Source organism: Streptomyces sp. NPDC088194 (assembly GCF_040702025.1).
Taxonomy (GTDB): Bacteria; Actinomycetota; Actinomycetes; order Streptomycetales; family Streptomycetaceae; genus Actinacidiphila.
This window is the reverse complement of record NZ_JBFBIV010000057.1, coordinates 1-57,396: the sequence shown is the minus strand read 5'-3', so window position 1 is coordinate 57,396 and position 57,396 is coordinate 1. Positions and strand designations below refer to the sequence as shown.

Here is a 57,396-nt window from a genome sequence, read left to right as displayed (position 1 = left end):
GCCAGCGCGTCCGGGTCCAACAGGTCGGACAGGCTGCCACCTGCGAGTCTCGCGAAGTCCGGGTCGTCGCGCAGCGTTTCGGACTCGGTGAGGCGGCGGATGTCGGCCCAGTCGCGCGCCGCGTCGCGGACGTCCGCGACGGTGACGCGGGGGCGGGTGGCGGCGAGGGCTGCCGTCAACTCGCGTGCGACGGCCTCCCATTCGACGGCCGCGGGCCCATCGACCGCGAGCAGCCGGACGGTTGCGCCCAGGGCGTCCGCCGCGTCGGCCCATCCCACCATGACGGTGCCGTCGCTCACGGGGTAGCGCGGCCGGGGGTCGTACTGCGACGCCTGCACTGTGGCCTGTGGACGGTCGACCATGTCACCAACCTTATCGAGATAACGTCAACGTTAAGTCTTCTCAAACCCTGAGCACACCTGTACGTTACCGATAACTTAGCAGGCCGCTGAACCCGTGACGAGGGGGTCCCATGGGGATGATCGACACGACCCGGACGGTAAGCCGGCGCACGGCGCTGGCCGCGTCGTTCGCCGGGGCCGCCGCCCTCGCGCTCAGTGCCTGTGAGCGCGGCACACTCACCAAGCCCGCACCGGCCGACACACTCTCGCTCTTCAACGACAACCCGAGCTGGACGCCCGGATACCACGCCGCCGGAACCGAGTTGCGCCGGCTCGGCGGCTACCGGCTGGCACCGCAGGCCGTGCCCAACGTCAGCAACTACCAGCAGATCGTGCGGATGTCCGCGCAGACGGACTCCACCGCCGACCTCGTCAAGTGGTGGAACGGCTACCGGCTGCGGGACGTCGCCCGCGCCGGCATCCTCGCCGACGTCACCGGCGCGTGGGACGAGGCGAAGAGCCGCGGCTGGTGCGACGACCCTGCGCTGCGCGAGACGTTCACCGCCGACGGCCGGCAGTACGGCGTGCCCCTGTACAAGTCGTACTACGCCGTCTTCTACAGCAAACCGGTCTTCGCCCGGCTCGGCGTCGAGGTGCCCACCACCTGGCAGGAGTTCCTGCACGTGGTGGACACCGCGCACGCGCGGCACATCACGCCCATCTCGTCGGGCGGCGCGACCAGTTGGGAGTCGTCGATCTGGTTCCAGCAGCTCGTCAACGGGCTGGACCACCGGTTCTACCTCGACCTCGCCGCCGGCAAGCGGTCGTACACCGACGCCGAGTGCCGCCAGGCGATGGGGGTGTGGAGCGACCTGTACCGGCGCGGCGCATTCTCCTCGCCCGACGCGTCCGTCTCCGACCTGCCGGGACGCTTCGCGCAGGGCACCACCGCGATGTGCCTGCACGGCACCTGGAACACCGGCGCGTTCCTCACCGCCGGCATCAAGAACGCGGACCTCGGCGCGTTCCTGCTGCCCCCGCCGCCCGGCGGGACGAGTTCGGTGGTGGTGGAGAGCGGCGTGCTGGCGGTGTCGGCCAAGGCCCACAAGCGCCAGGGCGCCCTCGACACCGCCCGCACCTGGTTCGACCCGGCCGTGCAGCGGGCGTGGACCGGTTTCCTGCGCGACACCTCCGCGGACCCGTCGGTGGTGCCGGACGTGGGAGCGGTGCGCGAGGTCGCCGCGCAGGTCCGTACGCAGCGGCCGGCGCAGGCCATCCGCTACTGGGAGGCGTCCCCACCGGTGCTGATCGAGGGAAACGTGCAGGATCTCAGCGCCTTCATGATCGACCCCACGGCCGCCCGGGCCGCGCGGACCCTGGCGAGCATGCAGCGCCGAGCCGAAAAGGAGTGGAAGGCGTGGAAGTCCTGACCTCTGGAGCCAAGACGGTCCCCCGCACGACGGCCCGCCGATCCGGGAACCCGGCCCGCGTGCCCCGGCACGGCGGCGTCCGGCGCGCCGCATGGGTGGGTGCGTTCCTCGCGCCCGCCGTGGCGCTCGTCGCGGCGCTGCTGGTGGTGCCGTTCGCGGTCACCTCCTACCGCAGCCTGTTCGACGACAACGGCATCACCGCCCACTTCGTGGGCCTGGCCAACTACCGTGCGCTGCTCACCGACCCCGACTTCGGCCGGTCGCTGCTCAACACGGTCATGTGGGTGGTCGGCACGCTGGTCCTGCCGGTGCTGCTCGGCCTGGTGCTCGCGGTGCTGACCCACTCGGTGCGCTGGGGCGTGGTGGCCCGCACCGCCGTGGTCATCCCCTACGCCCTGTCCGGCTCCGCGACGGCCCTGCTGTGGACGTACCTGCTGAAGTCCGACGGCGCCGTCAACCAGACGCTGCACGCCATCGGGCTCGGCGGCTGGCAGCACGACTGGCTGCTGCACTGGCCGCTGAACACGATCGTGATGATCGTGGCGACGACCTGGCAGTCCACCGGCGCCGCCCTGCTGCTGTTCCTGATCGGGTTGCAGACCATCCCGACCGAGACCATCGAGGCCGCGAAGATCGACGGCGCGCAGGGCCTGCAGCTGTTCCTGAAGGTGATCGTGCCCCAACTGCGGCCCATGACCGTGGTCGTGGTGGGGATGTCCATCGTCAACAGCCTCAAGACCTTCGACATCGTGTGGCTGCTGACGCAGGGCGGCCCCGGCACCGCGTCCGAGACGCTGGCCCTGACGATGTACCGGCAGACCTTCACCCTCAACCGGTACGGCTACGGCGCCGCCGTGTCCGTCGTGCTGACCGCGGTGGTCGTCGCGGCGTCCTGGCTCTACCTGCGCCGGCAGGTCCAGCCGCAGCGGGGAGGCGTGGCATGACCGGCCGGGCCGTACGCCATGTGCTGGTCGCCCTGGTCTCGGTGCTGTGGCTGCTGCCGACCTGGCTGGTGGTCGTCAACGCGTTCACCCCGTCGAAGCAGTACACCGGCTCGCCGCGGTGGTGGTTCGGCTCCTGGGGCCTGACCCGCAACATCCGCGCCGCGTTCTCCAGCGCCGACGTCGGGCGGGGCCTGCTGAACACCTTCCTGTACGCCGTCGTGGGCGCGGCGATCGCGGTGGTGATCGCGGCGCTGGCCTCCTTCGCCGTCACGGTCATGCCGGTCCGCCGCCCGGCGATCTGGTTCTGGGCCATCTTCATCGGCACCGTGCTGCCGTTGCAGACCTTCCTGTCCCCGCTGTTCACCGGGTACGCCCGCACCGGCCTGTACGACACCCAGTACGGCATGGTGCTGATCTACGTGGCGCTCACCGTGCCCTTCGCGTTCTTCGTCAACCGCAACTTCATGATGACCGTGCCGCGGGAGATCTCCGAGGCCGCCCAGCTCGACGGCGTCAACTGGCTGCGGATGTTCCTCTCCATCCACCTGCCGCTGGCCAGGAACGCCCTGCTGGCCGCGTTCATCTTCCAGTTCACCTGGATCTGGAACGACCTGCTGTTCGGCATCACGCTCTCGCTCAGCCCCAACGTGCGGCCGGTGATGGCCACCCTGGCGGACCTGAGCGGCAACTACTCCACGGTGGGCCCGCCCGTCGTGCTGGCCGGCGCGCTGGTCGCGTCGGTGCCCACCGTGGTGCTCTTCTTCGTCTTCCAGCGCTTCTTCGTCAACAGCCTGCGCCTGACGTCCTGACGTCAGCACCTCCGGACCGCACCACCGGCGTCCCGACGCCGGCACCCGCGGACCGCACCACCGACGTCCTGACCGAACCACCTTGGGAGAGACAGCTCATGACGACGCGTGCCCTCGTACGCGACCGCCGATGGTCGACCGACAAGGCCCGGACGAGCATGGTCGGCCTCGCGGTCGCCGCCACCGCCCAGGCCGGCGGCACCCGGCTCCGCGCCATGCCGGAACACCTGGTCCGGCGTACCCCGTCCGGCGCGCTGCGCTGCGTACGGATACTGATCGACGGCGACCGGTCCGACCACGGCGGGTGGACCTTCACCGCCGAGGCCGCCGGCGGCGGGTCGATACCCGTGCAGGCCGTGCCCGCACCCGGCGGGCAGCGGCTGCTGCTGCCCCTGGAGAGCGCCCCGCGTGACCTGCGGATCACCGCCACCGGCCACGGCACCTCCGCGGTGCTCGCCTTCGTCCTCCAGCCGCCGCGCGAGTGGACGATCCACCTGGTGCACCACTCGCACCTCGACATCGGGTACACCGACCCGCAGGGCACGGTGCTCGGCGAGCACGTCGCGTTCCTGGACTCCTGCCTCGACCTGACCCGGGCCACCGACGACTGGCCGGACAACGCCAAGTTCCGCTGGGCGGTGGAGTCGCTGTGGTCGTTCGAGCAGTGGGCGGCCGCCCGGCCGGCGGCACGGGTCGCGGAGTTCATCCAGCGGGTGAAGGCCGGCCAGATCGAGCTGACCGCCATGCCGTACAACCTGCACACCGACACCTGCTCCACGGACGAGCTGCACGAACTGCTGCGGCTGGCCCGCGGCGTCAAGCAGACCCACGGCATCGACTTCCGCAGCGCCATGCAGACCGACGTGCCCGGCACCGTCGCCGGGCTGCCCGACGCCCTGACCCCGCTCGGCGTGCGCTACCTGTCGGTGGCGCACAACTGGGCCGGCCGCTCGGTGCCCAACATGAACGGCGGCGCGCAACTCCCCCGGCTGTTCCGCTGGCGCGCCCCGTCCGGGAACGAGCTGCTGACCTGGATGACCGACAGCCCGCACGGCCTGGCCTACATGGAGGGCCCGGTGCTCGGCTTCGACACCTCCTACGAGATGGTCGACGACCTGCTGCCCGCGTACCTGACCGCGCTCGCCACCAACCCCTACCCCATCCCGCCCGAGCTGTTCGGCTCGCCGGGGCCGACCGCGGGCCACCGCGACCCGTACCCGTGGGACCTGCTGCACCTGCGGGTCCAGGGCCACTTCGGGGACAACGCGCCGCCGCGGCTGATCCTCGCGGAGACGGTGCGCCGCTGGAACGAGACCTGGGCCGCGCCGACCCTGCGGCTGTCCACCAACACGGACTTCTTCACCGACGCCGAACAGCGGCTGGGCGACGCCGTCCCCGTCTTCGAGGGCGACTGGGGCGACTGGTGGGTCGAGGGCGTCGGCTCCGGCGCCCGGCCGCAGGCGATGGTCCGCCGCGCGCAGGCGAAGGTGGCCGACGCGACCACGCTGTACGGCATGGCCGCGCTCACCGACCTCGCCGGCCGGGCCGGAACCGCCCCCTCCGCCGAACCCGTCGACTCTGCCGAACCCGCCGGCCCCGCCCCCGCGCACGCCGCCGACGCCCGGCTCGGCGCCGCCGGCGTCTACCGGTCGATCTCCCTGTTCAACGAGCACACGTGGGGCGCGGCCGACCCCTGGACCCACGGCGACGAGGGGATGTCCTCCGGCGACCAGCAGTGGCACTGGAAGTACGGCTACGCCCTGCACGGCGACAACGACGCCGACACCTTCCGCGACCACGCCTCGGCCGCGCTGGGCGCGGCGCTGCCGACCGCGGCCGGCGCCGACGCCACCTTCTGGGCGGTCAACACCACGTCGGCGCGGCGCACTTCGGTCGTCGCGCTGTTCGTACGCGAGAGCCGCGTCCCGCTGGACCGGGCGCTGGCGGTGACCGACGGCCGTACCGGCAAGCCGCTGCCCACCGTCGTGACGCCGCAGGTCAACCCGGTGCACCGGGACGCGGGCCGGTGGGTGCACGTCGAGGTGCCCGATGTCCCGCCGCTCGGGCTGGTCCGGCTGGACCTCACGGCGGGCGAGCCGGGCACCGCGGTCGCCCCGCGCACCGACGGCCACGCCGAGGACGGCGACCGCCGGGTCCCGCTGCCGACCGCGGAGGACCTGGTGCTGGAGAACGACCACCTCACGGTGCGGGTCGACCTGGCCCGCGCCTGTGTCGCCTCGATCACCGAGAAGGCCACCGGCCGCGAACTCGTCGACCAGGACGCCGTCGTGGGCTTCAACGGCTACGTCTACGACACCTACACCTCGGCGCCCGGCTACAACCACCAGGCCAACAAGACGACCACGTCCGACGAGCTGGAACTCCTCGGTTCGCGCTCGCTGGCCCGGCCCGCCGTCCTGCTCGAACGCGTCGATGACGCCCTCGGCGCGCGTCTGACCTACGAGTACGCGGCCGACGGGGTCCACCTCGCCCGCACCACGGTCAGCCTGGGCCGCGACGACGCCCACGTCGTCCTCGACAACCGCTTCGACAAGCCCGCGACCATGGCGAAGGAGAGCGCCTACCTGGCCTTCCCGTTCGCCCTCACCGACCCCGCCGTCCGCTACGAGATCACCGGCGCCCTGACCGGCACCGGCCTCGCCCACGTCCCCGGCGCTCCCCAGCACATGCGCGCCGTACGGTCGTTCGTCGCGCTCGGGGACGCCGGCGGGCCGGTCGCGTGGGTGACGCGCGACGCGCCCCTGGTCGAGCCGGAGACCATCCCGCTGCCGTACGCGCCGTTCCCCGACTCCACGGCGCCCCGGCAGCCGGGCACCCTCTACTCGTGGGTCCACAACAACCTCTGGGACACCAACTTCCCGGCCCAGCAGGCGTTCGACACCACCTTCCGCTACGCGGTCGGCGTCCGCCGGCGCGGCGAGACCATCGCCGCCGAGGCGCTGGGCCTGCGCACCGCCCAGGAGATCGACCACCCGCTGGTGGGCGTCGCCGCGCACGGCGAGCCCGCCGCGGACGACCCGGGCGAGCGCGCGCTGCTCGCCCTCGACGATCCGTACGTGCGGGTCGTCGACGCGGCGCCGGTCCCGGCGCGGGGCGAGGGCCAGGGCGAGGGTCAGGGTCAGGGTCAGGGTCAGGGCGAGGGGCGCGAGGCGGACGAGGGCGGCTCCGAGCCGGCCGACCTCCTGGTCCGCCTCCAGTCCTACGCCGACGAGCCCCGTACCGTCCGGCTGCGCTGCGGCTTCCCCGTCGCGCACGCCGAACGCGCCACCTACCTCGGCGACCACGCGGGCGAGGCCACCCGCGACGGCGCCGACGTGCTCGTGGAGATCCCGCGCCTGGGCAGCACGGCGGTCCGCCTGCGCCCGCGGGCAGGCGGCTGACCGGTTCGGGGGCGGCGCCGCCACGGCGCCGCCGCCCCCGGGCGGTTCGGCCCGATCTCCGCCCCGACCTGCCTACCCTGGGGAGCGTGCCGACCTCGACCTACCACGTACGCAAGACCTCCCTCGGGCTGAAGCGCAAGTACCGGATCTCCGCGGACGACGGGAGCGGGAAACCGGGGAAGCAGCTCGGTTACGCCGAGAAGCAGCTGAAGATGTCCGACGCGCTGGACATCTACACGGACGAGCGGCGCGGCGAGAAGCTGGTGGCCGTCCGGGAGAGCTCGAAGGGCTGGCTCGCCGCCCTGACCGGATACGAGGCGTTCGACCCCGAGGACCGGCTGCTCGGCTCGTTCGGGGTGCTGCCGAGGAAGTCGGTCGACCGCACCACCTGGGAGTTCGAGCAGCCCGGCCTCGGCAGGCTCACCGGCACCGAGCGCAGCGCCACCACCGCGCGGGCCCGGCGGCTGCTGACGCTGCTCGACACGGCCGGGGAGATCGCCGGCGCCCTGGTGAAGTACCACTTCGACTTCACGCGGGACGGCGAGCCGGTGTTCAGCATCGACAAGCCCAAGGTGTTCGACGACTGGTACCGCCTGACCGTGCACGAGGACTCCGTCGACCGGCAGTTGCTCTTCGCCCTGGCGGTGACGATGGAGGCCCGGCAGCGCGGCTGAGCGCGGTGCCGTCCCCGACGGTGCCTTTCAGCCGCCCCCGACTATGCTCGGCCGGTGGCCGGTGGCCGGTGGCCGGTGGCCGGTGGCCGGTGGCCGGTGGCCCTGGCGAGCGGGCCCGCCTGCCTGCGCTGCCGCGGGAGCTGGTCCTCGCACGGAACTGTACGGAGTCCCACCATGACCGACGCGTTCGTCGCGGCACTGCCCAAGGCCGAGCTGCACGTCCACCTGGAAGGCACGCTCGAACCGGAGATGCTCTTCGCGCTCGCCGCGCGCAACCACGTGGAACTGCCCTGGCCGGACGTCGAACAGGCGCGCGCCGCCTACACGTTCACCGGCCTGGAACACTTCCTGCCGTTGCTGTTCCGGGCCGCCTCGGTGCTGCGTACCCGCCAGGACTTCTACGACCTCGCCCGGTCCTACCTGACCCGCGCGGCGGCCGACGGGGTCCGGCGGGCCGAGATGTTCCTCGGGGTGCAGACGTTCCTCGACGCGGGCACCCCGATCGGCGACCAGCTCGACGCGGTCCTGGCCGCGATCTCCGACGCGCGCACCGACCTCGGCATCGACGGCGCGCTGATCGTCACCAGCCAGCGCCACCGCACCCAGGCCGCCGCGCTGGAGGTGCTGGAGCTGATCGAGCCGTGGCGCGACCGACTCCTCGGCATCGGGCTCGGCGCGGCCGAGCGCGGCAACCCGCCCGCCAAGTTCGCCGACTACTACGCGACCGCCCGCGCCCGCGGCTACCGCACCACGATCCACGCGGGCGAGGACGGCCCGCCCGAGTACGTCCGCGAAGCGCTGGACATCTGCCGGGCCGACCGTATCGACCACGGCGTCGCTGCCTCGGCCGACCCGGACCTGATGGCCCGCCTCCGCGACGAGGCGGTCCCGCTGACCGTCTGCCCGCCGTCGAACGTCGCCTTGCGCGTCGTGCCGTCCATGGCGGCGCATCCGCTGCCCGCGATGATGGCGGCCGGCCTGCTGGTCACGGTCAACTCCGATGATCCGCCCTACCTCGGCGGCTACGTCAACGACAACTACCAGGCCGTGCACACCGACCTCGGCCTGGACCGGCCCGCGCTGGCGGACCTGGCCCGCAACAGCTTCCGCGCCTCCTTCGACGACCCCCACCGCATCGCCGCCCACCTCGCCGCGGTCGACGCCCACGTGCGCGCGAACCAGCCTCCAGAGCGCGCGTACCGAGCGGCGTCCGCCGCTCGGTGAGCACGGTCCGTCCCCCACGAGGTCGCGGCGGCGGTTCAGACGAGGGCCACGACCAGCAGGGTGAAGGCGGCGATGATGACGGCGACGCGGACGTAGTGGAGGAGGAGCCAGCGGTCCATCTGCTCCTTCCAGTCGGCGGGCCGGTTGTCGGGGGTCCAGTTCTTGTTCCGGTTGTTGATCGGGACGAGCAGCAGGATCGACATGACCACGCTGACGATCAGCAGCGCGCCGGCCGTGACGACGAGCCCGGTGTGGTGGTGGTGCCACCTGGCGACGGCCCAGACGGCGGTGAGGACGAGCGAGGTGATGTACCAGACCGGCATCACGGCGCCGAGCATCCGGCCCCCGTGCGCGTGGCCTTGTTGCCTGCTGTCCTCGGGGAGCGCGTTGAGGATCGGATTCATGACGAAGGCGACGGAGAACTCCACCCCCACCATCACGCCGACGACCACGGTGGTGAGCACCTCGAGCGCATTGACCATGACGACCCCCTGAGAATCTAGTGTTGCTAGGTGATGAGTCAACGCTAGTACTACTAGAGCTTGCTTGTCTAGCACTGCTAGGATCGGATCATGTCGGTAAAGGAACGCAAGGAGCGCGAACGGGCGGCCCGCGAGCGCCTGATCTTGGCGACGGCCCGCGAACTCGCCGAGCAGCAGGGCTGGGACGCCGTCACCACCCGCCGGCTCGCCGAGCGCATCGAGTACAGCCAGCCGGTCCTCTACAGCCACTTCCGCGGCAAACGGGAGATCATCGGCGCCGTCGCCCTGGAGGGCGCCGCCGAGCTGGCGGCGGCGGTGCGGGCCGCGGCCGCCAGGGCGAACGGCCCGCGCGAGCGGATCACCGCCCTCGCCCGCGCCTACCTCGACTTCGCCGAGCAGAACCCGGCGGTCTACGACGCCATCTTCCAGCTCGACGGCGGCCTGGCGTTCGCCCAGGAGGAGACCCCCGAGCCACTCAAGGACGCCTTCGCCGCACTGCTGGAGAGCCTGGGCGAGGTCGCCGGGGACGGCGTCCACCCGGGGCTGTTCACCGAGGTCTTCTGGGCCTCCCTGCACGGCCTGGCGACGCTGACCCGGTCAGGCCGCCTCCTCCCGCAGGACGCCGAACCGCGAGTGGCCCTCCTGGTCGACCGCCTCGCCCGGCTCTGACCGCTTAACGCTCTTAACTCCTGCCCCCGTCCCAACGGTACCGCCGTGCGTGGTCGGATGGTCGCCCAGTGCGAGCGCCCGTCCCGAACCGTACGGTCCCCTCAGGGTGGCGCCGCTCAGGGCAGCACCGGAAAGCGGTACAGCAACCACTTCGTGTCGGCGATCACCATCCGGGACCGCGGGATCACGCACTGGCGCGACTGTCTCGACCCCCTGGCCGTCCTCGACGCGCTCGGCGCCGACGTGCCGGTACGCGCAGCGAACTGACGGAGCGTCACTTCCACGCGACGGCTACGGGGCCGCTGGTTCAATGGCTGCGTGGACGAGGTGGATGGCACAGTGGCGTGGGTCGGTCGTCGCGTGCTGGAGGGCGGTGTCCGGGAGGCGGTGTTCCGTCTGCCCCGCAACGGGAGCACCGTGCCGGGTGTGCTCTGGCTGCCGCCCACCCCGTCCTCCGCACCTCCCGCTCTGGTCCTGCTGGGACACGGCGGCAGCGGGCACAAGAGGAGCGCGCGGGTCACCGGCCTGGCCTGCTGGTTCGCGTCGCAGGTGGGAATCGCCGCGCTCGCCGTCGACGGGCCGTATCACGGCGACCGGGTCCCCCGCCCGCTGCCGGCCGAGGAGTACCAGCCCCGCATCGTCGAAGAGGGGCTCGACGCCGTTCTCGACCGGATGACGGGCGACTGGCTGGCGGTGGTGGATTCCCTCGGGGCCCTGGGCCTCGTGGACACCGCACGTCTCGGCTACCTGGGCCTGTCGATGGGGACACGCTTCGGCCTTCCGTTGGCGGCCGCGCTGGACGACCGCATGCGCTGCGTCGTCCTCGGCAAGTTCGGCCTCCGGCAGGCGCCCGGCATGCCCGCCGGCCTGAACGCCCCCCGGCGCGTCGTGGCGGACGCGCGGCGGATCACCGCGCCGACCCTCTTCCACCTCCAGTGGTACGACGAGATCTTCCCCAGGGAGGGCCAGTTGGCGCTCTTCGAGGAGCTCGGATCGCCCGACAAGCAACTCCTCGGCTACGCGGGCGCCCACGCGGAGACCGAGCCCGAAGCCGTCGCGTACTGGCGGGACTTCGTCGCGCGCCACCTCCGCGATGCGGCCCCGACGGGGTCCCCCGTAGGAAGCGCGCCGCGACGAACGTGCCGACGCCGACGCCGGAGAGTGTCCCGGCGCGCCGGCCGAGGTCCCACGTCATCGACACCGAGAGCCACTTCACCGACTCCGGCACGGTCAGCGGGAGAGGTTCGGATAGGCCACGCGGGCCAACCCCTCGGCGATCGAGCAGTCGGATTGCTGCTGATCGGGCGCGTAGGTCAGGTCCGCTGTCCCGAATGACGTCGGCCATGTGACCACGCACATGCCCTGGTCGGCGCGATAGACCTCATAGGCGCCCTTGATGCCCGCGTACGGTTTCGCCGCGGGGTCGCCGGCCCGCGTGTCCGCCATGCTCTCGGTGTCGTAGCCGACCGTGAGGTCCCGGTCCTGGCCCGCCCCCCACTCGCACCACCGGGAGCGCCCACGAACGTCGTCCGTGTGGCGGGTCGGAGGCTCGGGCAACCCGAGTTGTTCGAAGTAATAGTGCGGCACGGCCGCGCAAGGGTCACGCAGGCCGCTCAGCGGGTCGGCGGCATGGTGCCCCGGTGCCCACAGCACGAGTGGGACCACGACGGCGGCGACCACCACGACGCCTCCCACGGCGATGGCCGCGATCCGGCCCGGTTTCGGCCGGCGGGACTCCTGACGTGGTGCGTCCCCGCTCTCGGGTGAGGTTCCGGGCTCGGGTGCGGGTGTGGTCCCAGACGCGGGTGCGGGTGTGGTCTCAGACGCGGTCTCCACCACGGTGGCGACCGCAGGGTCCCCCGCGGGATCAGCCGCCACGGCAGGGTCCCGGACCGTGGCCGACCCGGTGTCCGGCGCCGCCACCGCGAGATCCGTCGCCGCGAGATCAGGCACCGTGCCCACGGCGGTCAGGCCGCTGCCGCGCGGCATGCCCTCCAGCATGGCCTGCGCCGCCGCGACGGTGGGCCGCAGCTCCGGGTCCTTCGCCATCAACTGCGCGATCAGCGGCGCCAGTTCACCGGCTCGGCCTGGCGCCGGCGGCTCGTCCAGCAGCACCGCGGCGAGCGTCGCGGCCGGGGTGCCCCGGCGGAACGGCGAGACGCCCTCCAGCGCCTGGTACAGCGTCACCCCCAGCGAGAAGAGGTCGCTCGCCGCCTGCTCGTCCGCGCCTCGGGCCCGTTCGGGCGCGATGTACTCGATCGACCCGATGAACCCGCCGGCCGCGGTCAGCGCGGTGTCGGCCTGGTGGACCGAGATACCGAAGTCGGTGAGCAGCACCTGGCCGTCGTCGGCCAGCATCACGTTGTCCGGCTTGACGTCCCGATGCACGATCCCGGCGTCGTGGGCGGCGCCGAGCGCCGACAGGAGCGCCGCCGCGACGTTCACGGCCTCCGCCACCGGCAGCGGCCCCCGCGCCGTACCGTGATCGGCCAGCGAGGTTCCGTCGACCAGTTGCATGACCGTCCAGGGCACCCCGTTCTCGACGACCACGTCGTGCACCGTGACGATGTTCGGATGGTTGCGCAGCCTGGCGGCGTTACGGGACTCCCGCTCGGCGCGTACGACCCGCTCGGCCCGCTCCGCGCCGTTCATCGCCGGCGGCAGCCAGACCTCCTTGACCGCGACCTCGACGCGCAGCGACTCGTCGTGCGCCTGCCAGACCCGCCCGAACCCCCCGGCCCCCAGCCTCCGCACCAACCGGTAACGCCCGCCGACCAGTTGGCCCGGCTGCGCCTCACCCGCCACTGTCCCCACCCGACCCCCGTACGCCGCTCCCGTGCTGCTCCCACGGTACGGCGTCCCCGCCCGTGTCGGGACGGCCCCGGCGCGGAATCCGGCGCGGAAACCGGCGCGGAGACCGTGGTGGGAACGGTGGCGGAAACCGTTGGCGTACCGCACCGGGCCCCTGTTACGGTCCTCCGCATGAAGCGCGCCGCGATGATCGCGATGACGACGACGCCGGAGAGTGTCCCGGCGCGCTGACCGATGTCTTGAGTCCGAAGCCCCGGGGCGATCGCCCCGGGGCTTCGTGCTGCCGCGGGCCGCCCCACCACCGCGGAGAGGCGACACCATGAACGACGTCCCCAGGAACGACCACCACGACGCGGCCGCACCCGACGCCGTGCACGACCACCGCGAACTCGGCCGCGAGCTGGGCCTGTTCGGCACCGATCCGCTGATCGGCGCGGGCCTGCCGTACTGGCTGCCCGACGGCGCGGCGGTGCGGCACGCGCTGGAGGAGTACATCCGCGGCGAGGAACGCGCGGCCGGCTACCGGCACGTGTACTCCCCGGTGCTCGGCAAGCGCGAGCTGTACGAGATCTCCGGGCACTGGGCGCACTACCGCGAGGACATGTTCCCGCCCATGGAGGTCGGCGGCGAGCAGATGGTGCTGCGCCCGAGCCTGTGCCCGCACCACGCGGTGCTCTACCGCTCGCAGTCCCGCAGCTACCGCGAACTACCCTTGCGCATGGCGGAGTTGGGCGGCATGTTCCGCGCCGAACTGTCGGGGGTGCTGGGCGGGTTGACCCGGGTGCGGGCCATCCAGCTCAACGACGCGCACATCTTCTGCACCCCCGGGCAGGTCGAGCAGGAAGCCGCGGGCGCGCTGGAGCTGATCGGGCGCGCCTACGCCGCGATGGGCATCCGCGCGGCCCGCTACCGGCTGTCGCTGCCGGGCCCCGGCGGCAAGTACGCGGCCGCGCCCGAGGCGTGGCAGCGGGCCACCGAGGCGCTGGTCGGCGTGCTGGAGCGGCTGGGCCTGCCGTACGAGGCGGAGCAGGGCGAGGCGGCGTTCTACGGCCCGAAGATCGACGTGCAGGTCGCCGACCACGCCGGGCGGGAGTCGACCCTGTCCACCGTGCAGGTCGACTTCCACCAGCCGGAGCGGTTCGGGCTGCGCTACGTCGGCGCGGACGGGGCGAAGCACCGGCCGGTGATGGTGCACCGCAGCGTCGTCGGCAGCGTGGAGCGCGCGGTGGCGCACCTGGTCGAGGTGCACGGCGGCGCGTTCCCGGCGTGGCTGGCGCCGGTGCAGGTGGCGGTGCTGCCGGTCGGGGCGGAGCAGGCGGCGGACGCGGAGGCGTTCGCCGCGCGCTGTGCGGCACTCGGGCTGCGGGCCGAGGTGTCCCACCCGCAGCAGGGCAGCCTCGGCGCCCGGGTGCGGCAGGCGCGCCTGGTGCCGTACCAGGCGGTGATCGGCGCCCGGGAGGCCGCGGCCGGGCTGGTCGCGGTGCGGTTGCGGGACGGTCGGCGGCCCGCGCCGCTGCCCGGTCCTGAGCTGGCGGCGCGGGTCGCCGCGGTGGTCGGCGGTCACGGCGCGCGGCTGTGGGACGAGGGGGCGGAGGACGACGCCGCGGCGGGGTGAGGGCACGCCGGCCGCGCCCCTCGGCTACGAGGGCGGGTGCGCGGCCGGAGCAACCGACGCGGCCGGCGCGGGAACGTACGCGGTGAGCGGCAGGTTGCGCAGGTAGAACTGCGACAGGTCGTCCCACACGCGGCGTTCGGCGTCGGCCCCGCCCGGGCACGTCGAGGCCGAGGTGGTGCAGCAGGGCGCCCCGGTGCAGGTCGAGGACGACGCGCACCTCCTGGCCGTAGGCGACCGCGGCCTGGCGGGCGGCGCGGTGGGCGACCCAGGCCACCGGCCAGGCCGCGAGCGCCCGGACCGCGAGCCAGGGGCGGCCGAAGGCGAGCAGCGCGATCGGCCAGGCGGTGCCGAAGGCGGCGGACGGGCCGAGCCCGCCGACCGTCCCGTCGAAGGCGGTGCGGGCGGAGGTGACGCGGGCGACGGCGGCGGCCGGCAGGAAGGGGCGCGGCCGGGGGAAGACCACGACGGCGTCGATGCCGTGGCGCTCCAGCGGGTAGTACCCGGTGGCGCGCAGCCGGTTGCCGAGGGCGGTGGGCAGGCAGCCGTGGGCGAGCGGGGTCGGGCGGCCCACCCGCAGGCAGGCAGGCCGACCCCGCGAAGGCGCGCGACCCGGGCGAGGCCGTCGCGCGGGCGGCCCGGCGGGTCAGAACTGGACGTCCGCGCAGGAGTAGAAGGCGTTGCCGGTGTCGGCGATGGTCCACACGCCGATGATGAGCTGCTTGCCGGTGTGGCCGGTGGGGATCGTGCCCTGGTGGACCACGGTGGCGGGCGGCTGGGCGCCGTTGTAGGGCACGGTCAGGAACGGGGTGGTGTTGATCTCGGAGCGGGTCAGCGGCTTGGTGGGGTCGTAGCTGCTGTTGGTCAGGTAGTAGGAGAAGTCCGTGGTGGAGTGCTCGGCGGTGAGCGTCCACGTGAAGGTGTAGCTCTGGCCGCCGGTCACGTGGGTGGCGGGCCACGCGCCGCCGCGGGGGTCGTCGAGCTGGGAGAAGCGCGCGTTGCCGCCGCTGCAGATGCTGCCGTCGGCGGGGCCGGCGGCCGGGAAGCCCTTGGGGCCTTCGACGCTCTGCGGTTCGTACTGGATGTCGCCGCAGTTCGTCACGGTGCCGGCGGCGCAGAGCGCGGCGCGGCTGGGCGGGGTGCTGATGTAGCCGTGGCTGCTGGCGCTGCCGGTGCTCAGCGCGAACGCGGAGGCGACGCCGACGCCGACCACCGCGGTGGCGATCTTCTTGCGCATGGTGGACTCCAGAGGTGGGGGTACGGTCCAGGTCAGGTCTAGACCAACTCGCACGCTAGCGTCGGTGATTCGCCATGTCCACATCAACTCTCGGCCAATCCCCCGCGCGAACCGGCCGAACCGGCCGAACCGCCCGAACTCCCGGACCGCGCGAACTCCCGGACCGCCCGGCCCGGGAGCTCGCACGCACGGACCCTCAGCCCTCCAACCGCCCCGCGATGTCCGCCAGATGCCTGCCCTGGTAGTGCGCCGCGTCCAACGTCGCCTGGTCCGGCCCCTGGCCGCCCCCGCTCGCCCAGCTCGTGCCGTACGGGTTGCCGCCGGCCGCGAAGAGCACCGGGTCGGTGTAGCCGGGCGGCACGATGATGCAACCCCAGTGGTAGAACACGTTGTTCAGCGACAGCAGCGTGGACTCCAGACCGCCGTGCGCGTTCATCGCCGAAGTGAAGCTCGTGGCAGGCTTGTTGTGGAAGACGCCCGCCTGCCACTGCACGCCGGTCTGGTCGATGAACTGCTTGAGCTGGGCGGTGACGTTGCCGAAGCGGGTCGGCGTGCCGAAGGCGTACGCGGTGGCCCACTCCAGATCGGTGAGGGTCGCCTCGGGCACCGCGTCCTTCGTGGCGTCCACGTGCGCGCGCCAGGCCGGGTTGGCGTCGATGGCCGAGTCGGGCGCGAGTTCGGGGACCCTGCGCAGACGCACCTCGGCGTCCCGGCTCTCGGCCCCCTTGGCGACGGCCTGGGCCAGCTGATGGACGTTCCCGGTGGCGCTGTAGTAGATGACGGCAACTCGGACAGCCACGTGCGTTTCTCCGCCCGCTCGACAGTGATGCGGTGTGCGTGCGCGTGCCGCGCGCCGCTACGGCGCCGCCCGGTCGCACTCCCCCAACTCTCCGCGCCCCGACCGCCTCCGGCGGCGACCGGCGGCCCGCGCCGCCCCCGGTTCACCCGTACGGCCGCGCGACGCGGCCGGGAGAGAGGAAGATCGTCGAACGGCACCTCACACGGCGGCTTCCCCTCCTCACCGGCGCGGGAACGACCGCTGTCGCGCCCCTCGCCGCAACCCGGCTGCCCGGGCGGGCTGCCCCCCGCGTACCGAGCGGCCACGACTACCTGACGGAGATCTCATGCGCCTCACTTCGAGCGGTCCCCTCCACGCCACCTTCGAGTTCGGCGACCTCCGGGTCATCTCCCTGCGGGACGGCCACCTCGACATGCCGCCGACCCTGCTTCGCGACGAGAGCGGGGGCCCGTTCGACACGCTGCCGGACACGGTCCCGCTGGTCGACGGCAACCTGCGGCTGTCGGTCAACGCCTTCCTCGTCAGCGACGGCACCACGTCCGTCCTCATCGACACCGGCGCGTCCGACACCTGGGACTCCACCATGGGATCGCTCTTCGACGCCCTGGACGAAGCCGGAGTCGACCGGGACGGCATCACGGACGTGGCGATCACCCACCGCCACGAAGACCACGTGGGCGGCCTCGTCGCCCCCGACGGCGCGGAAGCGTTCCCCGAGCTCCGGCGCGTGTGGATCGGCGCGGGCGACACCTCCGTCTTCACCGGGCGGCTCGAACCGTTCCGCGACCGCGCCGTCCCCGTCACCCACCCGGTCGCCGTCACCGACCACGTCACGGCCGTTCCGGCTCCCGGACACACACCCGGTCACACCGTCTACGAGGCAAGGAGCGACGCCGGTCGGCTGCTCGTGTGGGGCGACACCGTTCACGTGCCCTCCTTGCAGTTCGCCCGGCCGGACGTGTCATGGGAGTTCGACAAGGACCAGGCGCGGGCACGCGCGTCGCGACACGCTCTCCTCGACCAACTGGCCGCACCGGCACAGTTCGTGGCCGGCGCCCACCTGGACTCGCCCGGCGTGGGACGCGTGACCCGCGAGGGCGCCGCCGGCTACGCGCTCGAATACCTCGCGCCGCCGATCGCCTGACTCCTCACCGCCCGCGCGCGCCGTACGGCCTCTCCGCGCGCCCTCGTTCCGTCGGCTGGAGGCGGCAGCGCCCTACGATCCCGCCGCCGACGCCTCCGCCCGCGCCCGCGCCCGTAACTTCCGCCGAGCGGGCGGGAGGTCACGCGTCGTCAGCAGGCCAACGGCTCGGCGCCGCGCCGGATTCCCCACCGTGCCGCGCCCGACGGGAACCCCGGGGGCGCCGGGAACCCCGGGAATGCCGGGAACCCCCGGGAATGCCGAGAGCGCCGGGACCCGCGTGCCGCACGAGCAGGTCGAGGTGGACGGGACAGTGACACACTGTCGCAGTACTCCCGCAACATTCGCCCACCATGCTGGTCGTTGATCAACGAGCGCCCTCCCGCAGCGGCGGGAGTTCGGGACATCGACGTTCGTGGCGCTTCAGCCCACGCGGGCCCGGGTAGATCTTTCAAGCCGATGCTTGTCGTGCACCTGCCGTATGCCACGTCGTCATCGGTCCCGATGTGGTGCCGCACGAGTGGGGAGGGCGATGACACGCATGCGCGTGATCCGACGTACCAGAGGTGTCGCGGTGGCGGCGGCCTTGGCGATGGCCGCCGTGGCGTGCACCGGCGGCGGGGGCGGGGGCGACCACGACTCGATCTCCGACGGCCAGCACGCGACCGCGACGAAGCGCCCGGTGAAGAAGGGCGGCACCCTCACGGTCGCGGAGGTGGCGGCGGTACCCGACTTCATCTTCCCGCTGGTCCCGGCGACCAACCAGAACGGCTGGAACGCCAACCTCACCGAGGCCCTGTGGCCGTACCTCGTCTACCCCGGCGACGGCGCCAAGGCGGAGGTGAACAAGGAGAAGAGCCTGTTCACCTCGCTCGACTACTCGAACGGCGACAAGCGGCTGACCATCCACCTCAAGGACTGGAACTGGTCGGACGGAAAGCCCCTCACCAGCCGGGACTTCACCTTCGTCTACAACCTCCTCAAGGCGAACTCCAAGAACTGGGCCGCGCACCTGCCCGGACTCTTCCCGGACGACGTGGCGAAGGTGGCCACCCCCGACGCCCATACGGTGGTGCTCGACCTCACCCGGGCGTACAACCCGGACTTCTACACCGACGACGTGCTCAGCACGATCCCGCTGCTCCCCCAGCACGCCTGGGACAAGACCTCCGCCGGCGGCGCGGTCGGCGACCACGACACGACCACCGCGGGCGCGAAGGCGGTCTACTCCTACCTGCAGAAGGAGGGGGCGAAGATCGGCAGCTTCGCCACCAACCCGCTGTGGCAGGTGGTCGACGGGCCCTGGAAGCTCAAGGAGTTCCGCAGCAACGGCTACTACAGCTACGTGCCCAACCCGGCGTACTCCGGTTCCGCGAAGCCGTCGGTCGACAAGCTCGTCATGCAGCCGTTCACCACCGACACCCCGGAGCTCAACGCGCTGCGCTCCGGCAGCTCCCTCGACGTGGCCGGGCTGCCGCTCAACGACGTCAAGCAGGCGCAGGCGCTGCGCTCCAGCGGCTACTCGATCGCCAGCGTGCCCATCCCCGGCGTCGCCGGCATCCTGCCGAACCTGTACAACGCCAAGGTCGGCGCGGTGCTGCGGCAGCTCTACGTCCGCCAGGCCATGCAGTACCTGATCAACGGCCCGCAGATCGTCTCCAAGGTCTACAACGGCTACGCGGACCCGGGCAACGGGCCGGTGCCGGTCAAGGCCACCGAGACCTGGGCGACCCCGCTGGAGAAGTCCGGCGGACCGTACCCGTACTCGCCGGACAAGGCGAAGTCCCTGCTCCAGGCGCACGGTTGGAAGGTGGTGCCGGGCGGCACCACGACCTGCCAGAGCCCCGGCACCGGCGCCTCCCAGTGCGGCGCGGGGATCAAGGCGGGCCAGCCGCTGACCTTCCAGATGGTCTACTCCTCCGGCCGCGCCACCACCGACGAGCAGGAAGCCGCCATCAAGTCCTCCGAGGCGCAGGCGGGCATCACCCTCAACCTCAAGGCGGAGCCGTTCAACACGCTGCTCGGCACCATGGGCGCCTGCACCGCGCAGTCCCACCCGGCGTCCGGCTGCAGCTGGCAGCTGTCGGACTTCGGCTACGAGCCGTACCCGCTCTACCCCAACGGCACCGGCTTCTTCGACACCGGCGGCTCCGGCAACCTCGGCGGCTACTCCGACCCGACCATGGACAAGCTGATCAAGGCCACCGAGTACGGCGCCTCCTCGCAGGCGTTCTCCACCTACGAGGACTACGCCGCCAAGCAACTGCCGTGGCTGTGGGTGCCGTTGCGCAGCAGCCTGCTGGTGTACCGGAGCAAGCTCCAGGGCGTGGTGCCGCTCAACCCGTTCTCCGGCACGGTCGCCTACGAGGACTGGGCGTACACCTCGTGACGGGCGCGGACCTCATGACGGGCGCGGACCTCATGACGGGCGCGGACCTCGTGACGGGCGCCCGGTGACGGCCTACCTCCTGCGCCGGACCGGTCAGGCGGTCGTGGTGGTGATCGGCGTGATGGTGGTGACCTTCGCGCTGATCCACCTCGAACCGGGCAGCGCCGCGCGGGCCACGCTCGGCATGCGGGCCAACTCCGAGCGGATCGCGGTCTTCAACGCCGCCAACGGCCTGGACCGGCCGTTGGCGGTGCAGTTCGTGGACTTCGTCAAGCAGGCGGCCCAGGGGAACTTCGGCACGTCGTACTCGCTGCACCAGCCGGTGTCCACGCTGATCGCGCAGCGGCTGCCGCGCGACGCGGTGCTGCTCGGGCTGTCCACCGTGGTCGCCCTGGCCGTCGCGCTGCCGATGGGCATCTACCAGGCCGTACGGCGGGACCGCGCGGTGGACCACGTGCTCACCGTGGTGTCGTTCGTGCTGTACTCGATGCCGGACTTCTTCTTCGCGCTGCTGCTGGTCGCGCTCTTCTCGGTGCAGCTGCACGTGCTGCCCTCCCAGGCGCCGCAGGCCGAGTCGGTCGCCGGCATCCTGTCCGACCCGCGCGGCCTGGTGCTGCCGGTGGTGACGCTCTCGCTGGTCACCGTGGCCGGGTTCAGCCGGTACATGCGCTCGTCAGCCATCAGCACGCTCGCCCAGGACTACATCCTGGTGGCGCGCGCCAAGGGGCTGCCGGGCCGGCTGGTACTGAGCCGGCACGTGCTGCGCAACTCCCTGCTGCCGGTGATCACCGTGCTGGGCCTGTCGGCGCCGGCCATCGTCACCGGCGCGGTGATCGCCGAGTCCGTCTTCAACTACCCGGGCATGGGGCTGCTGTTCTACCAGGCCGCCACCGGCAAGGACTATCCGGTGCTGCTCGGCTCGACGCTGGTGGTCGGCGTGGCCACCGTCGTCGGCAGCCTGCTCGCGGACATCGCCTACAGCCTCCTCGACCCTCGGATTCGCTATGACCACTCATGACACCGGGCCGGCCGCGGCCGGCTCACCGGAGGCGGACCCACCGGGAGGCGGTGCGAAGGGGGCAGGTGCGCCGCAGGCCGATGCGAAGGGGACCGGCGCGCCCCGAGCCGGTGCGAAGGAGACCGGTGCGAGCGCGAAGGAGGCCGGCGCGCCCGAGGCCGGCGCCCTGACCGTCCGGCGCGGCTCCGGGCGGCTGTCGGCCGCCGCGTTCCTGCGCAACCCCCGGGCCCTGACCGGGCTGTGCATCGTCGCGGTGGTCGCCGCCTTCTGCTTCATCGGACCCCTGCTGTACCGGACCGACCAGGTCACCGTCCACCTCGACCTCGCCGAGCTGCCGCCCGGGGGCGGCCACCCGCTCGGCACCGACGCCTCCGGTTACGACGTGCTCGGCCGGCTGATGGCCGGCGGCCGCTCCTCGCTGGAACTCGGCTTCGCGGTCGCGCTGGCCACCACCGTCATCGGCACCCTGTACGGCGCCTTCGCCGGGTACTTCGGCGGGGTGGTGGACGCGGTGATGATGCGGGCCGTCGACACCTTCCTCGCCATCCCCGGCCTGGTGCTGCTGCTGATCGTGGTCAGCATGTTCACGCCGTCGTTGTGGCTGATCATCGTGGTGATGTCGCTGCTGTCCTGGCTCGCCGCGGCCCGGCTGGTCAGGGGCGAGGTACTGACCCTGCGCACCCGGGAGTTCGTCCAGGCGGCGCGGATGATGGGCGGCACCGGCCGGCGGATCGTGCTGCGCCACCTGGTGCCGAACGCGGCCGGCGTCATCATCGTCAGCGCCACCTTCACCATCGCCGACTCCATCCTCACCCTGTCGACCCTGAGCTTCCTCGGGCTCGGACTGCCGCCGCCGCACGCCGACTGGGGCACGATGCTCACCGGCGGCCTCGACTACCTGTACGACGGGTACTGGTGGCTGGTGTACCCGCCCGCGGTGGTCCTCATCATCACCGTCGTGGCCTTCAACCTGATCGGCGACGCCTTCCACGACGCGCTGGACGTCCGCCTGCAACGCACGTGACCGCTCCGCCGCCGCGCCCGCTCCCGGGCCGGCGGCCGGGGCCGGCGACGAATCGAGGAACGGCATGCCTCCCCTGCTCGACGTCCAGAACCTCACCACCCACATCCGCACCAGTCGCGGTGTCGTACGGGCGGTGGAGGACGTCTCCTTCCACCTGGAGGCCGGCGAGACGCTGGGCCTGGTCGGCGAGTCCGGCTGCGGCAAGTCCATGACCGGCCTGTCCCTGATGGGCCTGCTGCCGCCCGGTGGCCGGCTGCTGGACGGCTCGTCGGTACGGCTGGACGGCCGCGAGCTGGTCGGGTTGCCCGACCACGAGCTGCGCCGGGTGCGCGGCAACGACATCGCGATGGTCTTCCAGGACCCGATGACCTCCCTGGACCCCACCAAGACCATCGGCCACCAGGTCGCCGAACCCGTCCTGCTGCACCGCGGCTGCACCCGGGCCGAGGCCGCCGACCGCGCCGCCGAGGTCCTCGGCCTGGTCGGGCTGCCGCACCCGCGCGAACGCCTCGACGACTACCCGCACCAGCTCTCCGGCGGCCTGCGCCAGCGCGTGCTGATCGCCATGGCGCTGGCCAACGAGCCCCGGGTGCTCATCGCCGACGAGCCCACCACCGCGCTCGACGTCACCATCCAGGCGCAGATCCTCACCCTGCTCGCCGACCTGCGCTCCCGGCTCGGCATGGCGATGATCCTCATCACCCACGACATGGGGGTCACGGCCGGGCACGCCGACCGGGTCAACGTGATGTACGCCGGCCGGATCGCCGAGAGCACCCGCACCGAACGGCTCTTCCGCGGCATGCGCCACCCCTACACCCAGAGCCTGCTGGCCTCGGTGCCGCGGCTGGACCAGGACCCGGCCCGGCAACTGCCCACCATTCCCGGCCTGCCGCCGGACCTCACCGACCCGCCGGCCGGCTGCCGCTTCGCCGACCGCTGCGCGTATGCCACCGATCAGTGCCGCACCGACGAGCCGGTGCTCATCGGTACCGCCGAGCACCGGTACGCCTGCTGGCACCCCACCGACGGGCCCCGGCCGGCCGGCGCCACCGCCGTGGTGCCGCGCCCCGCCGCGCCCGAGGCCAGGACCGCCGCCCCTGAGACGAAGCCGGCCGACCCGGACCGGCCGCTGCTCGAAGCGCACGGCCTGGTGAGGGAGTTCCCGGTGCGCGGGGCCCGGCTGCCCGGGCACGGCCGGCGGGTGGTGCACGCCGTGTCCGGTGTCTCCTTCACGCTCGGGCACGGCGAGACCTTCGGCCTGGTCGGCGAGTCCGGCTGCGGCAAGACCACGCTCGGCCGCCTGCTGGTCGGCCTGGACCGGCCCGACGCCGGCACGGTCACCCTGGACGGCACCGACTTCGCGAAGGTGCGCGGCCGTGAACTGCGCCGGCGCCGCCGGGACCTGCAGATGGTCTTCCAGGACCCGTTCTCCTCGCTGGACCCGCGCATGCGGGTCGGCGGCATCCTGCGCGAGCCGCTCCGCATCCAGGGCATCGGCACCGCGCGCGAGCAGAAGGCCCGGGTCGCCGAACTGCTCGCCGAAGTGGGCCTGCCCGAGCGCGGCCTGGACCTCTTCCCGCACGAGTTCTCCGGCGGCCAGCGCCAACGGGTCGGCCTGGCACGGGCGTTGGCGCTCAACCCGCGACTGGTCGTCGCCGACGAGCCGGTCTCCGCGCTGGACGTCTCGGTGCGGGCCCAGGTGCTCAACCTGATGAAGCGGCTCCAGGCGTCGCACGGCCTGTCGTACGTGGTCATCTCGCACGACCTCGCCGTGGTCCGCTACCTCGCGGACCGGATCGGCGTGATGTACCTCGGCCGGCTGGTGGAGGTCGGCAGCGCCGACGACATCCACCTGCGCGCCGCCCACCCCTACACCGCGGGCCTGCTGGAGGCCGTCCCCGTGCCGGACCCGGCGGCCGAGCGCGCCAAGCGCGGCGCCGCGATCACCGGCGAACTGCCCAGCCCCGCCGCCCCGCCGTCCGGCTGCCGCTTCCGCACCCGGTGCCCGCTGGCCACCGATCTGTGCGCGGCCGAGGAGCCCGCGCTGCGCTCCTTCGGCCCCGGCCACACCGCGGCCTGCCACTTCCCGCTCCAGCAGCCGGTCCCCGAGGAGCCGGTGCCCGCGCCCGTCTGACCGCCCGCCGTCCCGGCCGGGCCGCGAACCGGGCTCCGGGCAGCCACGGGCAGAGCCGAGGCGGCTACGGGCGCCAGGTGTACCGCGGGGTGAACCCGAGCAGTTCGCGGCTGCGGGCCAGGGCGAAGGGGACGGCGAAACCGTCGAGGGGCGTGTCGACGCGGGCGGTGGGGTGGTAGCGGCGCAGCAGTTCCGCGGTCGGTTCCAGGGCGGTGGTGTCGGGCGCGGCGACGTTGATCACCGGGTGCCCCTCGACCGGTGCGGTGAGCGCGGCACCGATCGCGCGGGCGGCGTCGCGGGTGTCCAGCCACCCCCACAGCGAGCCGCGGTCGAAGCCGGGGTCGCGGTGCACCGCGGCCAGGTGGGCGCGCAGCCGCTCGCCGGTGCCGAGGAAGGGGAAGCGCAGCGAGACGACGGTGCCGCCGTAGCGGCGGGCGGTGGTGGCGGCGATGGTCTCGCTGACGTACTTCGACAGGCCGTACACGTCGTCGCCGACGTAGAGGTGGTCCTCGGTGACGGGCACGAAGCGGGGTGCCGCGTCGTGCGCGGAGAACGCCAGCCCCAGCGCGGACAGGCTGGAGATGTTGACGGCGCGGCGGACACCCGCGCGGCCGGCGGCGTCCAGGACCAGGTAGGCGGCCCGGACGTTGTTGCCGAAGACCTCGTCGTGGGGCGCGGCTTCCGGTGAGGGCAGCGCGGCGGCGTGCACGACGGCGTCGACGCCGTCGAGGAGTCCGGTCAGCCGGGTGGGGTCGAGCAGGTCCCCGCCGGCGACCTCGTCGGCGGTCGCGGGGCCCGGGGCGGTGCGGTCGTGGGCCCGTACGGTGTGCCCCGACTCCCGCAGGTGCGTGACGACTTCGCGGCCGAGCAGGCCGCCCGCGCCGGTGACCAGAACCTTCACGGTGGCTTCTTCCTCTCGGTGGCGCCGACGGTCACATCGCCCGCGGACCGGACGAATGTTGCGTTCTTGCGCGATGACAAAAGCAATATGACGTTGCCGTGCGGGAAACGTAACATGACCCCGTCCGCTCGCTCTATCCGCGAACAGGGGAATCCCCATGACCGGTTCAGGCCCCGACCGCCTGCTCGACGACTCCGGCGCGCTCCCGCAGGCCGCGCCGCCCTGGCCGGGCCGGGACCGGCTGCGGGTCACCGCGGTCCGCGCGATCGTCACGGCGCCGGAGGGCATGCCGCTGGTCGTCGTCCGCGTCGACACCTCGGAGCCGGGCCTGTACGGGCTGGGCTGCGCGACCTTCACCCAGCGGTACGCCGCGGTCGTCGCCGCCGTCGAGGAGCACGTCGGCCCGCTCGTGGTCGGGCGGCACCCGGCCGACATCGAGGACATCACCCGCATGATCCACTACTCGTCGTACTGGCGCGGCGGCCCGGTGCTGGGCAACGCGCTGTCCGGCGTGGACCAGGCGCTGTGGGACATCGCGGGCAAGCGCGCCGGGATGCCGGTGTATGAACTGCTCGGCGGGCGCAGCCGATCCGCCGTCGAGGTGTACTCGCACGCGGCGGGCGGCACCGTCGAGGAGACGCTCGCCGGGGCCGAGGAGCTGCTGGCGCGGGGCTACCGCCATGTGCGGCTCCAGGTCGGCGGCCCGGGGCTGGGGACGTACGGCGCGCCCGGCACCCGCGGCGGCTATCCGCGCTCGCCGCACCCGGACGGCTGGGACGTCGCGCAGTACCTGCGGGCCACGCCGGAGCTCTTCGCGGCGGCGCGGGAGCGGCTGGGCGCGGAGGTGAGCCTGATGCACGACGTGCACAGCCGGCTGACCCCGAAGCAGGCGGTGGTCCTCGCCCGCGAACTGGAGCCGTACCGGCTGTCGTTCCTGGAGGACGTGATCGCGCCGGAGTACTACGACCGGCTGCCGGAGGTGCGCGCCGCGTCGCCGGTGCCGATCGCGGTCGGCGAGCAGATCGGCAACGTCACGGACGCGGCACGGCTGATCAAGAACGGCGGGATCGACCTGCTGCGGCTGCACACCTCCGCGGTCGGCGGCCTGACCCCGACCCGCAAACTCGTCGCACTGGCCGAACTGCTCGGCGTGCGCACCGCGTTCCACTCCCCCGGCGACATCTCCCCGGTCGGCGTGGCGGCGAACCTCGCGGTCGACATCTCCACCCCGGCCTTCGGCTACCAGGAGTCGCACACCTACAACGACGCCACCCACGAGGTCTTCCCGGGCACCCCGGTGGTGCGCGAGGGCCACCTCGCGCCCTCCGACGCGCCGGGCTGGGGCGTCGACCTCGACGAGAAGGCCGCGGTCCGCTTCCCGCCGACGAAGTTCCTGCACGAGCGCTGGGCGACCGGCGTCCGCCACCCGGACGGCAGCCTGAACGCGCCCTGAGCGGCGGCGCCGGACCGGGTCACCTTCGCCGCCGCGCGGCCGGGGCTCGGTCCCTGGCCGCCCGGCCGGGAGCCGACCGGGCTCGACGACGGCGAACGCCGCGCCGATCATCCGTGCGGGGTCGGCGGACTGGACCGCAAGGGAGAAGGCGTCTGGGACGAGGTGGGCCGGGGCAGTGCGGGCCAGGTCGTCGGCGGGCGGCCGCGCTCCGCGGGCGCCTGCACGTGTCGCGGCCGGATCGTGCGCTGACGGTCCCTCAGCGCGGGCGTGTCCGGCGAGAGGTTGATGAACCGGTCGGGCGTGCCGACCCGCAACCGCCCGCTCGACCCGCGCCCGCGTGCAGCGCCGCAACGACTCCGGAACAGCCAGGTCCGGCGCGCGTCCGGTCACGGCCCCGACCAGCGAGCGCTCCGACTCGTCGTCCCCGTCGAAGGCCGGCGCTTCCTTGGCCGGGAAGCGGTTCGGGGCGCCCGGCCCAACCGCAGGACCGCAACCGCCCCAGCCCCAGCTCCGCTCCGAGACCCGCCGCCCCCCCCGGCATCACCAACAGCCGGGAAGCGGTTCGGGGCGCCCGCCCCAGCCCCAGCTCCGAGACCCGCCGCCCTCCGGCAGCACCAACAGGCCCCCGTGCCGGCCCGAGCGCGGGATCGGCCCGGTGCGCGGCCCGCGTCACCGCCCCATACGGGCGCCGCTCGCCCGCGGCAGCCCATCGGCGCCGGTCAGAGGTCCTGCGGGGTGATCCGGCCGGCGGGGGGCTGCTCGCGGTGCAGCCGCAGGGCCACGCCGACCAGCTCGACCGTGTCGAGGGCGGGCACGTCCGCGAGCGGCACCCAGGCCGCGTGGTCGGTGGAGCCGCCCACCTCGTCCCGCAGCTCGCCGCCGATGACATGGACGCGGTAGATGATCCGCATCCCCTGGAAGTCGTCGACGACGCCCGAGTCGAGGACGCGGCTGCCGCGGAAGGAGTCGATGCCGAGCAGCCGGTCGACGGCGACCTGGTAGCCGGTCTCCTCCTCGATCTCGCGGACGACCGCGTCGAGCGGGTCCTCGCCGTGTTCGAGGCCGCCGCCCGGCATCGTCCAGCCCGCCGGGTACCGTCCGAACGCGACCGCGTGCGACAGCAGAAGCCGCTCGTCGCGCACGCACACCCCGTACGCGGCCACCCGTAGCCTGCGCTGCACCTGCCGCTCCGGCTCGTCCCCGCTTCCGCGCCCGTCGTCCGCCCGCGCCGCCGATCCCGTCACCGTCATCGTCCGCCCTCCGCCCGCGCGTTGCGCCGTCGCCACGTCAAAGGGGCGATCCTCGCACAGGGTTGGGCGGCGCCGCCGCCGGATTTCAGCGGTCGGAGGCCGGCGACGCACCGGACGGCGCCGCGGTCCGGTGGTCGGTGGCGCCGTCGCACCGCACCACCAGGGCGGCGATGTCGTCGTCCAGCGCTCCCTCGCTGAAGCTCAGGAGCTGCCGGTGCAGCAGGGCGAGCAGGTGCGGCGGGGACACCGCGGGCTGCTGGGCGATCCACTCGGTCAACGGGAAGAACCGGCCGTCCCGGTCACGGGTCTCGGTGACGCCGTCGGTGTAGAACAGCAGCCGGTCGCCGGGGGCGAGCGCGACGGTGTCGAGGGTGTACTCCCCGCCGATCAGCGCGGCCATGTTCAGCGGCGGGGACGGCGCCGACGGGTTGAGCACGCGGATGGAGCCGCCGTCGGGACCCCCGGAGCCGCTGCCGCCGCTCAGCAACAACGGTGCCGGATGGCCGCAGTTGAGCAGCGTGACCTCGCGCCGGGCCGGCCGGACCTCGGCGAAGATCGCGGTGGCGAACCCCTCGCCCGCGTCGGGTGCGGTGATGGTCTCGCTGTAGCGGTTGACGCTCCTCTCCAGCCGGCGGGCGAGCCGGGCCAGGTCAGGTTCGTCGTAGGCGGCCTCGCGGAAGCCGTTGGCGATGGCGCTGGCCACCCCGACCGCCGACAGGCCCTTGCCGCGCACGTCCCCGAGCAGGACCCGTACGCCGTGCGGGCTGTCGACGGCCGCGAAGAAGTCCCCGCCGATCCGGGCCTCCTCGGCGGCGGCCAGGTACAGCGTCTCGATGCCGACGCCGCCGAGCAGGCGCGGCACCGGCCGCAGCACCACGGCCTGGGCCGCGTCGGCGACCGAGCGGACCTGGGTCAGCGTGCGCTCGCGCTGCAACCGCACATGGGCGGCGTACGCGGCAGCGGCGGTGACGCCGGCGATCGCGACCGCGGTGAAGGTGGTCGCGGGCTCGTCGAAGGCGAGTTGGATGGCGAGCATCGCGGCCAGCGTCAGCACGCCGAGCAGCACGGTGGCGGTGACCGTCCACATCGACGCGGCCAGCGCGGGCGCGGCGGGCAGCAGCCGGCTGACCGCGAAAGCCTTCGGCGTGGCCACCGCGAGCACCCCGATGACGACGGTCAGCAGCAGCGGCGACCACTGGGCGAGGCCGCGCCGCCGGCTCCCGGGCGCCCGGGAGCGGCGGCTTCGGTGAGGGATCGTCACGTATGCGAGCGTATCGCCATGTTCGTCCTTTCCTACGGTAGTACGGCGCCGGACGGTCGTCGGTGCCGCCCGGCCCCGTGGCACACAGCGCCCTGCCGCGCCGTACCGCCGGGTCGGCGCGGTCCCGGCGCGGCCGGCTGGGATGCTGGCGGCCGGACCGCCCGCGACGGGGCGGCGGGAGAGGAAGGCGGTGCGGCCCGTGCGGGCTGTGGTGTTCGAGGAGTTCGGGCGGCTCGCCGAGGTCCGGGAGGTGGCTGACCCCGAACCGCCGCCGGGCGGTGCGGTGGTGCGCGTGGCGGCGACCGGGCTGTGCCGCAGCGACTGGCACGCGTGGCAGGGCCACGACGACTCGGTGACGCTGCCGCACGTGCCGGGCCACGAGTTCGCCGGCGAGGTGGTCGCGGTCGGCGCCGGGGTGCGGGGCGTGCGCGCCGGGGCGCGGGTGACGGCGCCGTTCGTCCACGCGTGCGGCCGGTGCGCGGCCTGCGCGCGCGGCGACCAGCAGGTGTGCGAGCGGCAGGAGCAGCCCGGCTTCACCTACTGGGGCTCGTACGCGGACCTGGTGGTGGTGCGGCGCGCGGAGGTGAACCTCGTGGAGTTGCCGGAGGGGTTGCCGTACACCAGCGCGGCGGCGCTCGGCTGCCGGTTCGCGACCGCGTACCGGGCGGTGGTGGCGCAGGGCCGGGTGCGGCCGGGCGAGTGGGTGGCCGTGCACGGCTGCGGCGGGTTGGGGCTGTCCGCGGTCATGGTGGCGGTGGCGGGCGGGGCGCGGGTGGTGGCGGTCGACCCGTCGCCGGAGGCGCTGTGGCTGGCCGGGTCGATCGGTGCGGCGGTGTGCCTGACGCCCGAGCCGACCGCGGACGCCACCGCGGCCGCGGTCCGGGAGGTGACCGGCGGCGGCGCGCACGTGTCGCTGGACGCGCTCGGTTCCGCGGTGACGTGTGCCGCCTCGGTGGCCGGGCTGCGGGCCCGCGGCCGCCATGTGCAGGTGGGGCTGCTGGCGGCGGGCGCCGTGGAGGTGCCGATGGGCCGGGTGCTCGCCTTGGAGCTGGAGTTGCTGGGCAGCCACGGGATGGCCGCGCACGCCTACCCGGAGATGCTGCGGCAGGTGTCGGCGGGGGTGCTGCGGCCCGACCTGCTGGTCCGCTCGGAGATCGGGCTGCCGGAGGCGCCCGCGGCGCTGGCGGCGATGAGCGACGGTTCGCCCACGGGCATGACGGTGATCCTCCCCGGGGGAACCGGCGAGGGCGCCACCGGCTGAACCGGGACCGGCGCCGCGGGCCCGATTCCCTTGCCCCGCACGGCGTGCCGGTACCGTACGATCCCCCGCATGGGTGACGTGATCAAGGGCGTACGGCTGCTCGTCGACGGCCAGCGGTGGGTGCTGCGGCACCGCCGTGACTGGCGGTTCGGCATGATCCCGGCACTGATCACCCTGGTCGGGTACGTCGTCGCGCTGGTCGCGCTCGTGCTGTGGGCCGGGGACCTGGTGGACTGGGCGACGCCGTTCGCCGACCACTGGGCGTCGCCGTGGTCCGGCGCGTTCCGCGGGGTGCTGACCGCGATGCTCTTCGGGGGCGGCCTGCTGCTGTCGGTGATCTCCTTCACCGCGGTGACGCTGCTGGTCGGCGACCCCTTCTACGAGGCGCTGTCGGCGCGCGTGGAGCGGAGCGAGGGCGACTGCCCCGAGGCTCCCGAGCGGCCGCTGTGGCGCGAGGTGTGGGTCGCCGTGCGCGACGGTGTCCAGGTGCTGCTGTGGGCGGTGGGCTTCGGGGTCGTGCTGTTCGCGGCCGGGTTCATCCCGGTGGCCGGGCAGACGGCGGTGCCGGCGGTCGGCTTCTGCGTCTCCGGCTTCTTCCTCGCCCTGGAGCTGTGCACGGTGGCGTGCGAGCGGCGCGATGTCGATCTCACCGCGCGCACGCGCCTGCTGCGGCGCCGTCTGCCGCTGGTGCTCGGCTTCGGGGTGCCGCTGGCGGTGGTCTTCCTGGTGCCGTTTGTCGCGGTGGTCCTGATGCCCGGCGCGGTGGCGGGAGCGACGCTCCTGGTCCGCGAACTCCTCCCGCCGCCCCCGCGCCCCGAGCCCGAACCGCACCCGGAGCCCGAACCCGGCCGGCTCGGCACCACGCCCCCGCACGAGCCCTGGCCGTACCCGACCGAACGGTCCGGCGGCGCGGGCGGAAGTGCCGGCGGAGGCGCGGGCGGAGGCGCGGGGGCGTAACCCGCCCGAAAGGCTCGCGCCGCACGCGGTCCGGTGTCGGCCGGACCGTCGACAGGGGCCGCCCGGCAGGGGTGTCGACGCCTGGCAGGGCGTTTCCGCTGATCGCCCTGCCGCCGGGCACAGCGGCCGGGCTCGCGGCGGCGCTACGTCACCCGCTGGAGCGCGACCATCGCGATGTCGTCGCCGAGCCCGGACGCGGAGTACCGCAGCAGGTCGGCGCGGATGTCCTCCAGCAGCGCCTCGGGGGTGTCGCGGGTCCAGTCGGCCAGGCGGTCCGCGAGGGGGTAGAAGGCGCCGTCGGCGTCGCGGGCCTCGATGACGCCGTCGGTGTAGAGCAGCAGGATGTCGCCGAGCGCCAGGTCGTGGGTGTCGATGTGCTGGTCGGGCCGGGCCAGGTCGCCCAGCCCGAGCGGCAGGTCGGGCAACTCGGGGAAGAGCTGGTGCACGGTGCCGCTGTGGATGAGCAGCGGCGGCGGGTGCCCGCAGTTCGCGATCCGCAGGCCGGAGCCGTCCGCGGCGATGTCGACGACGACCGCGGTGACGAACCGCTCCAGGTAGTCGGACTCGCCGGGCAGGTGCGGCCGGGTGTCCGGTGCGCACAGGTCGGTGTCGTCCTCCAGGTCGATCAGGTCGGCGCGCAGCCCCCGGTCGAGGAAACCGGGCAGCGCCGGCAGCGAGACGCGGGCGCGTACCGACCGGCGGAACGCGCTCAGCAGCAGGCCCGCGACCTCGACGGCGGCCAGGCCCTTGCCCTGCACGTCGCCGACGAGCACCCGGGTGCCGCCGCGGTCGCTCACCCCCGCCGCGTACAGGTCGCCGCCGATCGCCGCCTCCTCGTCGGCGGCGAGGTACATCGAAGAGATCGTCACCGGGCCGAGCCGGTCCGGCAGCGGGCGCAGCACGGCCCGCTGGCTGACCTCCGCGACCTTTCTGGCCTGGGCGAGCTGGCGCTCGCGGCGCTGGCGGGTCCGGGCGGCCAGCACGGAGGCGACGCCGACGAGGAGGACGGTCGCCATCACCACGGGGAAGTTGGCGGTGGTGATGGCCGCGTTGTCGTCGGAGGCCCAGGTGATCCCGCCGATCGTCAGGACGGCGATCACCAGGACCGCCACCGGGCCGAGGAACACCGCGGAGAGCGCCGGCACGGCGACCATCAAGCCGGCCAGGCGGATGTCGCGACCCCCCGCGAGGTCGACAGCGAGCAGGAGCACCAGCGCCGCCACCGCCAGGGCGAACAGGATCGGTGGCGACTTGAGCGACCGCCAACCGACCGGCTGCCCGTCGGCGCCGCTCGATTCCATGTCACCAACCTAACTCCGGGGCCCGCGCACTTCTCGTCCGAACAGCGTCGATACGGCCTGGCCCTTCCCTCCGGGAAACGGTTCGAGCCGTCCTCCGGCCCCCGCTCGGGCCCGCCCCGGCCCTCTCCCGGACCGTTCAGGGGCACCCGATGTCACCGGGCGGTGAGGACCAGGAGGGCCTGGTCGTCGTCCGTGGGGACGCCGGCGGTGTGCTGGGTGACGGCGCTGATCACGCTGCCGAGGACCTCGTGCGCGGCGACCGGCCGGCCGCGGGCCAGCGCGCGGGTGATGCCGGCCTCGCCGAACTGCCGCCCGGTCGAGTCGCGGGACTCGGTGATGCCGTCGGTGCTCAGCACCAGGGACTCGCCGGTGTGCAGCCGCAGCGTGGCCGCCTCGGGCACGGCCTCGGCGAACGCGCCGAGCAGCATCCCCTCGCTGCTGACGGTCGCGGGCAGGCGGCCGGGCCGGTGGTGCACCGGCATGAGGTGCCCGGCCCTGACCAGGTCGATGTCGAGCCGGTCGCCGCGCGGCAGCAGATGGCCGTAGACGAGGGTGACGAAGTCGCCGCCGGTGCCGGGGACCCGTTCGAGCAGCGCGGTGTTGATCGCGCCGGCCACGGCGACGGGGTCGGCGAGCAGCGGGGCGACGGCGCGCGCGGTGTGCCGGACGAGCGCGGTGATGGTGGCGGCCGGCGCGCCGCGCCCGCACACGTCGCCGATCATGAAGGCCCAGCGGTCGCCGGGCAGCGGGAACACGTCGTAGAAGTCGCCGCCGATGTCGAGGCCCTCGCCGGCCGGACGGTAGTAGGCCGCCAGTTCGCCGCCGGGCAGTTCGGGCATGTCGGCCAGCAGCAGGCCGGCCTGGAGGTCGTGCGCGAGCCGGGCCCGGTCGTGGTACTGGCGGGCGTTGCGGGCGACGGTGGAGGCGCGGTGGGCCAGTTCCTCGGCGAGGGCGACCCGGCGCCAGTCGAGCGGGTGGTCGCCGGTGGTGAGCAGGGTCAGGGTGCCGTAGCCGCTGCCGCGCTCGCGCAGCGGGATGCGTACGTGGCCGGTGACGTCGAGCGCGTCCCAGGGGCCGGGGGTGTCGGGGGCGCCGCGGGCGATCCGGGTGGTGTCGGGGGCGCCGGGCAGGTCGGCGCCGTCGACGTGCGCGGCGAGCAGTTGCTGCTGGCGCGGCTCCTCGGCGTGCGCGGCGACCCTGCGCATCCGCCCGTCGGAGACCGCGTCGATCACGCACACCGGAGCGAGGTCGGGCACGCACAGCCGGGCGAGGTGCTGGAGGGTCTGTTCGTAGTCCAGGTCGTGGCCGAGCGCGGTGCCGGCCTCCAGCAGGAACGCCAGGTCCTCCCGGGCGGCCTTCTCCTTGGCCTCGGCGACGGCTCTGGCCTCCTCGGCGCGGTGGCGCTCGACGGCGAGGGCGGCGATCCGGGCGAAGGCGGCGCTGAGCGCGCGGTCGGATGCCCGCGGGGCGCGCGGGGCGCGGTGGTACATCGCGAAGGTGCCCAGCAGCTGGCCGCCGGCGGAGAAGATCGGGGTGGACCAGCACGCGGCGAGCCCGGCGCGGGCGGCCAGCTCGCGGTAGCCCTCCCACGAGGGGTCGGTGGCGATCTCGGTGACGACGACGGGCCGGCGCCGGTGCGCGGCGGTGCCGCACGAGCCCATGCCCTCCCCGGTGGCGAGGCCGTCGATGGCCTCGTTGTAGAAGTCCGGCAGGCTGGGCGCGGCGCCGTGCCGCAGGTGCAGGCCGTCGGGGTCGGCGAGCAGCACGGAGGCGATCACCCCGGGCGACAGCTCCTCGATGACCCGGGTCATGCCCTCCAGGACCTCGCGCACCGGCGCGTGCCGGGCGATCTGCTCCAGCAGCGCGCGCTGCTCGGCGGCGAGCGCCTGGGCGTGCTTGACCGGGGTGATGTCGACGCCGAGCAGCCGCACCCCGCGGACCTGCCCGGAGCTCGCGTGGCGGGGCTCGACGGTGAGGTCGAAGTACGCCTCGTGGCGGTGGCCGCCGATGTCGAGACGGAGCAGGATGTCCTGGCCGGAGTAGGGGCGGCCGGTGCGGTAGACCTCGTCCAGGAGTGCGGTCAGGGCCTGGTCGGCGAGCTCGGGCACGCTGTCGGCGAGCGGGCGGCCGAGGGCGGCGGCGTCGGTGCCGAGCACGTCGTGGAAGGCGGGGTTGGCGCCGCGCAGGGTGTGGTCGGGGCCGTCGAACTGTGCGAACACGGCGGTGGAGCGGCCGAACGGGCTGTCCGGCTCGGGGTCGCCGCCGTCCAGGGCGCCGTGAGCGGTCATCGTCCTCGGCTCCCCTCGCTGAGGTGCACACGCCGAAACCACACGCTGCACTTCACTGTCCCATAGTTGGCGAATGATGGTAAATGCCAGGTTTGTGCACGCCGGTGAAATTCGGCGGCGCCGGCCGGGCCGGTGCTGTTACGGTCGAGGCATGAAGGTCACGCCACGCACCACCTCCGCGACCGCGCGAGCGACCAGCTCGCCGGTTGCCGCCGCCTGACCTCACCCCACTCCCCCGGCGACCGGAAACGGTCCGCCGGGTGCGCGTGGCTCGCGCTCCTTCCCGCTCGCAGCCCTCCGGCGGCCGCTTTCCGCTCGCCCGCACCGGAAAGGCTCCCGCCATGGACAGCGAGCAGACCGTCCGTACCTTCCTCGACTTCTTCCGTGACCGCGGCCACCATGTGCTGCCCGGCGCCTCGCTGGTGCGGCCGCCCGGCGACCCGGTGCTGTTCACGACCTCGGGCATGCACCCGCTCACCCCGTATCTCACCGGCCGCCCGCACCCGGCCGGGGTGCGCCTGGCCGACGTGCAGCGCTGCCTGCGCACCACCGACCTGGACGAGGTCGGCGACGCCACCCACCTGACCGCCTTCCAGATGCTCGGCTCCTGGTCCCTGGGCGACTACGACAGCGCCCGCAGCATCGCCTGGGCCCACGAGCTGCTGGTCGACGGCTACGGCATCCCGCCCGCCCGGCTGCACGCCACCGTCTTCGGCGGCGACACCGGCCACCCCGGCGACGGGCTCGGTCCGGACACCGGGGCCGAGCGCGCCTGGGGCGAGCTGGGGGTGCCGGTGGAGCGCCTCGGCCCGGACAACTGGTGGACCAACGGCCCGACCGGCCCGTGTGGTCCCGACTCGGAGATCTTCGTCTGGACCGGCGACGGCGAACCGGCCGGCACCCCCGGCACCGATCCGCGCTGGGTGGAGATCTGGAACCACGTCTCGATGCGCTGGCAGCGCGAGGGCGACGGCACCCTGCGTCCGCTGCCGCGCGGCAGCGTGGACACCGGCATGGGCCTGGAACGCCTGGTGACGATCCTTCAGGGCAAGCCGTCGGTCTACCACTCGGACGTCTTCGACGCCTGGCGCGAGGTGCTGCCCGGACTGTGGCCCGGCGACCTGGCCACGCACCGGGTCGTCGCCGATCACCTGCGCTCGGCCGCCGTGCTGGTGGCCGACGGGGTACGGCCGGCCGCCACCGGGCACGGGTACGTCCTGCGGCGGCTGGTCCGCCGGGTGCTGACGCTGCTGTGGCGCGACGACCCGGAGCGTACCCTCGGCGACCTGCCGCCGGAGCCGGTCGAGGTCGCGCTGCGCCACTTCGGCCTGCGCCCCCAGGGCCCGCAGCAGGGCCCCGGGGTGCGCGAGGTGCTGCTCGCCGAGGAGCGGCGGTTCGCCTCCCAGCTGGAGCGGGGCCGGCGGGTGCTGTCCCAGCGCCGCTTCGCCGGGCCGCTCGGCGAGGACGACTACGCCTACCTGCACGACACGCACGGGCTGCCCCGCGACCTGGTCACGTCCCTGCGTGCCGAGCCCGGGCGGTAGGCGGGGCGGGCGCCAGGCGGCCGGCCGGCCCCCGAACGTCACCGGCCGGCCCCCGAACGTAAGGCGCCCCCGCCGCGGGTGTTCCGCTGCGGGGGCGCCGTACGCCTGTATGGGTCAGGCGGAAGGCCGTACAGATGAGCGCGGGTGGCTCACTGGAGGGTCTTGACCGTGCCGGACTCGGTGATGACGACCTTCGCGCTGGGGGTGCCGCTGCGCGAGCCCTTGCCCTCGATCTGCTTGACCAGGTCCTGGCCCTCGACGACCTCGCCGAACACGACGTGCTTGCCGTCCAGCCACGACGTCACCACGGTGGTGACGAAGAACTGCGAGCCGTTGCTGTTCGGGCCGGCGTTGGCCATGGACAGCAGAAACGGGCGGTCGTGGCGGAGCTGGAAGTTCTCGTCCTCGAACTTGTTGCCGTAGATGCTCTTGCCGCCGCGGCCGTCACCGCTGGTGAAGTCGCCGCCCTGGAGCATGAACTCCGGGATGACACGGTGGAAGGCGGAGCCCGCGTATCCGAAGCCCTGCTCGCCGGTGGCCAGCTCACGGAAGTTGCGGGCGGTCTTCGGCACGACGTCGTCGAACAGGCGGAAGACGATCCGCCCGGCGGGCGCACCGTCGATGGAGATGTCGAAGTAGACGTTGTCCTTGTTGTCCATGGGCTCCATCCTGACATCTCCGCCGCGCGCCCCGGCACAGGGGGCGGCCCGGGCGCCCGCTTTCCGTCCCCTTTCGGACGATCACGTCCGGTCTCCCGTCGCTGGCGGGACCTGCCGCCGTGCCACAAGGTGGAGCGGAACGGTCCTCCCAGGAGCGGGTGAGGAGAGCTGATGGCGGTCACGGCCCACAGCGGCGGGCGATCGAAGAACCTCGTGCTGGCCGCGATGATCTTCGCCGTCGCGATGACCTTCATCGACCAGACGATCGTGTCGATCGCCGTCCCGGAGATCCAGAACGAGCTGAAGCTGTCCAGCACCGGTGTGCAGTGGGCGGTCAACGCCTACCTGCTGTCGCTGGCGGCGTTCTTCGCCTACGGCGGGCGGCTCGCCGACACCCTCGGGCACCGGCGGGTGGTGGTGATGGGTGTGCTGGTCTTCGCCACCTCGTCGCTGCTGTGCGGGCTCACCCCGAAGGGCGCCGTGGCGCAGACCTGGATCGTGGCGTTCCGGGCGGTGCAGGGCTTCGGCGGCGCGCTGATGTTCCCGGCGGCGCTGGGCATCGTGGTGCAGACGTTCGCGCTGCGCGAGCGCGGGAAGGCGCTGGCGCTGTTCTTCGGCATCGCGGGCGGGCTGACGGCGGTCGGCCCGATCCTCGGCGGCTGGCTGACCGAGTGGACCTGGCGGTCCATCTTCTGGGTGAACATCCCGGTCGCGGTGATCGCGCTGGTGCTGATCTCGCTGTCGAAGCCGGTCACCGAGCACCGGCCCGCCCCGATGGACTACCGCGGGCTGGCACTGATCGTGACCGGTATCGGGCTGAGCGTCTTCGGTTTCCAGCAGTCCCAGATCTGGCACTGGTCCAACCCGGGCATCTGGGTGTGCATCGTGGTCGGAGTGGCGCTGCTGGTGGTCTTCCACCGGCTGGAGCTGCGCACCTCCTCCCCGCTGATCCAGGTACGGATCTTCGCCAACCGGGCCTTCGCGGTGGAGAACCTGGTGCTCGGCATCGCGATGCTGGTGTTCATCCCGTACTTCTTCTTCGCCAGCGAGTACGCGCAGATCTCGCTCGGCAAGTCCGCGTCCGGCGCCGGGCTGTACCTGCTCTACTTCTTCATCGGCTTCGTGATCGCCTCGCAGTTCGGCGGGCGGATGCTGGACCGCGGCGGCGCCAAGCGCCCGGTGGTGCTGGGCTGCGCGCTGTGCGCGGTGGGGTTCTACCTGCTCGCGGGCAAGGTCACCGACCTCGATTTCGGCAACCAGGAGTGGTACATCGTGATCGCCGGCGCCGGGATGGGCCTCATGCTCACCCCGGCGAGCACCGACGCGGTGAACCGGGCCTCCCGGCTGTCCTACGGCGAGGCCACCGGCATCACCCAGACCGTGCGGAACTACTCCGCGAGCCTGGGCCTGGCGGTGCTCGGCACGATCTCGGTGGCCCGCTTCGAGTCCCATCTGCGTTCCTCGCTGGTGGGCCAGGGGGTGCCCGCCGCGCAGGCGAACTCCGAGGCGCACCACCTCTCCCAGGCCCACCGCTCCACCCAGGGCAACTCGACCATCCCGCACTTCGTCCGCCTCGACTTCGCGTACTCCACCAGGACGGTCTTCTACGTGATGGCCGGGATCATGGCCGCGGCGGCGCTCGCGGCGTGGCTGGGGCTCCAGCGCGGCGTCCAGGAGGTCGACGAGGGCGACGCCGCCGGCACGCCCCCGGACGGCGGGGGCGCGGACGGCCCGGGCTCGGGCGACGACGCGCAGGGCGGCGACGCGGGCGGTGATACGGCTTCGGGCGGTACAACGCCGGGCGGCGTGGGGTCGGGCGGCGATACGGCTCCGGGCCGTACGACACCGGGCGGCGGCTCCTCGGGCGGTACGGCGCGGGGGCCGCGGGAGCCGGGTGCCGAGAAGGACGGGCCGGGGTCGCCGTGAGCGGAGGAACCGCCGGGCGGGCACCCCGCCGCGGTCAGCGGGTGATGTCGCCCGGGGTGCGTCCCGGTTCCCACACCGCGCAGTCGTGCGCGAACAGCACCCGGCGCGGGTCGAAGTCGGCGAGCCGGTCCAGCCAGGGGCGATAACCGGGCAACGGCGCTTCCACACCGTCGAGTCCGGCCTGCCGGGCCAGGTGGTCGGCGGTGAAGTCCGTGGCGAAGTCGTGGGCCTGGCCGGCCAGGATCACGGTGCCGTCGCGGCGCTGGACCACCAGGGACTGGTGCCCCTCGGTGTGGCCGGGAGTCGGCACGATCCGCACCCCGGGCCAGATCTCGGCCTCGCCGGTGAACTCCTCGTAGCGGGCGCCGGGGAAGTCGACCAGCTCGCCGAAGGTGTAGCCCTCCTGGCGGGCGGCGGCCAGCTCCGTCCGCTGCACGAGGACCGGGGTGCCGCCCAGCAGCCGGTTGCCGCCGCAGTGGTCGAAGTGCAGGTGGCAGTTGGCGACCAGCGCGATGTCCGCGAGGCGGACCCCCGCGTCCGCGAGCGCGTCCGCCAACTCCCGCCGCCGGGGCCGGTAATGGGCCTCGGTCTCGGGGTCGGCGGCACCGATACCGGTGTCGAACAGCAGCAGCCCCGCCTCGTGCCGGACCAGGTACGCGAGCACGGGTTCGACCCGCGGCTGCGTGCCGCCGGTCTCGACGGCGGGCCGGACGATGTAGCCGAGGTCGAGGCGGCGGACCGCCGTGTCGTCGCTCATCGGACCATGATGGCGCGCGCCGCCGGCGCACCCGGACTCGTCCGCGAACAGCGAACACGGCGCGCCGGATGCCCTCTGCCGGATGCCGCGTCATGCGTACCGCGCGCCGCGTACCGGATGTCCGAGGCCGCGGATCGCGGGCGGTGTCGGACTGTCCAGTTCGCGGCATGGATTGGCGGGTCGCAGGCAGCAGGACGGCGGGGGGCCGGTCTACCGTCGGGGTATGCCGATGAACGCAGCGCACCGGAGACTGTGCAGTTCGCGGAAGTGGGCCCGGACCACCGAGGAGCAGATCCTGCCCTGGGCCCTGGAGGACGTCGAGTTGGGCACCGACGTGCTGGAGCTGGGGCCCGGCTACGGGGCCAACCTGCGGGTGCTGGTGGAGCGCGTGCCCCGCCTGACGGCGGTCGAGATCGACGACTCCACCGCGCGGCTGCTGGAGCGGGACTACGGCGAGCGGGCGCGGATCGTGCACGCCGACGCGTCGGAGTTGCCGCTGCCGGACCGGACGTTCTCGGCGGTGGTCTGCTTCACGATGCTGCACCACGTGCCGACCCCGGCGCTCCAGGACCGGATCTTCGCCGAGTCCCTCCGGGTACTGCGGCCCGGCGGGGTGTTCGCCGGCAGCGACAGCCAACTCGGCCTGCGCTTCCGGCTGTTGCACATCGGCGACACCATGAACACGCTGGTCCCCGACCTGCTGCCGGCCCGGCTCGCCGCCGCCGGGTTCACCGACGTGGAGGTGCGGCAGGACGCCCGCGGCAGCCGGGTCCGCTTCCGCGCCCGCCGGCCGGTAGGACCCGCTTGACGCCGGCCGGGCATCGGTAGCGCTCGCGCGCGGCGAAGTCGGCCGGGCTCCACACGGCGGGCAGTCCGGCCTCGGCGCAGAGGTGGAGGAGCCGGCCGTCATCGGTCCCGACGCCGAGGCGGGCGCCGTACGCGTCGGCCACGGCGTTGAAGAGGAGCAGGTCGAGGGGGCGGGCGACCGGGACCCGCACGGGTGGTCCGTACGCCGTCCCACAGCTCGGCGGAGCGCAGCGCGGGCGGGGCGGGGCCGACGTGGCCGCGCACCGCGTAGGCGAACAACCGGTGGTCGGCGCGAGCCGGGCCGGTCGGCCGCGGCCGCCGGCCCCGGGAAGCGGGCGCCGACGCAGGGGACGCGCCAGAAGGCGGCCGGCAGCCGGAACAGCAGCGGTTCCACGGCGGGTCGCCGCCTCGCTCGTGCCGGACCCCGAAGGGGCCGCCACGCGACCGGGTTCAGGACAGGGACGTGCGCAGCGCGGTGACGCGCTGGACCGCCGCGTCGAAGTCGGCGGCCGGGAGCTGGCCGCTGGTGTAGGCGGCGGCGAGGGCCTGCGCGGCGGCGTCGCCCTGGGAGGTGGCGCGGGCCGAGCACAGCAGCAGGTCCATGCCGGCGCCGGCCGCGAGGACGGCGCGCTGCGCGGTGCTGTAGGAGGAGCTGATCGCGCCGGCCTCCAGGGCGTCGGTGACCGTCACGCCGGTGTAGCCGAGCCGGCCGCGCAGTTCCTGCTGCACGACGGTGGCGGACAGGCCGGCCGGCGCGGACGCGTCGAGCGCGGGGTAGACGGCCCAGGAGACCATGACCAGTTGGACGCCCGCGGCGATCGCCGCCTGGTACGGGGCTTCGTCGACGCTCCGCAGCTTCGACAGGCTCTGGGTGAGCGTGACCGGGCCCGCGTCGGTGTCCTGCGAGGCGGTGGCGGCACCGAGGCCGGGGAAGTGCTTGGCGGTGGCGGCGACCCCGGTGCCCTGCTGGGCGGTGATGAACGCCTGGCCGAGGCTGGAGACGGTGCTCGGGGCGTTGCTGAAGGAGCGCTGGTACTCGTCGATGAAGTTGCCCGCCGTGTAGTAGACGTCGAGCACGGGGGCGAGGTTGACGTTCATCCCGACGCCGCCGAGGTTCTGGCCGGCGCCGGTGCCGGCCTGGGCGGCGGCGGTCTGCGGCTGCGACGCCTCGCCGACCTGCTTCTCCGACAGCGTGGGCGCGCCGGGCAGCCGGCGCACCTCGCCGCCCTCCTGGTCGGTCATCAGCAGCAGCGGCGCCCGCACCGGGCTGGACGCGTTGGCCTGCACCAACTGCTTGATCACCGAGGTGATCTGGCTCTCGCTGGAGATGTTCTCGCCGAAGAAGATGACACCGGCCGCCTCGCCCGCGCTGATCGTCGTCAGCAGCGCGGAGGGCACGGTGAGCCCGGGGTAGGAGTAGATGACCCGCTGGCCCGCGGTCTGGCGGGCGGTCAGCGCGGCGGGTCCGGTACGGGGCCGCTCGGCGGCCGAGGCGCGCGCGGCGGTGACGGAGGCCGCGACGGCGCCCGCGGCGGTCAGGACCGTACGGCGGCGGACGGGCCGGCTGCGTGGTGCGTCCATGGGGGGCCTCTTCCCGTGCGTGAAGGGGTGGACGTTGTCGCGTGGACGTTATTGCCGCGTCCATGACATGCCTCGGACCGTACGCCCCGCCCACCACGCGGTGGAAGGGGCGCCGTCCACCGCCAATGGCCTACGCCACAGGCGCCGGTCCGGAGCTGCGGCGACGCCCGCGGCCGGGGCGAAACCTTCACCGCGCCACCGCGGCCGGCGCAGCCGCGCCGGCGGTGGGCCCGGCAGCCAAATGGCACTGGATCGGTACGGGTCCCGGCCGGCCGAGGCGGTCAGCCGAGCCGCGGGTCCGCCATCAGCACCACGCGGCCGACCGCGGGATCGAACCCGAGCACCGGGTTCGCGCGGTCGCCCTCGGCCGTCATGACCACCGGCTTGCCCAGCCTGCGGCCCACGGCGGCGATGAACGCGCACAGGACGTCCACGCCTTCCTGGCCCCGCAGTTCGCGAAGGTCGACGTCGAAGTCGACGTCCTCGGCCGACATCGGGCGGAAGACCACCAGCACCTCGGGGACCGGCCGGACCCGCAGATCGACGGTCTCCGCGTCGGCGGGCCGCGACAGCACCTCGGCGGCGGACGGCAGCGGCCCGACCACGCCACCCGCGGAGTACTCCCACGCCCATCCGCTCGACCGGACCAGGTCGAACACCGCCTGCCAGTCCCCGTCCGAGGCGCCTGCCACGCTCACATCCGGCAGAGCCCCCATCAGGTCGGGGTCGAAGAGGTTCCTGACGTCGTCCCACAGCAGGTCCGGCACCCCGTCATGTTGCCCGCCCGCGCCACTCGGCCGCACTCCGATTCTCCGGGCGAACCCCCTGGAAGGCCCCCGCCCGCAGCCCGCGCCCCCGCCGGTCCGGCGGCACACGCCCGCGGCGACGCGCCGGGCGCCGACGGCTCGTCAAACAGGAAGATTTGCGCTCATTACCGGTGTTCGGCCGCCCTGACTTCCGCATCATTGGCCGTGGACCGACAATCTTTGCGTTCGCCGGGCCATAATGTGCCCGGGTTCGCCGGCTGCGGCGGGCTCCGGCTCCTGCTGCGCGGCAGCTCGTCAACTCGTCGACGGCCGACGGTGGTTCGGAGCTGTACACCCCGCATGGCGCACCACCGCACCGTTCCCGTACGACAGGCCGCGACGGCCGGGACGGCCGGGCCGCCCCGGTCCGGTGCGCCGGCGGCAGGACCGGCCGGAGGACCCATGGCCCAGTTCGTCACCCGCCCACCTCACCCACGTCACCCAAGCCGCCCAAGCCGCCTGCGGCTCCCGGCCCGGGCGCCGGCCGTACTCGTGGCGACCGCCGTCTGCGCCGCGCTGCTGGCGGCCGGCGGCACACCGGCGAGCGCCGCACCCGACCGCCCGGCGACCGGTTCCCGGTCGTCCTGGCTGCCGACCACCCCCGACCAGTGGCCGCTGGTGGTCGACGAGAAGACGACCACGCCGCGCACCCTGACCCACGGCGTCAGCAACTACTCCGACACGCTGCAGACCGTGGGCGGGGCGCAGCGCGCGCAGGTCCTCGACGTGTCCCTGACCGACCGGAACGTGAAACTCGGCGTCGTGGAGTCGCACGACCGCCTCACCGACCCGGCCGACGAGGTGCCCTCCTCGATGGCGCACCGCACCGGCGCGGTCGCGGGGATCAACGGCGACTTCTTCGAGATCAACGCCAGCGGGCGGCCCGAGGGCATGGTGGTGCGCGACGGGCGGCTGCTGAAGAGCCCCGAGCCGAGCCGGCCGGCGGACTTCGTGGTGCACCGCGACGGGACCATCGGCATCGGCACGGAGACGTACACCGGCACCCTGACGGACCTGACGAACGCGGCGAGCACCACGCTGACCGGCGTCAACGCGGTGGACGACCTCGGCGCGGGCGCGCTGCTGCGGGTCACCGCCGACCTGGGGCCGACCTCCATCGCGGCGGCCACGGTGGTCACCGGGCACCTGGGCGCCGACGGGGCCGCGCTGACCGTGGACTCGGTGCGCACCGGCGTCACCGACCTGCCGCAACTGGCCGACGGCCAGGAGGACCTGGTCGGCTCGGCCGGGTACGGCGACTGGCTGGCCGCACACGTGCACGCCGGCGACCAGGTCTCCACCACCGACCACCTGGGGCCGGACAGCGATGTCGTCCAGGCGCTCAGCGGAGGCGCGATCCTGGTCAAGGACGGGCAGCGCGCGGTGCCGTTGCAGGGCGGCGGCGACAACAACATCGACAACCCGGTGACCGCGGTCGGCGTGACCAAGGACGGCAGGCACGCGGTCTTCGCGGCCTTCGACGGCCACCAGGCCGAGGGCGTCGCGCAGGGGCTGACCCGGCCGCAGCTGGCGGGCTGGATGCTGGAGCACGGCGCGTACGACGCGATCCTGTTCGACGGCGGCGGCTCGACCCAGATGGTGGGCCGGCTGCCGGGGCAGACCCAGGCGTCGGTGCTCAACACGCCGTCGGACGGGCACGAACGGCCGGTCGCCAACGGCCTGTTCCTCTACAGCCGGCAGGCGGCGCCCGGCGCCGCGACCCGCGCGGTGGCGAACGACGGCAAGCCGCTGACCGCGCTGGCCGGCACCTCGGTCGACGTGCCGGCCTACGCCCTGGACCGGGCGGACAACCCGGCGGCGGACCCGGTCACGCTGAGCGTCAGCCCGCCGGGGCTCGCCGCAGTGCACGGCACCACGCTGACCTTCGCCGGCCGGCCCGGCCACGGCACCCTGCGCGTCCGGTCCGGCCACGCGTCCGCCACCGTCCCGCTGTCGGTGGTGACCGGGGTGCGCACGCTCACCGCCACCCCCTCGCAGGCCGATCTCGGCAACGGCGCGACCCAGGCGCTCTCGGTGACCGCGACCGCGAGCGGCGGCGCCACGGTCAGCCTGCCGCCGTCCGCGGTGAAGTGGTCCGTGGACAAGCCGGAGTTGGGAACGGTCGGCGCCGACGGCACGTTCACCGCCGCGGCCACCGGCACCGGCATGGTCACGGTGACGGCCGCCGCGGGCGGCGCCAAGGCCACCGTGTCGCTGGCCGTCGGCTCCACCACGGTCCCGGTGGACCCGCTGACGGACCTGTCGAAGTGGTCGGTGACCAGCGACTACATGAACGTCTACCCGCGCAAGGTGCCCAGTCCGGGCCCGCACTCCACCACCAACGGCAGCATCGCGCCGGACCCGTCGACCACGGCCAGATCCGGGGACACCGGCTCGATGGACGTGCACTACACCTACCCGAACCAGACCGGCACCTACGACCTGAGCGTCTACCTCAACGACCCGGACAGCGAGCAGATCCCGCTGCTGGGCGGCGACCAGGCGCCGATCGGGCTCGGCGTGTGGGTGAAGGGCAACGCCGACCTCGCCTCGCGGCCGGGCGACGGGCTCGCGCCGGGCATCGTGACCCTCAACGTCGGCATCTGGCAGGCCGGTGACCAGCCGACCAGCTTCTACCCGACCGGCATCACCTTCGACGGCTGGCAGTACGTCGTCGCGAAACTGCCGGCGGGCCTGCAGTACCCGCTGCGGATCAACTACCTGGGCCTGGTGACCATCAAGCCGGGCCCCGACCTCACCGGCGACATCCACCTCGCGGACCTGGAGGCGCTGTACTCGCCGCGCCCGCCCCAGCCCGCGACGTACACCGCGATCCCGAAGAACCCGTCCTGGCTCCGGTTCACCGACGCGTCCTCCTTCCGGCCCGGCGGCACCACCGTCGCCGCGTTCGACGACGCTCACACCACGGCGGCCACGCCGGGCGCGACCGGCACGGTTGCCCTGAAGTCGCTGCCCGGCGTGTTCGGCGCACTGCCGCCCGCCGCCCGCCCGCAACAGGTGCAGGCGCTCGGCGACATGTCCGACAACGGGACGACCGGTGACCTGACGAACCTGCGCACCCTGATGGACGGCCTCGGCGTGCCGTACCGGGACGCGGTCGGCAACCACGAGATCACCCAGGGCGCCGCCCCGGAGAACGGCGACTTCACCAGCGTCTTCGGGCCGACGCACTACGCCTACGACGCGGGCGCGGCGCGGATGATCGTGACCGACAGCGGGCACATCGGCATCACCGCGTCGGACGCCTTCCAGGTGCCGGACGAGGGCGAGTCGCAGTACCTGTGGCTGGCCGGGCAGCTCAGCGCGAACACCAGGAAGGTCGCGGTCGTGATCACCCACACGCCCGCGTACGACCCGCACCCGCGCGCGGACAGCCAGTTCACCGACCGGTGGGAGGCGCGGATGTACGAGGCGCTGGTGCAGCGGTACCAGCGCACCCATCCCGGGGTGCACGTGCTCATGATGTTCGGGCACGCGCGCGGCTTCGCCGAGGACCTGCGCGAGCCGGACGGCACCGACGCGCCCGGCGGCATCCCGAACTTCGTGGTCGCCGACCTGGGCACGCCGCCGTACGCCACCCCCGACCAGGGCGGGTTCTTCAACTACGGCCTGTTCCACATCCTGCCCGACGGCACCGTGCAGTTCGCGGTGCAGCCGCTGCTCGCCTCGGTCGCGGTGACCGCGCCCGCGCCGTCGCTGGCGCGCGGCGGGAAGGAGCGGTTGACGGCGACCGGCACGTCCATCGCGGGCGACGACCTGACGGCACTTCAGGTACCGGTGCGGGACCCGGTCTCCCGCCGCTGGACCAGCTCCGACCCGCGCGTCGCGACCGTCGACGCGGCCACCGGCGAGGTGACCGGACGGGCTCCGGGTACGGCGCGGATCAGCGTCACGGCGGGCGGGGTGACCGGGACGGCGACGGTCACGGTGCCGGCCGGGTGAGCTGACGGGTCGGGCGGCCGGCCGGTCCGGCCGAGCCGGCCGAGCAGCACGTGGCAGCGCGAGGCAGCGCGAGGGCCCGTCCCGCACTCCCCCGCCCGGGGGGCGCGGGGCGGGCCCTGAGCCGTCGTCAGGGCCGGCGCAGGTCCGAGGGCGCGGCGAATTCGGGAGCGCCGCACCGCCGCGGTCGCCGCGGCACCGTCACTTCGGCTCGGCCCGGGGCGAGTTGGGCGGGCCGACCGAGCCGCGCGGCTGGGCGACCGGCGGCAGCACCCGGCGCCGGCTGCGCCGGCCCGAGGTGATCGCCTTGACCGTGCGCTCCACCACCAGGTCCACCAGGAGTTCCACCGGCCACCGGTAGGTGGACAGCGGCGGTGTCAGCAGGCGGGACAGCGGGTGGTCGTCGTAGCCGACCACGGAGACATCGCCGGGCACCTCCATGCCCAGCTCGCGGGCGCCCGCGTACACGCCGTACGCCATCGAGTCGGCCATGCACAGGAACGCGGTCGGCGGGTCCTGCCCGGTGAGCACCGCGCGGGCGATCGCGGCGGCGCCGTCCAGGTCGTGCGGCGAGCGGTGCAGCGTGACGTGCAGGCCGAGCCGGCGGGCCACCTGCTCGGCGACCGTCTCGGCGGGGCGGTCCGGCGTGGTCATGCCGCCGGGCGTCATGACCGCGATCCTGCGGTGGCCGGCGGCGGCCAGGCCGTGCAGCGCGTCGGTGATCCCGGCCTCGTTGTCGAAGACGACCTCGGCATGGGCCGCGCCGCCCGGCAGCCCGTCGCCGATGGAGATCAGCACGGTCCGCTCGGCGACCGCGGCCCAGTGCGCGGCGGCGGGGTCCACCGGCAGCACGATGAGCGCGTCCACCCGCTGGTCGGCGAGTTGGGAGGCGAGGGTGGCCTCCAGGACCGGGTCGTTGGAGGCGTCCACGATCAGCGCGTGCCGGCCGTCGCCGAGCAGCCGCCGGCCGAGCGCGGCGGCCGTGGCCTGCTGCCACACGTCGGTGAGGGAGCGGCAGAGCACGCCGATGTAGCCGGTGCGGCCGGAGGCGAGGGCGCGGGCGATGGGGTCGGCCTGGTAGCCGAGCCGTTCGGCCGCCTCGCGCACCCGCTGCTGCGTCTCCGGGGGCACCTGCATCCCGCGCAGCGCGTAGGACACCGTGGCGGTGGAGAGCCCGGTCTCCTCGGCGAGATCGCGCTGGGTGACCCTCGCTGGTCGTTGCGGCACGGGGACAGTGTAGGGGCGCCCTTGACGGCGGCCGGGTTTAAGCGCTTCACTGAAGCGCTTAACTGAAGCGCATCAGTACACGTGAGGAGGGTATGTCCGACTACGGTCACATCGCCGACGGCACCACCGCCCCCGCTGTCCCCACCGATGTCCACCAGCACCTGTGGCCCGCCGCTCTCATCGAGCGGCTGCGCGCCCGCACCCGGCCGCCGCGGCTCGACGGCTGGACCCTGCATCTGGCCGGTGAGCCGCCCTACGAGGTGCGGCCCGAGGACCACGACCCGGCGCTGCGCGCACGCCTCGACCCGGATCTGCGCCGCATCGCCGTATCCCTGTCCAGCCCGCTGGGCATCGAACTGCTGCCGCCCGACGAGGCGGCGCCGCTGCTGGACGCCTGGCACGCGGGCGTGCTCGCGCTGCCGGCACCGTTCGAGGGCTGGGCGTCGGCCCAACTGACCTCGCCGGAACCGGAGTCGCTGGCCCTGCTCCTGAACCCCGGTGCGGCGCCCCGCGGTCTGGTCGGCCTCCAGGTCCCGGCGGTCGCGATGGCCACCCCGCAGGCGCTGGAGCGGCTGGCGCCGGTGCTCGCGGTGGCCGAGGCGGCGGGCAGACCCGTGCTGGTCCACCCGGGGCCGCAGCCGCCGTCGGCCGAGCGGTTGCCCGCCTGGTGGCCGGCCGTGGTCGGCTACACCGGCCAGCTCCAGGCGGCGTGGTGGGCCTGGCAGACCGCCGGGCGCGCCCTGCTGCCGCGGCTGCGGATCTGCTTCGCCGCGGCGGCCGGGCTCGCCCCGGTCCACCACGAGCGGGCGGCCATGCGCGGCGGCGGCCCGTTGCGGCTCGACCCGGGCGTGTTCGTGGACACCTCCTCCTACGGCCGGCAGGCGCTGGACGCCGTGGTGCGCGTGCTGGGCGTCGACGCCCTCGTGCTGGGCAGCGACCGCCCGTACGCGACCCCGACCGACCCCCATCTGGGCGCGGCGGCGCGGTTCGCCGTCCGCGTCGGCAATCCGCTCCACCTACTCGAAGGGATCAGCCCGTGACCGCTCCGCCGTCGTCCCTGCCGCCCGAGGACCACGACACCGCTCCGGTGCAGCGCGCCGAGCCCTGGCTCGGCGTGCCGTCCTCCCTCAGCCTCGACGCGCTGCCCGGACGCGACCTCGACAAGCGCGAGCTGCTCGAACTCGCCTGCTCCGTCGCCGCGGACCCCTCGCTCTGGCGCCGCCACGTGCTCTTCGCCGACGACCGCCGCCACTACGTCTCGCTGCACCGCGACGCCCACGTGGACGTCTGGGTGCTGTGCTGGACGCCGAGCAACGACACCGGCTGGCACGACCACGACATATCCTCCGGCGCGGTCGCCGTGACCCAGGGCACCCTGGTCGAGCACAACCTCGCGGTGGGCATGCCGAGCCTGGCCACCCCCGTCCCGGCCGGCCAGGTCTACTGCTTCGGCCCGGACCACATCCACCGCCTCACCGGCCGGGACGCCGGAAGCGTGTCGATCCACGCGTACTCGCCGCCGCTGTGGCGGATGGGCCAGTACGCCGTCAGCCGCACCGGAATCCTGCGGCGCACGTCGGTGTCGTACGCGGACGAGCTGCGCCCGCTGGACGACATCGTCTGACGGCAGGCGGGTCAGTCCGGGTCCCGGCCCGCCCGCAGGGTCTCGCGCAGCACCTCCCACGCGTCGGCCACCGGGCCCATGTGCCCGAGCTTGTCGGGGTTGATCACGGCACGGATCGTCCGGACCCGCCGCTCGACGATCTCCAGCACGAGGATGTTGACCACCTTGCCGTCGCGGTCGCGCAGGACCGCGCCCGGCTGCCCGTTCACCTCCTGCCGCTGCATCGCACCGCCGATCCGGGCGAACGGCGGCAGGAGCGAGGCGAGCAGCCGGCCCACCTTCTCCGCGCCGAAGAACTCCGGCGCCCACTGCGGTGCCTTGCCGCCGCCGTCGCCGACCATCCGGACGTCGGCGGCCAGCAGTTCCCGAAGGCCGTCGAGGTCGCCTTCGCGCAGCGCGTCGAAGAAGCGGGCGGCGAGTTCCTCGCGCTCCTTGCGGTCGGCCTCGAACCGGGGCCGACCGTCGTCCATGTGACCGCGCGCCCGCACCGCGAGCTGGCGGCACGCCGCCTCCGACCGGCCCACGGCCGAGGCGATCTCCGGGAAGTCGAAGGCGAACACCTCCCGCAGCACGAACACCGCGCGCTCCAGCGGGCTGAGCCGCTCCAGCAGCAACAGGGCCGCCATCGACACCGAGTCGGCCAGCTCCGCCGAGCGCTCCGGGTCCTGGTACGGGTCGGCGAGCAGCGGCTCGGGGAACCACGGCCCGACGTACTCCTCCCGCCGGACGCGGGCCGAGCGCAGCACGTCGATCGCCACCCGGGTGACCACGGCCGACAGGAACGACCGGACCGACGCGGGCCGGGTCGGGGAGAGTTCGTAGCGCAGCCAGGTCTCCTGCACCGCGTCCTCGGCCTCGCTCACGCTGCCGGTGATCCGGTAGGCGATCGAGAAGAGCAGCGGCCGCAGTTCCTCGAAGTCCTCCGCCCGCGTCACGCCGTCGACTCCGCGAAGCCCTGCCGCCACGACGGATGCTCCGGCTGCCAGCCCAGCTCCCGCTTGGCCTTGGCGTTGGAGAAGCCGCGCCCCTCGGTCATCATCGCCACCACCACCTCACCGGCCAGCAACCGGGCCAGCCAGACGGGAATCCGCAGCGGCTTCTTCGCCCCCGCGCACGCCGCCAGGTGCGGCAACCACTCGGCGGCCGGGGCCGGTTCGTCGTCGACGATGTTGAACACGCCCGCCGCCTTCTGCTCCACGGCCAGCACGGTGGCGCTCGCCGCGTCGTCCAGGTGCACCCACGAGGCGTATCCGCCGCCCGAGCCGACCAGCGGGAACTGCCGCTTGCGCACCAGCTCGATCTGGTCGTCGGTGGCGCCCGGCCCGTAGAACGCGCCGTACCGCAGGACCGCGCCGCCGGCCGCGCCGACCGCGGTCTCGACATGGCGCAGCGCCGCCATCGACGTGTGCGCCGCGGTCCCCTCGTACAGGTCCAACGGGTCGGCCTCGGTCTTGACCCAGCCGCCCTCGCGAAGGCCGTTCCAGTTGGCGTAGCCCTGGGCGACCACGTGGGAGACGCCGTTCGCCTCGGCGGCCTCCAGCAGGTGGTCGGTCCCCGCGGTGCGCAGCCGGATGGTGGGCAGCGCCCACCGGTCGAAGTGCTTCAGGTCGGCCTTGCCGGCGTGCGCCAGGGAGATCCCGGTCATCTGGTGCACGATCACGTCCGGCCGGGCGGCCGCCACCGCCCGGCCGACCGAGGCCGCGTCCAGGCCGTCCATGACGACACCCGTCGCGCCCAGCCGCTCCAGCGCCTCCACCTTGGCCGCGCTCGTGGTCGTGGCCGTCACCTCATGACCGCGGTCCACCAGTCGCGGCACCAGCCGCCGCCCCAGCACCCCGGTCCCACCCGCCACGAACACCCGCATGACGATCACCCGTTCCTTCCGTCGGCCGACTCTCACCCCTCATGACGAGACAGCCCCCGCGCCTGTGACATCAGGGACGTGGCCGGGGTGGGGCGCCTGTGGGGTGGCGGGGTCCGGGGTCGGCGAGGACGGCGGGGCGGACCGCGTGCGGGCCGAAGCGGTGGCGGGCGCGGTCCGCGGCCTGTTCGGCGGCTCGGGCGCGGTGGTCGGCGGCGTCGAGGGAGAGCTGGTGGTGGGCGTCGGTGGCGGGGCGGAGCCGGTCGGCGCGCAGGGTGTAGCCGCGGACGCGGGCGCGTTGCAGGCCGAGGGAGTGCAGGAGGATCAGGGCGGCGGTGGCGAGGTCGGGGGTGTGGGCGGTGGGTTCGGGCAGGGTGCGGGTCCGGGTGGTGGTGGAGCGGTCGGCGTAGCGGAGGGTGAGGGTGAGGTGGTCGGTGGTGTGGGCGGCGTCGCGCAGGCTGGTGCCGAGTTCTTCGGTGAGGCGGAGGACGGCGCGGCGGTGCTGGTCGGGGTCGAGGGTGTCGTGTTCGGCGAGGTGGTGGGCGGTCAGGTGCAGGGCGGCGGGTCGGGGGGTGACGGGGCGGGGGTCGTGGCCGTGGGCGCGTTCGGCGAGCAGGCGGGCGGGGGCGGCGCCGAGGAGGCGTTGGAGGGTGGCGGGGGGCAGGTCGGCGACGTCACCGATGGTGGTGAGGCCGTAGCGGTGCAGGGTGTCGGCGGTGGCGCGGCCGATGCCGGGCAGGGCGGTGACCGGGTGGGGGTGCAGCCAGGTGGTGATGCCCTGGGGGTCGTGGGGGACGCGGGTGGTGTGTCCGGGTGGGCCGGCGGCCGCGGCCATGGCGGCGAGCATGCGGTTGGGGGCGAGCCCGGCGCTGGTCCGGACGCCGAAGAGGCCCGCCAGCCGCATGGCGATCATGTGGACCATGTCGTCGGCGGTCTTGCCGAAGTAGCGCAGGGCTCCGGTGATGTCGAGCTGGGCGGCGTCGGGCGGGAAGGGCTGGAGGCGCGGGGTGATGCCGGCCAGGGCGTCGAGGATCTCGGCGTACTGGTCGTCGGTGAGGGTGGCGTGCAGGTGCAGGTGGACGATGTACGTGGGGCGGGGCGGTGTCGTCATCGGGCGCCGTCGGGCGCTGTCGGGGGTCATCCGGCGCTGCCGGGGCTGCGGTGGCCGAGGCGGCGCAGGTCGGCGGAGCGGGTGCCGGCGGGTTGGAGGTCGGCGTAGGGGTGCAGGCGCGCGCCCGCGGTGCCGTTGGTCAGCGTCCGGCCGTCGGCGGCTTCGCCGGCCGGTGCGGGCCCGGTGGGCGGGGTCGGTGTGGGGTGGGGACCGGCGCCGAGGAGGTCCAGGGCGGCCTTGGGGCCGTGGTCGCGACGGGTGGCGGCGAGGTGGTCCAGGTCCCAGGCCATGGTGCCGACGATGGTGCGGCGCCCGCCGCGGACCTGGACGGTGCCGCGGACCAGGAGCAGCGCGGAGTGGAAGACGGTGTGGGCGCAGGCTTCGTGGGAGTCCTCGAAGAACGCGAGGTCGACCAGGCCGGTGCCGTCTTCGAGGGTGGCGAAGATGATGCGCTTGCCCGAGGCGATGGGCGGGGTCTGCGTGGAGGCTTTGACGCCGGCGACCAGGACCTGACGGCCGGGCCGTACGTGGGCGAGGTGCGCGGCATCGACGGCGCCGATCTCGCGCAGCAGCCGGTGGTGGTACTCCATGAGGTGCTGGGACACGTCGATGCCCAGGACGTGGAGTTCCGCGCCGAGGGCTTCCCGACCGGTCATCTCGCGCAGCCCGCTGGGTTCGGCGCCGCCCACCGGATCGGCGGTGAGCGGGACCTGGCCGTCGCTGGTGGTGCGGTTGCGGGTCTGGCGGTGCAGTTCGGTGATCTGCAGCAGCAGGTCCCTGCGGGTCAGCCGCCCGTCGTGCAGAGCGTCCAACGCGCCGATCTCGGCGAGGTGTTCGGCCAGCGGCCGGGACGGGCGGGCGCGCTGCCAGAAGTCGGACAGGGAGGTGTACGGCTGGCCCGCCGTGATCCGCTCGGTCTCCGCTTCGGTGATGCCGCGTACCGCGCTCAGCGCGAGCCGCACGCCGAAGCGGCCCGGCCCGGCCGGAGCGACGGGCGCGGTCCGTACACCTTGCTCGACGGGTTCGACCGGTTCGACGGGTTCGACGGGTTCGACCGGCTCGACGGTGTGCCGGAGCCGGGAGCGGTTGACGTCGACGGGCAGCACCGGCACGTCATGCCGGCGGGCGTCGGACACGATGACGCGTTTGGGCCACATGCCCGGGTCGTGCTCCAGCAGCCCCGCGTACAGCGCGGCCGGATGGTGGGCCTTCAGCCACGCCGACTGCAGGGCCGGTACGGCGAAGGCGACGGCGTGCGCGCGGCAGAACCCGTACGCGCCGAACGCCTCCACGGTCTGCCAGACCGTGTCGCGTACGGGCTGGGTGTAGCCACGGGCGGCGGCCCGCTGGTGGAACCAGGTCCGGAGCTTCGGCAGCCGCGCCCGGTCGGCCAGCGCGCGGCGGGCGATCTCGGCGAGCGCGTAGTCGCAGCCGGTCATGACCGCGAGCGTCATGATGATCTGCTCGTGCCAGATCGTCACGCCGTAGGTGTCGGCCAGGACCGGTTCGAGGTCCGGGTGCGGGTAGGCGGGATCGCCGCCGTGGCGGGCGGCGATGTACCGCTCGGGCATCCCGCCGGCCACCGGCCCGGGGCGGAACAGCGAGATGTCGGCGATGACGTCCTGCGGGTCGCGCGGTTGCAGACGCGACAACAGGTCCTGCTGGCCCGGTGATTCGAGCTGGAACATGCCGAGGGTGTCGCTGTTCTGGATGAGCTTGAAGGCGAAGAAGTCGTCCAGCGGGACCTGCGCGCCGTCGTCGAGGTCGATGTGCTCGCCCGTGACGCGCGCCACCTCCTGCACGGCGTGCGCCATCGCGGACTGCATCCGCACCCCCAGCACGTCCAGCTTGATCAGCCCGAGCGCCTCCACCTCCTCCTTGGCGGCCTGCACCATCGGGTACCGGTCGGCCGGGGTGGGCTGCACCGGCAGCCGGTCCAGCAGGGTGCCGTCGCTGATGATGACCCCGCACGGGTGCATCGCCATGCCCCGCACCAGCGCGTCCAGCCCCTCGGCCAGCTCGAACAGCGGCCCGAACCGTCCCGTCGCCGCCTGCGCCGCCAGCGCCCGCAACTCGGGCAGCTCGGCGAGCGCGCCGGTGACGTCACCCGCCCTCAGGTGCGGGAACGACTTCGCGATCCGGTCCACCTCGCCGGGTGCGATGCCCAGGGCGAGACCGGTGTCCCGAAGCGCGTGCCGGGCCCGGTACGTCTCGGGCATCGCGGTGACCGCGACCCGCTCGGTCCCGAACCGGTCGATGATCGCGTCGTACGCCTCCAGCCGTCGCGCGCTCTCCACGTCGATGTCGATGTCCGGCAGCCCGGCCCGCCGTACCGACAGGAACCGCTCGAACAGCAGCCGGTGCTGGAGCGGGTTGGCGGTGGCGATCCGCAGCGCGTGGCAGACCAGCGAACCGGCGCCCGAGCCGCGGGCCGCCACCCGGATGCCCAGGGCCCGGATGTCGGCGACGGCCTGGCCGACCGCGAGGAAGTACGCGTCGTAGCCGAGCCGGCCGATGACCTCCAGTTCCTGCTCCAGCCGCGCCCGGGCCGTGTGGTCGCGGTCCAGGCCGCGGTCGGCCAGGCCGGCCTCGCACCGCTCCCGCAGCGCGGCCGCCGCGCCCCCCGGCCCGTCGCCGGCGCCCACCACCCGCGCCTCGGGGAAGTGCGCCACGCCCAGGCCCAGGTCCGCCACCGGGTCGATCCGGCAGGAGTCCGCGGTCGCGGCCGTGTCCGCCAGCAGCAGCTCGGCACGCCGCCCGTCGCCGCCCGCGCACCGGGCGATCTCGCGCGCGGCGTGGGACATCGCGGCCGGGTCCTTCAGCCACCGCTCCCCCGAATCCAGCCGCCGCCGGTCGATCGGCCGCAGCAGCCGCGCCGCGTCCAGGACATCGGCCAGCCGGTGCTGTCCCGGGTCGGCGTACCGGACCGCATTGGTCAGGACGGCGGTGGTCCCGGTGCGGTCGGCGAGCGCCACCGTACGGGCGGCCAGCCGCAACGACCCCGGGCCCGTACCGCCCCGCCCGTGCCAGACCGCCTCCATCCGCACCCCCGGCCCGAACACCTCCCGCCACGGCCCCAGCAACCGCACCGCCATGTCCTCCCGCCCCGCCGACAGCGCCCGCACCGGCTCCGAGACCGGCCCCAGCAGTACGACCAGCCCCGGCCCGCCGTACGTACGCAGCGCCTCCCACGGCACCACCGGGTTCCCGCCGCGCGGCACGGCGGCGTGCGCGGCCGACACCAGCCGGCACAGCCGCGCCCAGCCGGCCCGGTCCTGCGCCAGCAGCACGACCCGCAGCCCCGGCTCGACCACGTGCGCGCCGCCGCGCGCCGGCGCCGGACCGCGCCGCCCGGGGGCAGGCGGCACCAGCGGTTCCACGGCCACGTCCACGCCGAACACCGGGCGCACCCCGCTCGCCGCGCACGCCTGGGCGAACCGCACCACGCCGGTCACGGTGTCCCGGTCGGTCACCGCGAGGGTGTCCATCCCGCGCTCCGCCGCCCGCGCCACCAGTTGCTCGGGGTGCGAGGCGCCGTACCGGGGCGAGTAACCGGACGCGACGTGCAGATGGGCGAAGCCCACCACCGCGCACCTCCATCACTCCACCCCTCTCAGCGCGCTCCGGCCGACCCGGCCGAAACCCTTGTTCGCACGTTCGTTCGATTAGGGTAACGCGATTTCCCCAGGTCAGCGACCCGGCCCGCCGGCAACCCACGACTCGGCCCGCACACAAGCGAGTTGACCGAGCAGGGGCCGCGCCCGGCCGCATCGGCAGCCACCCCGCGACGCCCGTCCCCCGGCGCGGCCACCCGGGCCTCCCCCATCGAGGTCGATACCACCGAGGTCGACACCGCCGAGGTCGATGCCGCCGTACGAGCGGCGCCCGGCCGCATCGGCTCGCCGGACGCGAAGAGCGGGAGCCCGGCGTGCCCCGGCTCCCGCTCCCACTCCCGCTCGATCGACAGACCCTCGTCCGGTCAGGGCCGAAAGCTGGCCCGGTACCCCGTCGGCGTGCGGCCGGTCAGCTCCCTGAATGCGGCGTTGAACGCCGACAGCGAGGTGTATCCGACCATGAATGCGATCTCGGTCACCGGGGTGTCACCCGCGGCGAGTTCCTCGATCGCGCTCAGGACCCGCATCCGGCGCAGGACCGCCCGCCAGGTCATGCCGGTCTCCTCCTCGAAGCGCCGCGCCAGCGACCGCGGCGCGAGGCCGACCTCGTCTGCCACGTCCTCGAAACGGAGCTCACCGCCGAGCCGCCGCCCGGTCAGTTCGAGGGCCCGGCGAAGCTCCGGTGATCGGCCCGCCGGAACGGCGACCGGGCTCGGCTGCTCGGCGAGCCGCCAGGTCACCGCGGCGAGCGCGGCGAACAGCGTCTCCGCGTACACCGTGAGGGGCTCGTCGCACTCGCCCCACGTGCGGCACTCGGTCAGCAGGGCGCGGGCCAGCGGGTTGAGGTCGAACACGGCCAAGGGCGCCGGCGGGGCCGGAGTGAATCGGGTGTCGAACAGGACCGACGCGGTCGTGACCGGCCGCGGGATGCTCACCCGGATACGCCGGCCCGCCTCGATCAGGGCGGCCCGCGCCGGCGGCAGCAGCCATGCCCGGCCCTGCGCCTCCAGCCGGAGACGCCATGGCGCGTACGCGCACATTCAGATGAGGTCATTGGTAGCCGCAAGTACACCGGCCTGGAATCGGCTCTCCGCATCAAGATAGC

General features: G+C 73.9%; 43 protein-coding genes and 1 pseudogene. 24 read left to right on the top strand and 20 right to left on the bottom strand.

The features are described from left to right. A pseudogene (locus tag AB0399_RS27410) lies at positions 1 to 362 on the bottom strand (hypothetical protein); the annotation flags it as partial. A gap of 116 nt (positions 363 to 478) precedes the next feature. Here AB0399_RS27410 and AB0399_RS27405 point away from each other — a divergent pair. The 6 genes from AB0399_RS27405 to add all read left to right on the top strand — a co-directional run bounded on the left by AB0399_RS27405 (position 479) and on the right by add (position 8,823). Next, positions 479 to 1,771 carry an extracellular solute-binding protein gene (locus AB0399_RS27405; RefSeq protein WP_366413171.1) on the top strand — a complete coding sequence of 431 codons (1,293 nt, stop codon included), beginning with the start codon at positions 479 to 481 and terminating at the stop codon, positions 1,769 to 1,771. After that, on the top strand, positions 1,759 to 2,715 hold the full coding sequence (locus AB0399_RS27400) for a sugar ABC transporter permease (RefSeq protein WP_329361377.1): 957 nt from the start codon (positions 1,759 to 1,761) through the stop codon (positions 2,713 to 2,715). Before AB0399_RS27405 ends, AB0399_RS27400 begins: the two co-directional genes overlap by 13 nt. Beyond that, positions 2,712 to 3,524: a carbohydrate ABC transporter permease gene (locus AB0399_RS27395; RefSeq protein ID WP_328473405.1), complete on the top strand. Its 813-nt coding sequence runs from the start codon at positions 2,712 to 2,714 to the stop codon at positions 3,522 to 3,524. Before AB0399_RS27400 ends, AB0399_RS27395 begins: the two co-directional genes overlap by 4 nt. 98 nt (positions 3,525 to 3,622) lie before the next feature. After that, the gene (locus AB0399_RS27390) at positions 3,623 to 6,925 is read left to right on the top strand and encodes an alpha-mannosidase (RefSeq protein ID WP_366413170.1); all 3,303 of its coding nucleotides are present in this window, start codon (positions 3,623 to 3,625) and stop codon (positions 6,923 to 6,925) included. A gap of 86 nt (positions 6,926 to 7,011) precedes the next feature. Further along, complete coding sequence (locus AB0399_RS27385; protein ID WP_329361379.1) at positions 7,012 to 7,599, top strand: hypothetical protein; 588 nt, start codon at positions 7,012 to 7,014, stop codon at positions 7,597 to 7,599. Between the two features lie 174 nt (positions 7,600 to 7,773). Further along, entirely contained in the window at positions 7,774 to 8,823 is a 1,050-nt protein-coding gene (add, locus tag AB0399_RS27380; protein WP_366413169.1) for an adenosine deaminase, read from the top strand. Between the two features lie 35 nt (positions 8,824 to 8,858). Here add and AB0399_RS27375 read toward each other — a convergent pair whose 3' ends face one another. Then, positions 8,859 to 9,305, bottom strand: a complete 447-nt coding sequence (locus AB0399_RS27375) for a DUF1772 domain-containing protein (RefSeq protein WP_366413168.1) — start codon at positions 9,303 to 9,305, stop codon at positions 8,859 to 8,861. Positions 9,306 to 9,395: 90 nt separating this feature from the next. On the opposite strand from AB0399_RS27375, the gene AB0399_RS27370 reads away from it, so the two are divergent. From AB0399_RS27370 to AB0399_RS27360, 3 genes are read left to right on the top strand one after another with little or no spacing between them, the layout of a single operon-like run. Then, positions 9,396 to 9,974: a TetR/AcrR family transcriptional regulator gene (locus tag AB0399_RS27370; RefSeq protein ID WP_366413167.1), complete on the top strand. Its 579-nt coding sequence runs from the start codon at positions 9,396 to 9,398 to the stop codon at positions 9,972 to 9,974. Between the two features lie 45 nt (positions 9,975 to 10,019). Further along, positions 10,020 to 10,241, top strand: a complete 222-nt coding sequence (locus AB0399_RS27365; protein WP_366413166.1) for a hypothetical protein — start codon at positions 10,020 to 10,022, stop codon at positions 10,239 to 10,241. Between the two features lie 51 nt (positions 10,242 to 10,292). Further along, the gene (locus AB0399_RS27360) at positions 10,293 to 11,309 is read left to right on the top strand and encodes a hypothetical protein (protein WP_366413165.1); all 1,017 of its coding nucleotides are present in this window, start codon (positions 10,293 to 10,295) and stop codon (positions 11,307 to 11,309) included. Here AB0399_RS27360 and AB0399_RS27355 read toward each other — a convergent pair. Next, positions 11,205 to 12,788 (bottom strand): protein kinase, encoded by a 1,584-nt coding sequence (locus AB0399_RS27355; protein ID WP_366413164.1) that lies wholly within the window; start codon positions 12,786 to 12,788, stop codon positions 11,205 to 11,207. The two genes, AB0399_RS27360 and AB0399_RS27355, sit on opposite strands and share 105 nt — an antisense overlap. A 316-nt stretch (positions 12,789 to 13,104) precedes the next feature. Between AB0399_RS27355 and thrS the strand changes: the two genes are divergently transcribed. Beyond that, positions 13,105 to 14,400 (top strand): threonine--tRNA ligase, encoded by a 1,296-nt coding sequence (gene thrS / locus AB0399_RS27350; RefSeq protein WP_366413163.1) that lies wholly within the window; start codon positions 13,105 to 13,107, stop codon positions 14,398 to 14,400. Between the two features lie 643 nt (positions 14,401 to 15,043). Here the strand turns inward: thrS and AB0399_RS27345 are convergent. Beyond that, positions 15,044 to 15,634, bottom strand: coding sequence for a lytic polysaccharide monooxygenase (locus AB0399_RS27345; protein WP_329361396.1), 591 nt, complete (start codon positions 15,632 to 15,634; stop codon positions 15,044 to 15,046). A gap of 196 nt (positions 15,635 to 15,830) precedes the next feature. Beyond that, positions 15,831 to 16,433 (bottom strand): NAD(P)H:quinone oxidoreductase, encoded by a 603-nt coding sequence (wrbA, locus tag AB0399_RS27340; RefSeq protein ID WP_328473383.1) that lies wholly within the window; start codon positions 16,431 to 16,433, stop codon positions 15,831 to 15,833. 325 nt (positions 16,434 to 16,758) lie between these two features. Here wrbA and AB0399_RS27335 point away from each other — a divergent pair, with 325 nt between their 5' ends. From AB0399_RS27335 to AB0399_RS27315, 5 genes are all read left to right on the top strand, one after another. After that, a complete protein-coding gene (locus AB0399_RS27335; protein WP_366413162.1) occupies positions 16,759 to 17,577 on the top strand; it encodes an MBL fold metallo-hydrolase in 819 nt (272 codons plus the stop codon). A 538-nt stretch (positions 17,578 to 18,115) separates the two neighbouring features. After that, complete coding sequence (locus tag AB0399_RS27330) at positions 18,116 to 19,963, top strand: peptide ABC transporter substrate-binding protein (protein WP_366413161.1); 1,848 nt, start codon at positions 18,116 to 18,118, stop codon at positions 19,961 to 19,963. A gap of 64 nt (positions 19,964 to 20,027) precedes the next feature. Further along, on the top strand, positions 20,028 to 20,981 hold the full coding sequence (locus AB0399_RS27325) for an ABC transporter permease (protein ID WP_328473373.1): 954 nt from the start codon (positions 20,028 to 20,030) through the stop codon (positions 20,979 to 20,981). Continuing rightward, positions 20,968 to 22,005 (top strand): ABC transporter permease, encoded by a 1,038-nt coding sequence (locus AB0399_RS27320; RefSeq protein WP_366413160.1) that lies wholly within the window; start codon positions 20,968 to 20,970, stop codon positions 22,003 to 22,005. The genes AB0399_RS27325 and AB0399_RS27320 overlap by 14 nt, the downstream gene beginning before the upstream one ends. Before the next feature lie 64 nt (positions 22,006 to 22,069). Beyond that, positions 22,070 to 24,142 carry an ABC transporter ATP-binding protein gene (locus AB0399_RS27315; protein ID WP_366413159.1) on the top strand — a complete coding sequence of 691 codons (2,073 nt, stop codon included), beginning with the start codon at positions 22,070 to 22,072 and terminating at the stop codon, positions 24,140 to 24,142. A 64-nt stretch (positions 24,143 to 24,206) separates the two neighbouring features. Here the strand turns inward: AB0399_RS27315 and AB0399_RS27310 are convergent, their stop codons facing one another. Then, positions 24,207 to 25,043, bottom strand: a complete 837-nt coding sequence (locus AB0399_RS27310) for an NAD(P)-dependent oxidoreductase (protein ID WP_366413158.1) — start codon at positions 25,041 to 25,043, stop codon at positions 24,207 to 24,209. Positions 25,044 to 25,200: 157 nt separating this feature from the next. Between AB0399_RS27310 and AB0399_RS27305 the strand changes: the two genes are divergently transcribed. Further along, entirely contained in the window at positions 25,201 to 26,496 is a 1,296-nt protein-coding gene (locus tag AB0399_RS27305) for an enolase C-terminal domain-like protein (protein ID WP_366413157.1), read from the top strand. A gap of 719 nt (positions 26,497 to 27,215) precedes the next feature. Here AB0399_RS27305 and AB0399_RS27300 read toward each other — a convergent pair. Next, positions 27,216 to 27,746, bottom strand: coding sequence for an NUDIX hydrolase (locus AB0399_RS27300; RefSeq protein WP_366413156.1), 531 nt, complete (start codon positions 27,744 to 27,746; stop codon positions 27,216 to 27,218). A gap of 85 nt (positions 27,747 to 27,831) precedes the next feature. After that, positions 27,832 to 29,007 carry a PP2C family protein-serine/threonine phosphatase gene (locus AB0399_RS27295; protein ID WP_366413155.1) on the bottom strand — a complete coding sequence of 392 codons (1,176 nt, stop codon included), beginning with the start codon at positions 29,005 to 29,007 and terminating at the stop codon, positions 27,832 to 27,834. Positions 29,008 to 29,206: 199 nt separating this feature from the next. Between AB0399_RS27295 and AB0399_RS27290 the strand changes: the two genes are divergently transcribed. Both AB0399_RS27290 and AB0399_RS27285 read left to right on the top strand, forming a co-directional pair. Beyond that, complete coding sequence (locus AB0399_RS27290; RefSeq protein ID WP_366413154.1) at positions 29,207 to 30,268, top strand: zinc-dependent alcohol dehydrogenase family protein; 1,062 nt, start codon at positions 29,207 to 29,209, stop codon at positions 30,266 to 30,268. Between the two features lie 69 nt (positions 30,269 to 30,337). Then, entirely contained in the window at positions 30,338 to 31,225 is an 888-nt protein-coding gene (locus AB0399_RS27285) for an EI24 domain-containing protein (protein ID WP_366413153.1), read from the top strand. A gap of 143 nt (positions 31,226 to 31,368) precedes the next feature. Here the strand turns inward: AB0399_RS27285 and AB0399_RS27280 are convergent, their stop codons facing one another. Both AB0399_RS27280 and AB0399_RS27275 read right to left on the bottom strand, forming a co-directional pair. Continuing rightward, positions 31,369 to 32,526, bottom strand: a complete 1,158-nt coding sequence (locus AB0399_RS27280) for a PP2C family protein-serine/threonine phosphatase (RefSeq protein WP_366413152.1) — start codon at positions 32,524 to 32,526, stop codon at positions 31,369 to 31,371. A 152-nt stretch (positions 32,527 to 32,678) separates the two neighbouring features. Further along, on the bottom strand, positions 32,679 to 34,814 hold the full coding sequence (locus AB0399_RS27275; RefSeq protein ID WP_366413151.1) for a SpoIIE family protein phosphatase: 2,136 nt from the start codon (positions 34,812 to 34,814) through the stop codon (positions 32,679 to 32,681). A 341-nt stretch (positions 34,815 to 35,155) separates the two neighbouring features. Here AB0399_RS27275 and AB0399_RS27270 point away from each other — a divergent pair, with 341 nt between their 5' ends. Further along, a complete protein-coding gene (locus tag AB0399_RS27270; RefSeq protein ID WP_366413150.1) occupies positions 35,156 to 36,358 on the top strand; it encodes an alanine--tRNA ligase-related protein in 1,203 nt (400 codons plus the stop codon). A 149-nt stretch (positions 36,359 to 36,507) separates the two neighbouring features. Here the strand turns inward: AB0399_RS27270 and AB0399_RS27265 are convergent, their stop codons facing one another. Then, positions 36,508 to 37,017: a peptidylprolyl isomerase gene (locus tag AB0399_RS27265; RefSeq protein ID WP_328473349.1), complete on the bottom strand. Its 510-nt coding sequence runs from the start codon at positions 37,015 to 37,017 to the stop codon at positions 36,508 to 36,510. A 171-nt stretch (positions 37,018 to 37,188) separates the two neighbouring features. Between AB0399_RS27265 and AB0399_RS27260 the strand changes: the two genes are divergently transcribed. Beyond that, positions 37,189 to 38,943 carry an MFS transporter gene (locus AB0399_RS27260; protein WP_366413149.1) on the top strand — a complete coding sequence of 585 codons (1,755 nt, stop codon included), beginning with the start codon at positions 37,189 to 37,191 and terminating at the stop codon, positions 38,941 to 38,943. A gap of 34 nt (positions 38,944 to 38,977) precedes the next feature. Here AB0399_RS27260 and AB0399_RS27255 read toward each other — a convergent pair whose 3' ends face one another. After that, positions 38,978 to 39,700 (bottom strand): N-acyl homoserine lactonase family protein, encoded by a 723-nt coding sequence (locus tag AB0399_RS27255; RefSeq protein ID WP_329361427.1) that lies wholly within the window; start codon positions 39,698 to 39,700, stop codon positions 38,978 to 38,980. A gap of 223 nt (positions 39,701 to 39,923) precedes the next feature. Here AB0399_RS27255 and AB0399_RS27250 point away from each other — a divergent pair, with 223 nt between their 5' ends. Then, positions 39,924 to 40,508 carry a methyltransferase domain-containing protein gene (locus AB0399_RS27250; protein ID WP_366413148.1) on the top strand — a complete coding sequence of 195 codons (585 nt, stop codon included), beginning with the start codon at positions 39,924 to 39,926 and terminating at the stop codon, positions 40,506 to 40,508. 449 nt (positions 40,509 to 40,957) lie between these two features. Here the strand turns inward: AB0399_RS27250 and AB0399_RS27245 are convergent, their stop codons facing one another. Both AB0399_RS27245 and AB0399_RS27240 read right to left on the bottom strand, forming a co-directional pair. After that, positions 40,958 to 42,088 carry a glycoside hydrolase family 3 N-terminal domain-containing protein gene (locus AB0399_RS27245; RefSeq protein ID WP_329361431.1) on the bottom strand — a complete coding sequence of 377 codons (1,131 nt, stop codon included), beginning with the start codon at positions 42,086 to 42,088 and terminating at the stop codon, positions 40,958 to 40,960. A 281-nt stretch (positions 42,089 to 42,369) separates the two neighbouring features. Then, complete coding sequence (locus tag AB0399_RS27240; protein WP_366413147.1) at positions 42,370 to 42,855, bottom strand: hypothetical protein; 486 nt, start codon at positions 42,853 to 42,855, stop codon at positions 42,370 to 42,372. Positions 42,856 to 43,386: 531 nt separating this feature from the next. Between AB0399_RS27240 and AB0399_RS27235 the strand changes: the two genes are divergently transcribed. Beyond that, complete coding sequence (locus AB0399_RS27235; RefSeq protein ID WP_366413146.1) at positions 43,387 to 46,857, top strand: phosphodiester glycosidase family protein; 3,471 nt, start codon at positions 43,387 to 43,389, stop codon at positions 46,855 to 46,857. 198 nt (positions 46,858 to 47,055) lie between these two features. On the opposite strand, the gene AB0399_RS27230 is transcribed toward AB0399_RS27235, so the two are convergent. Beyond that, positions 47,056 to 48,081, bottom strand: coding sequence for a LacI family DNA-binding transcriptional regulator (locus AB0399_RS27230; protein WP_366413145.1), 1,026 nt, complete (start codon positions 48,079 to 48,081; stop codon positions 47,056 to 47,058). A 92-nt stretch (positions 48,082 to 48,173) separates the two neighbouring features. Between AB0399_RS27230 and AB0399_RS27225 the strand changes: the two genes are divergently transcribed. Further along, positions 48,174 to 49,121, top strand: a complete 948-nt coding sequence (locus AB0399_RS27225) for an amidohydrolase family protein (RefSeq protein ID WP_366413144.1) — start codon at positions 48,174 to 48,176, stop codon at positions 49,119 to 49,121. Beyond that, the gene (locus tag AB0399_RS27220) at positions 49,118 to 49,705 is read left to right on the top strand and encodes a cysteine dioxygenase family protein (protein ID WP_329361442.1); all 588 of its coding nucleotides are present in this window, start codon (positions 49,118 to 49,120) and stop codon (positions 49,703 to 49,705) included. Before AB0399_RS27225 ends, AB0399_RS27220 begins: the two co-directional genes overlap by 4 nt. A gap of 11 nt (positions 49,706 to 49,716) precedes the next feature. Here the strand turns inward: AB0399_RS27220 and AB0399_RS27215 are convergent, their stop codons facing one another. The 5 genes from AB0399_RS27215 to AB0399_RS27195 form a co-directional block, all read right to left on the bottom strand. Next, positions 49,717 to 50,640: an RNA polymerase sigma-70 factor gene (locus tag AB0399_RS27215; protein ID WP_366413143.1), complete on the bottom strand. Its 924-nt coding sequence runs from the start codon at positions 50,638 to 50,640 to the stop codon at positions 49,717 to 49,719. Next, complete coding sequence (locus AB0399_RS27210) at positions 50,637 to 51,569, bottom strand: NAD(P)-dependent oxidoreductase (RefSeq protein WP_329361446.1); 933 nt, start codon at positions 51,567 to 51,569, stop codon at positions 50,637 to 50,639. The genes AB0399_RS27215 and AB0399_RS27210 overlap by 4 nt, the downstream gene beginning before the upstream one ends. A gap of 70 nt (positions 51,570 to 51,639) precedes the next feature. Next, on the bottom strand, positions 51,640 to 52,677 hold the full coding sequence (locus tag AB0399_RS27205) for an ImpB/MucB/SamB family protein (protein WP_366413142.1): 1,038 nt from the start codon (positions 52,675 to 52,677) through the stop codon (positions 51,640 to 51,642). Between the two features lie 26 nt (positions 52,678 to 52,703). Next, positions 52,704 to 56,264 (bottom strand): DNA polymerase III subunit alpha, encoded by a 3,561-nt coding sequence (gene dnaE, locus AB0399_RS27200; protein ID WP_366413141.1) that lies wholly within the window; start codon positions 56,262 to 56,264, stop codon positions 52,704 to 52,706. Between the two features lie 392 nt (positions 56,265 to 56,656). Next, positions 56,657 to 57,331 (bottom strand): AraC family transcriptional regulator, encoded by a 675-nt coding sequence (locus AB0399_RS27195; RefSeq protein WP_366413140.1) that lies wholly within the window; start codon positions 57,329 to 57,331, stop codon positions 56,657 to 56,659. Positions 57,332 to 57,396: the final 65 nt, after the last annotated feature.

Excerpts from the sequence above, each read along its gene's own strand:
- AB0399_RS27405 (WP_366413171.1), top strand. The coding sequence starts at position 479 with ATGATCGACACGACCCGGACGGTAAGCCGGCGCACGGCGCTGGCCGCG.
- AB0399_RS27395 (WP_328473405.1), top strand. The coding sequence starts at position 2,712 with ATGACCGGCCGGGCCGTACGCCATGTGCTGGTCGCCCTGGTCTCGGTG.
- AB0399_RS27390 (WP_366413170.1), top strand. The coding sequence starts at position 3,623 with ATGACGACGCGTGCCCTCGTACGCGACCGCCGATGGTCGACCGACAAG.
- add (WP_366413169.1), top strand. The coding sequence starts at position 7,774 with ATGACCGACGCGTTCGTCGCGGCACTGCCCAAGGCCGAGCTGCACGTC.
- AB0399_RS27375 (WP_366413168.1), bottom strand. The coding sequence starts at position 9,305 with ATGGTCAATGCGCTCGAGGTGCTCACCACCGTGGTCGTCGGCGTGATG.
- AB0399_RS27370 (WP_366413167.1), top strand. The coding sequence starts at position 9,396 with ATGTCGGTAAAGGAACGCAAGGAGCGCGAACGGGCGGCCCGCGAGCGC.
- thrS (WP_366413163.1), top strand. The coding sequence starts at position 13,105 with ATGAACGACGTCCCCAGGAACGACCACCACGACGCGGCCGCACCCGAC.
- AB0399_RS27345 (WP_329361396.1), bottom strand. The coding sequence starts at position 15,634 with ATGCGCAAGAAGATCGCCACCGCGGTGGTCGGCGTCGGCGTCGCCTCC.
- AB0399_RS27335 (WP_366413162.1), top strand. The coding sequence starts at position 16,759 with ATGCGCCTCACTTCGAGCGGTCCCCTCCACGCCACCTTCGAGTTCGGC.
- AB0399_RS27330 (WP_366413161.1), top strand. The coding sequence starts at position 18,116 with ATGCGCGTGATCCGACGTACCAGAGGTGTCGCGGTGGCGGCGGCCTTG.
- AB0399_RS27320 (WP_366413160.1), top strand. The coding sequence starts at position 20,968 with ATGACCACTCATGACACCGGGCCGGCCGCGGCCGGCTCACCGGAGGCG.
- AB0399_RS27315 (WP_366413159.1), top strand. The coding sequence starts at position 22,070 with ATGCCTCCCCTGCTCGACGTCCAGAACCTCACCACCCACATCCGCACC.
- AB0399_RS27305 (WP_366413157.1), top strand. The coding sequence starts at position 25,201 with ATGACCGGTTCAGGCCCCGACCGCCTGCTCGACGACTCCGGCGCGCTC.
- AB0399_RS27300 (WP_366413156.1), bottom strand. The coding sequence starts at position 27,746 with ATGACGGTGACGGGATCGGCGGCGCGGGCGGACGACGGGCGCGGAAGC.
- AB0399_RS27285 (WP_366413153.1), top strand. The coding sequence starts at position 30,338 with ATGGGTGACGTGATCAAGGGCGTACGGCTGCTCGTCGACGGCCAGCGG.
- AB0399_RS27280 (WP_366413152.1), bottom strand. The coding sequence starts at position 32,526 with ATGGAATCGAGCGGCGCCGACGGGCAGCCGGTCGGTTGGCGGTCGCTC.
- AB0399_RS27275 (WP_366413151.1), bottom strand. The coding sequence starts at position 34,814 with ATGACCGCTCACGGCGCCCTGGACGGCGGCGACCCCGAGCCGGACAGC.
- AB0399_RS27270 (WP_366413150.1), top strand. The coding sequence starts at position 35,156 with ATGGACAGCGAGCAGACCGTCCGTACCTTCCTCGACTTCTTCCGTGAC.
- AB0399_RS27265 (WP_328473349.1), bottom strand. The coding sequence starts at position 37,017 with ATGGACAACAAGGACAACGTCTACTTCGACATCTCCATCGACGGTGCG.
- AB0399_RS27260 (WP_366413149.1), top strand. The coding sequence starts at position 37,189 with ATGGCGGTCACGGCCCACAGCGGCGGGCGATCGAAGAACCTCGTGCTG.
- AB0399_RS27255 (WP_329361427.1), bottom strand. The coding sequence starts at position 39,700 with ATGAGCGACGACACGGCGGTCCGCCGCCTCGACCTCGGCTACATCGTC.
- AB0399_RS27250 (WP_366413148.1), top strand. The coding sequence starts at position 39,924 with ATGCCGATGAACGCAGCGCACCGGAGACTGTGCAGTTCGCGGAAGTGG.
- AB0399_RS27245 (WP_329361431.1), bottom strand. The coding sequence starts at position 42,088 with ATGGACGCACCACGCAGCCGGCCCGTCCGCCGCCGTACGGTCCTGACC.
- AB0399_RS27225 (WP_366413144.1), top strand. The coding sequence starts at position 48,174 with ATGTCCGACTACGGTCACATCGCCGACGGCACCACCGCCCCCGCTGTC.
- AB0399_RS27210 (WP_329361446.1), bottom strand. The coding sequence starts at position 51,569 with ATGCGGGTGTTCGTGGCGGGTGGGACCGGGGTGCTGGGGCGGCGGCTG.
- AB0399_RS27205 (WP_366413142.1), bottom strand. The coding sequence starts at position 52,677 with ATGACGACACCGCCCCGCCCCACGTACATCGTCCACCTGCACCTGCAC.
- AB0399_RS27195 (WP_366413140.1), bottom strand. The coding sequence starts at position 57,331 with ATGTGCGCGTACGCGCCATGGCGTCTCCGGCTGGAGGCGCAGGGCCGG.